The sequence below is a fragment of the Hominibacterium faecale genome, assembly GCF_020734085.1.
In the GTDB taxonomy this organism is placed as follows: domain Bacteria; phylum Bacillota; class Clostridia; order Peptostreptococcales; family Anaerovoracaceae; genus Hominibacterium; species Hominibacterium faecale.
The window spans coordinates 288,358-346,028 of sequence record NZ_JAJAGH010000008.1; the positions used below are offsets into that span (position 1 = coordinate 288,358).

54 protein-coding genes (2 of these 54 only partly in view) are annotated in these 57,671 nt (G+C 46.3%); 48 read left to right on the forward strand and 6 right to left on the reverse strand.

Going from position 1 to position 57,671, the window contains the following annotated elements; all coding sequences use genetic code 11:
* The 24 genes from LG211_RS12720 to LG211_RS12835 all read left to right on the forward strand — a co-directional run.
* Positions 1 to 244 carry the 3' portion of a hypothetical protein gene (locus LG211_RS12720; protein WP_117473305.1) on the forward strand. Its footprint begins 197 nt before the window's first position, so the window shows 244 of its 441 coding nt (coding positions 198-441); the start codon falls outside the window, past its left edge; it ends in the stop codon at positions 242 to 244.
* Positions 245 to 257: 13 nt separating this feature from the next.
* Positions 258 to 887 (forward strand): TetR/AcrR family transcriptional regulator, encoded by a 630-nt coding sequence (locus LG211_RS12725; protein ID WP_269477680.1) that lies wholly within the window; start codon positions 258 to 260, stop codon positions 885 to 887.
* Positions 887 to 1,372: a flavodoxin domain-containing protein gene (locus tag LG211_RS12730; RefSeq protein WP_117473303.1), complete on the forward strand. Its 486-nt coding sequence runs from the start codon at positions 887 to 889 to the stop codon at positions 1,370 to 1,372. The genes LG211_RS12725 and LG211_RS12730 overlap by 1 nt, the downstream gene beginning before the upstream one ends.
* 144 nt (positions 1,373 to 1,516) lie before the next feature.
* On the forward strand, positions 1,517 to 2,446 hold the full coding sequence (locus LG211_RS12735; protein ID WP_269477681.1) for an AraC family transcriptional regulator: 930 nt from the start codon (positions 1,517 to 1,519) through the stop codon (positions 2,444 to 2,446).
* A 10-nt stretch (positions 2,447 to 2,456) separates the two neighbouring features.
* On the forward strand, positions 2,457 to 2,888 hold the full coding sequence (locus LG211_RS12740) for a DUF3788 domain-containing protein (RefSeq protein ID WP_417448604.1): 432 nt from the start codon (positions 2,457 to 2,459) through the stop codon (positions 2,886 to 2,888).
* Between the two features lie 318 nt (positions 2,889 to 3,206).
* Positions 3,207 to 3,650 (forward strand): winged helix-turn-helix domain-containing protein, encoded by a 444-nt coding sequence (locus LG211_RS12745; RefSeq protein ID WP_269477682.1) that lies wholly within the window; start codon positions 3,207 to 3,209, stop codon positions 3,648 to 3,650.
* A gap of 113 nt (positions 3,651 to 3,763) precedes the next feature.
* Positions 3,764 to 3,967, forward strand: a complete 204-nt coding sequence (locus tag LG211_RS12750; RefSeq protein WP_120486794.1) for a MerR family transcriptional regulator — start codon at positions 3,764 to 3,766, stop codon at positions 3,965 to 3,967.
* Entirely contained in the window at positions 3,942 to 4,646 is a 705-nt protein-coding gene (locus LG211_RS12755; RefSeq protein ID WP_269477683.1) for a response regulator transcription factor, read from the forward strand. The genes LG211_RS12750 and LG211_RS12755 overlap by 26 nt, the downstream gene beginning before the upstream one ends.
* Positions 4,647 to 6,059 (forward strand): sensor histidine kinase, encoded by a 1,413-nt coding sequence (locus tag LG211_RS12760; protein ID WP_269477684.1) that lies wholly within the window; start codon positions 4,647 to 4,649, stop codon positions 6,057 to 6,059.
* Positions 6,060 to 6,161: 102 nt separating this feature from the next.
* Positions 6,162 to 6,566 carry an FMN-binding protein gene (locus LG211_RS12765; RefSeq protein ID WP_256165177.1) on the forward strand — a complete coding sequence of 135 codons (405 nt, stop codon included), beginning with the start codon at positions 6,162 to 6,164 and terminating at the stop codon, positions 6,564 to 6,566.
* 71 nt (positions 6,567 to 6,637) lie between these two features.
* Positions 6,638 to 9,049 (forward strand): ABC transporter permease, encoded by a 2,412-nt coding sequence (locus tag LG211_RS12770; RefSeq protein ID WP_417448607.1) that lies wholly within the window; start codon positions 6,638 to 6,640, stop codon positions 9,047 to 9,049.
* Between the two features lie 26 nt (positions 9,050 to 9,075).
* Positions 9,076 to 9,762 carry an ABC transporter ATP-binding protein gene (locus LG211_RS12775; RefSeq protein ID WP_269477686.1) on the forward strand — a complete coding sequence of 229 codons (687 nt, stop codon included), beginning with the start codon at positions 9,076 to 9,078 and terminating at the stop codon, positions 9,760 to 9,762.
* A 153-nt stretch (positions 9,763 to 9,915) separates the two neighbouring features.
* Positions 9,916 to 10,359, forward strand: a complete 444-nt coding sequence (locus tag LG211_RS12780) for a winged helix-turn-helix domain-containing protein (protein ID WP_120486789.1) — start codon at positions 9,916 to 9,918, stop codon at positions 10,357 to 10,359.
* 500 nt (positions 10,360 to 10,859) lie between these two features.
* Positions 10,860 to 11,279: a sigma-70 family RNA polymerase sigma factor gene (locus LG211_RS12785; protein WP_269477687.1), complete on the forward strand. Its 420-nt coding sequence runs from the start codon at positions 10,860 to 10,862 to the stop codon at positions 11,277 to 11,279.
* Between the two features lie 714 nt (positions 11,280 to 11,993).
* Positions 11,994 to 12,845, forward strand: coding sequence for a metallophosphoesterase family protein (locus tag LG211_RS12790; protein ID WP_269477688.1), 852 nt, complete (start codon positions 11,994 to 11,996; stop codon positions 12,843 to 12,845).
* Between the two features lie 296 nt (positions 12,846 to 13,141).
* Positions 13,142 to 14,755, forward strand: a complete 1,614-nt coding sequence (locus LG211_RS12795) for a recombinase family protein (RefSeq protein ID WP_269477689.1) — start codon at positions 13,142 to 13,144, stop codon at positions 14,753 to 14,755.
* Complete coding sequence (locus tag LG211_RS12800; RefSeq protein WP_269477690.1) at positions 14,742 to 14,966, forward strand: Fic family protein; 225 nt, start codon at positions 14,742 to 14,744, stop codon at positions 14,964 to 14,966. Before LG211_RS12795 ends, LG211_RS12800 begins: the two co-directional genes overlap by 14 nt.
* Positions 14,967 to 15,051: 85 nt before the next feature.
* A complete protein-coding gene (locus LG211_RS12805; RefSeq protein ID WP_269477691.1) occupies positions 15,052 to 16,446 on the forward strand; it encodes a sigma-54 interaction domain-containing protein in 1,395 nt (464 codons plus the stop codon).
* 264 nt (positions 16,447 to 16,710) lie between these two features.
* The gene (gene speB / locus LG211_RS12810) at positions 16,711 to 17,658 is read left to right on the forward strand and encodes an agmatinase (RefSeq protein ID WP_148395744.1); all 948 of its coding nucleotides are present in this window, start codon (positions 16,711 to 16,713) and stop codon (positions 17,656 to 17,658) included.
* Positions 17,659 to 17,675: 17 nt separating this feature from the next.
* Positions 17,676 to 18,422 (forward strand): creatininase, encoded by a 747-nt coding sequence (locus LG211_RS12815; protein WP_253019785.1) that lies wholly within the window; start codon positions 17,676 to 17,678, stop codon positions 18,420 to 18,422.
* A gap of 12 nt (positions 18,423 to 18,434) precedes the next feature.
* Entirely contained in the window at positions 18,435 to 19,874 is a 1,440-nt protein-coding gene (locus LG211_RS12820; protein ID WP_148395743.1) for an APC family permease, read from the forward strand.
* Positions 19,861 to 20,502 carry an SDR family NAD(P)-dependent oxidoreductase gene (locus LG211_RS12825; protein WP_269477692.1) on the forward strand — a complete coding sequence of 214 codons (642 nt, stop codon included), beginning with the start codon at positions 19,861 to 19,863 and terminating at the stop codon, positions 20,500 to 20,502. Before LG211_RS12820 ends, LG211_RS12825 begins: the two co-directional genes overlap by 14 nt.
* Positions 20,492 to 21,271, forward strand: a complete 780-nt coding sequence (locus tag LG211_RS12830; protein WP_253019783.1) for an SDR family NAD(P)-dependent oxidoreductase — start codon at positions 20,492 to 20,494, stop codon at positions 21,269 to 21,271. Before LG211_RS12825 ends, LG211_RS12830 begins: the two co-directional genes overlap by 11 nt.
* Positions 21,272 to 21,287: 16 nt before the next feature.
* Positions 21,288 to 22,046, forward strand: a complete 759-nt coding sequence (locus LG211_RS12835; protein ID WP_148395740.1) for an SDR family NAD(P)-dependent oxidoreductase — start codon at positions 21,288 to 21,290, stop codon at positions 22,044 to 22,046.
* 202 nt (positions 22,047 to 22,248) lie between these two features.
* Here LG211_RS12835 and LG211_RS12840 read toward each other — a convergent pair whose 3' ends face one another.
* Genes LG211_RS12840 through LG211_RS12855 form a run of 4 tightly spaced genes read right to left on the reverse strand, consistent with a single transcriptional unit; the run spans position 22,249 to position 25,235 of the window.
* Positions 22,249 to 23,010 (reverse strand): ABC transporter permease, encoded by a 762-nt coding sequence (locus tag LG211_RS12840; protein WP_253019782.1) that lies wholly within the window; start codon positions 23,008 to 23,010, stop codon positions 22,249 to 22,251.
* Positions 23,007 to 23,924: an ABC transporter ATP-binding protein gene (locus tag LG211_RS12845; RefSeq protein ID WP_148395738.1), complete on the reverse strand. Its 918-nt coding sequence runs from the start codon at positions 23,922 to 23,924 to the stop codon at positions 23,007 to 23,009. The genes LG211_RS12840 and LG211_RS12845 overlap by 4 nt, the downstream gene beginning before the upstream one ends.
* Positions 23,924 to 24,124 carry a PLDc N-terminal domain-containing protein gene (locus LG211_RS12850; RefSeq protein WP_269477693.1) on the reverse strand — a complete coding sequence of 67 codons (201 nt, stop codon included), beginning with the start codon at positions 24,122 to 24,124 and terminating at the stop codon, positions 23,924 to 23,926. Before LG211_RS12850 ends, LG211_RS12845 begins: the two co-directional genes overlap by 1 nt.
* A gap of 1 nt (position 24,125) precedes the next feature.
* Positions 24,126 to 25,235 carry a helix-turn-helix domain-containing protein gene (locus LG211_RS12855; protein ID WP_269477694.1) on the reverse strand — a complete coding sequence of 370 codons (1,110 nt, stop codon included), beginning with the start codon at positions 25,233 to 25,235 and terminating at the stop codon, positions 24,126 to 24,128.
* Between the two features lie 102 nt (positions 25,236 to 25,337).
* Here LG211_RS12855 and LG211_RS12860 point away from each other — a divergent pair, with 102 nt between their 5' ends.
* Positions 25,338 to 25,658, forward strand: a complete 321-nt coding sequence (locus tag LG211_RS12860; protein ID WP_253019780.1) for a DUF3990 domain-containing protein — start codon at positions 25,338 to 25,340, stop codon at positions 25,656 to 25,658.
* A 136-nt stretch (positions 25,659 to 25,794) separates the two neighbouring features.
* Positions 25,795 to 27,003 carry a metallophosphoesterase gene (locus LG211_RS12865; RefSeq protein WP_148395735.1) on the forward strand — a complete coding sequence of 403 codons (1,209 nt, stop codon included), beginning with the start codon at positions 25,795 to 25,797 and terminating at the stop codon, positions 27,001 to 27,003.
* A gap of 6 nt (positions 27,004 to 27,009) precedes the next feature.
* On the opposite strand, the gene LG211_RS12870 is transcribed toward LG211_RS12865, so the two are convergent.
* The gene (locus LG211_RS12870; RefSeq protein ID WP_148395734.1) at positions 27,010 to 27,258 is read right to left on the reverse strand and encodes a YlmC/YmxH family sporulation protein; all 249 of its coding nucleotides are present in this window, start codon (positions 27,256 to 27,258) and stop codon (positions 27,010 to 27,012) included.
* Positions 27,259 to 27,318: 60 nt separating this feature from the next.
* Between LG211_RS12870 and LG211_RS12875 the strand changes: the two genes are divergently transcribed.
* The 19 genes from LG211_RS12875 (at position 27,319) to LG211_RS12965 (ending at position 52,738) form a co-directional block, all read left to right on the forward strand.
* Positions 27,319 to 28,011, forward strand: coding sequence for a ClpP family protease (locus LG211_RS12875; RefSeq protein ID WP_148395733.1), 693 nt, complete (start codon positions 27,319 to 27,321; stop codon positions 28,009 to 28,011).
* A 73-nt stretch (positions 28,012 to 28,084) separates the two neighbouring features.
* Positions 28,085 to 29,188 carry a P-loop NTPase family protein gene (locus tag LG211_RS12880; protein ID WP_148395732.1) on the forward strand — a complete coding sequence of 368 codons (1,104 nt, stop codon included), beginning with the start codon at positions 28,085 to 28,087 and terminating at the stop codon, positions 29,186 to 29,188.
* A gap of 110 nt (positions 29,189 to 29,298) precedes the next feature.
* Entirely contained in the window at positions 29,299 to 30,990 is a 1,692-nt protein-coding gene (locus LG211_RS12885) for a Na/Pi cotransporter family protein (RefSeq protein WP_336246066.1), read from the forward strand.
* Between the two features lie 43 nt (positions 30,991 to 31,033).
* Complete coding sequence (locus LG211_RS12890; protein WP_148395731.1) at positions 31,034 to 31,723, forward strand: response regulator transcription factor; 690 nt, start codon at positions 31,034 to 31,036, stop codon at positions 31,721 to 31,723.
* A complete protein-coding gene (locus tag LG211_RS12895) occupies positions 31,720 to 32,661 on the forward strand; it encodes a sensor histidine kinase (protein WP_269477695.1) in 942 nt (313 codons plus the stop codon). Before LG211_RS12890 ends, LG211_RS12895 begins: the two co-directional genes overlap by 4 nt.
* A gap of 8 nt (positions 32,662 to 32,669) precedes the next feature.
* A complete protein-coding gene (locus LG211_RS12900; RefSeq protein ID WP_269477696.1) occupies positions 32,670 to 34,979 on the forward strand; it encodes a monovalent cation:proton antiporter family protein in 2,310 nt (769 codons plus the stop codon).
* 143 nt (positions 34,980 to 35,122) lie between these two features.
* Entirely contained in the window at positions 35,123 to 36,601 is a 1,479-nt protein-coding gene (locus LG211_RS12905) for a DUF1538 domain-containing protein (RefSeq protein WP_148395728.1), read from the forward strand.
* Positions 36,602 to 36,944: 343 nt separating this feature from the next.
* Complete coding sequence (locus LG211_RS12910; protein WP_148398926.1) at positions 36,945 to 37,772, forward strand: tyrosine-type recombinase/integrase; 828 nt, start codon at positions 36,945 to 36,947, stop codon at positions 37,770 to 37,772.
* Between the two features lie 226 nt (positions 37,773 to 37,998).
* Positions 37,999 to 39,075 carry a LuxR C-terminal-related transcriptional regulator gene (locus LG211_RS12915; RefSeq protein ID WP_269477697.1) on the forward strand — a complete coding sequence of 359 codons (1,077 nt, stop codon included), beginning with the start codon at positions 37,999 to 38,001 and terminating at the stop codon, positions 39,073 to 39,075.
* Positions 39,076 to 39,216: 141 nt separating this feature from the next.
* Positions 39,217 to 41,661, forward strand: coding sequence for a glycyl radical protein (locus LG211_RS12920; protein ID WP_269477698.1), 2,445 nt, complete (start codon positions 39,217 to 39,219; stop codon positions 41,659 to 41,661).
* Positions 41,633 to 42,574, forward strand: coding sequence for a glycyl-radical enzyme activating protein (locus LG211_RS12925; protein WP_227755289.1), 942 nt, complete (start codon positions 41,633 to 41,635; stop codon positions 42,572 to 42,574). The genes LG211_RS12920 and LG211_RS12925 overlap by 29 nt, the downstream gene beginning before the upstream one ends.
* A gap of 17 nt (positions 42,575 to 42,591) precedes the next feature.
* A complete protein-coding gene (locus tag LG211_RS12930; protein ID WP_148398931.1) occupies positions 42,592 to 42,786 on the forward strand; it encodes a hypothetical protein in 195 nt (64 codons plus the stop codon).
* A gap of 434 nt (positions 42,787 to 43,220) precedes the next feature.
* Positions 43,221 to 44,381: an iron-containing alcohol dehydrogenase gene (locus LG211_RS12935; protein ID WP_269477699.1), complete on the forward strand. Its 1,161-nt coding sequence runs from the start codon at positions 43,221 to 43,223 to the stop codon at positions 44,379 to 44,381.
* 32 nt (positions 44,382 to 44,413) lie between these two features.
* Complete coding sequence (locus tag LG211_RS12940) at positions 44,414 to 45,052, forward strand: DUF3156 family protein (protein WP_269477700.1); 639 nt, start codon at positions 44,414 to 44,416, stop codon at positions 45,050 to 45,052.
* A complete protein-coding gene (locus LG211_RS12945; RefSeq protein ID WP_148398937.1) occupies positions 45,049 to 45,840 on the forward strand; it encodes an SDR family NAD(P)-dependent oxidoreductase in 792 nt (263 codons plus the stop codon). Before LG211_RS12940 ends, LG211_RS12945 begins: the two co-directional genes overlap by 4 nt.
* Before the next feature lie 74 nt (positions 45,841 to 45,914).
* Entirely contained in the window at positions 45,915 to 47,297 is a 1,383-nt protein-coding gene (locus tag LG211_RS12950; RefSeq protein ID WP_227755287.1) for an APC family permease, read from the forward strand.
* Positions 47,298 to 47,399: 102 nt separating this feature from the next.
* Positions 47,400 to 50,276 (forward strand): molybdopterin-dependent oxidoreductase, encoded by a 2,877-nt coding sequence (locus tag LG211_RS12955; RefSeq protein WP_269477701.1) that lies wholly within the window; start codon positions 47,400 to 47,402, stop codon positions 50,274 to 50,276.
* Between the two features lie 4 nt (positions 50,277 to 50,280).
* A complete protein-coding gene (locus tag LG211_RS12960) occupies positions 50,281 to 52,572 on the forward strand; it encodes a pyridine nucleotide-disulfide oxidoreductase/dicluster-binding protein (RefSeq protein ID WP_253019771.1) in 2,292 nt (763 codons plus the stop codon).
* Positions 52,544 to 52,738 (forward strand): DVU_1557 family redox protein, encoded by a 195-nt coding sequence (locus tag LG211_RS12965; RefSeq protein WP_269477702.1) that lies wholly within the window; start codon positions 52,544 to 52,546, stop codon positions 52,736 to 52,738. The genes LG211_RS12960 and LG211_RS12965 overlap by 29 nt, the downstream gene beginning before the upstream one ends.
* Before the next feature lie 36 nt (positions 52,739 to 52,774).
* Here LG211_RS12965 and LG211_RS12970 read toward each other — a convergent pair whose 3' ends face one another.
* The gene (locus tag LG211_RS12970; RefSeq protein ID WP_269477703.1) at positions 52,775 to 54,064 is read right to left on the reverse strand and encodes a M28 family peptidase; all 1,290 of its coding nucleotides are present in this window, start codon (positions 54,062 to 54,064) and stop codon (positions 52,775 to 52,777) included.
* 343 nt (positions 54,065 to 54,407) lie between these two features.
* Here LG211_RS12970 and LG211_RS12975 point away from each other — a divergent pair, with 343 nt between their 5' ends.
* The 3 genes from LG211_RS12975 to LG211_RS12985 all read left to right on the forward strand — a co-directional run.
* On the forward strand, positions 54,408 to 55,157 hold the full coding sequence (locus tag LG211_RS12975) for a LuxR C-terminal-related transcriptional regulator (RefSeq protein WP_253019768.1): 750 nt from the start codon (positions 54,408 to 54,410) through the stop codon (positions 55,155 to 55,157).
* A gap of 145 nt (positions 55,158 to 55,302) precedes the next feature.
* Entirely contained in the window at positions 55,303 to 56,736 is a 1,434-nt protein-coding gene (locus tag LG211_RS12980) for an MFS transporter (protein WP_148398953.1), read from the forward strand.
* Positions 56,737 to 56,765: 29 nt separating this feature from the next.
* A protein-coding gene (locus LG211_RS12985; RefSeq protein ID WP_253019766.1) for a M28 family peptidase crosses the window boundary here: on the forward strand, positions 56,766 to 57,671 show its 5' portion. The gene runs 384 nt beyond the window's last position; the window shows 906 of its 1,290 coding nt (coding positions 1-906); its start codon is at positions 56,766 to 56,768; the stop codon falls past the right edge of the window.

Below are 57,671 nucleotides of genomic sequence, written 5' to 3' on the forward strand. Positions count from 1 at the left end.
TATCTATGCTACTGATGGCAGTGTAGGAATGGGGCTGTTTTCCGTTAGCAGCATTCAATCCATTGTCTTTTGGGTGGCAAGTGTGATTATATGGGTGCTTGGGATAATATCAATCTTCAAACCGGTATACAGGCAAAATATTTTTTTCATTATTGCTGTTGTGAGTATTGTTCAAATTGCATTTATTGAGGGTTCTCGTATATGGCTTTACAATTCTGTTCCTACTCGTTTTGATTATATGTAAGTGAGGTATTGGCATGGCGAAAAGAAATACGAAAGAAACCATTTTATTTGAATCACTAAAGCTGTTTGCTGATAAAGGCTATGACGGTGTAACAGTGCGTGACATTGCGGCAGAAGTCGGAATTAAGCAAAGCTCTTTATACAAGCATTACAAAAGCAAGCAAGAAATCTTTGATACGTTGGTAGACACAATGCAATCACGTTTTAGGGATGCGGCTACTTCTTTTCAGCTTCCTAACGGCGAATTGCAAGAAATGGCAAGGGAATACGCAACGGGTGGCAACGAGGTTTTGAAAAAAATTAGTAGTGAGATTTTTCATTTTTACTTGAAAGACCCCTATGCTTCACAGTTTCGTAAAATGCTTTCCATTGAGAAATACAAAAATGAGGAAATAGACCGCATATATCGGGAAGTTTATATTGATACTGCTATTTCGTATCAAGCTAAACTATTTGAAGAAATGATTAAACAAGGCTTCATGCGGCAAGCCAATCCCGAAGTCATGGCATTACAATTCTTTTCGCCAATTTTTCTTTTACTCAATAAATATGACGGTATAGCAGAAAAGGAAAAAGAGGCAATAGAAATGTTGGGAAAACATATAGAACAGTTTGACATGATTTACCGTAAGGAGGAGATTTAATGAAAACTGCAATCGTGTACGCCACAAAATACGGCTGTACAAAAGAATGCGCAGAAATCCTAAAGACTTATCTTCATGGTGAAGTAAACATACTTTCAGCAAAAGCAGATAAAATCAATCTGTCTCAATATGACGCTGTTTTTATTGGTGGTTCTGTGTATATGGGTAAAATCCAAAAAGAAATTACGCAATTTTGTAAACGCAATCTAAAACAGCTATTACACATGAAGATTGGATTGTTCGTTTGTTGCTATACCCCGAAAGATACAGAGGGATTTTTTGAAACACTTTACCCCATAGAGCTAATAAACCATGCTTCCTATGTAACCTCTGTCGGCGGCAAGATGGACTACGAAAAAATGAATGTTCTATATAGAAAATTGTTTCATTCTTTGAAAAAGATTGACGGCTTTAATGAGGGATTTACTGAACCAGAAATAAACGAGAGTGAAATAAAAAAATTAGCAGAAACAGTTAATAAGTAACACACATTACTTCTTTACGAATTGAGGTGGTTTAAGGTTTCTATTTTACAAAGCGCATTTTCCTAATCAAAAAGCGCATTGCGTGAAAAGCCTGGCAAAAAATAAAATGATATAATTTGGACATCAAATATAGGAGGTGCCGCAATGCACGCATATGAAGCAATCGAACAATCCTTGACTTATATCGAGGAACACCTGACAAAAGAAATTTCAACGGAAGAACTGGCAGATACTGTAGGTCTGTCCCCCTTTTATTTTCAGCGCTTGTTCAAGCGGCTGGTAAATAAACCGGTTCAGGAATATGTGAAGCTCCGCCGTCTGGCAAAGGTTATTGAAAATCTGAAAAGTACCGAACAGAGGATTCTTGACGTTGCTTTGGACTATGGCTTTTCAAGCCATGCGAATTTTACACGGGCTTTCAAGGAAACGTATGGGATTACGCCTGAAAACTACAGGAGGGATTTACCAATGCTCAATACATTCGACAAGCCGGAAGTTTCCATGAATTATGTTTTAGTAGACGAAGGGGTTCCACTGGTGGTAGGAAATATCGTCTTGGAGATCCAGAGAAAGACATTGGAAAAACCGGAAATTTATCTCGGCCTGGAAACGGAAGTTCGCATTTCTGAACAAATACCGATTGGTGAAAGCACAGGTGTAGATGTGCCAGGACAGCTTTGGAAGCGTTATCACATGGAGAAGGCTTCAATCGAAGCCAATCTAAATACTACTGTAGAAATGGGAATGTCCCATACGGAAGGTACTTCACAAAACCTTTTCACTTATTTTGCAGGTGGCCTTGTTCAAAATATTCCGGATCGGCTACAGGATGGTTTTGTTAAGAGAGAACTCTCGGCAGGAGAATACATCGTTTGCAGAGTCGAAGCAGAAAATTTTGAGGATTTGGTGACGGTCGCTTTAGATCAGGCCAGCAAATACCTTTTTGGTATATGGCTGCCCCACCACAATTTAACCACGGAGCCTTTCTCGGCAGAAAAGTATTATCGTGGCTCAGAGGGTATGGCTTGTATGGAAATTTGGGTTAAGCCCCTGCCACTGAAAAATAAAAGCTAAGGAGGAATTTATGATGGATTGGAATGCGCTATATTCAAATGAACAACCTCCATCGCTGGAGCAAGTCACGGAATACATTAACAATCCGTTATGGACAGATTTTAATAACCGTATCCAGTTCACCTATCGGACCAGGCCCTGCATGGAATACAGCCGTTGTTCCATGCAGGCAGGCTGGAATATTAAGTATAAAAAAGGTGGAAAGTCACTTTGTACGCTCTATCCAATGCAAGGCTATTTTATCGCTCTCGTGGTTGTAGGAAGTCATGAACTTATGGAGGCAGAGTTTCTTATGCCGCAATGTTCCGACTATGTGCAGACAGTATTCAAAAACACAAAAACTGGAAATAGACAGAAATGGTTGATGCTGGAGGTACGGGATAGAGGAATTATGGATGATGTATGTAGCCTCATCAATCTCAGAAAGCGTATACCGTCATAACAGGAAATGAAACCACAATATTCGACAAGCCCTAATGAAGATAACTAGAGTTTATATAGTGTTTTATTTCATCTCATTTTTCCGTGTTGACAATTTATTAATTTTTTCAAAAAATATATCAGGGTGACTCCGAAACAATATAGAAAATTATATAACGCTTAAAAGGAATTTTCGGCATAGAGCATAACAACACAACAGGAGTATTAGTTGATGGTAAAAGAATAAATACCCACGCTGACGGAAAGGAGGTGGCAACATGGGAAATTAGCTGTATTTGATATATCTGAACCGGGCGGTAGAATTGCGGAGAAGCTGTTCATGCTGTTAAGCACCCGCCAACGTCAGGAGTTAGTTGATTATCTTCTCGATTTCCAAAAGCAACAGAATAATCCGGCTGACAGCCCATACGCCATTCCTGAAACTTATAGGGCGCAGACAGCCATTGATGAACCGTTTACAGAGATTCAAATGGGCGATTTATACTTCTGTCAGGAGCAACGGCTTGTATGTATTAGCGAGCAGGTAATTAAATTAACCGCTAAAGAATTTGACATTCTTGCTTTGTTGATCACCCACCCGAAGCGTGTATTTACTTATGAGCTTATTATGGAATTGGTCTGGAATGAGGATTATTCGCTCTATTCCCGAAAAGCCGTCAATAACCATGTGAGTAATCTGCGGAGGAAACTGAGAACTACACCTGATTCCCCGGACTACATCAAAAGTGTTATTGGTGTTGGTTATAAATTTGAAGTGACATAACAAAGGTCACAAGGTAAGGTTCTGCTTGCCTTGTGGCCTTTATTAGAGACTGCAATCTCCTGTTGTATTATTCGAGCAAAAGAACTATAATAAGAATGCTGGAGGTATGCGATATGGATTACATGACTCTGAAAGAAGCAAGTGAAAAATGGGGCATTACTCCCCGAAGGATAAATTATCTATGTACCGCAGGACGTATTCCTGGAGCTATGAAGATGGCAACAATATGGCTTATTCCAAAAACAGCACAAAAACCTATGGATGGCCGAAGAAAAGAAAGCAGGTGCCAAAATGGAAAGCAAAATTTTACTGGTTGATGATGAAAAGGATATTGTTGATTTGTTAGAGGAAATACTACAAAAAGAGGGATTTCACTCTGTTCAGAAAGCCTATACCGGGCTGGATGCTTTGAACATTTGCCGGGAATATCAGCCGGATGTGATTGTTTTGGACATTATGCTGCCTGATGTTGACGGTCTGGAAGTCTGCAAGCAAATCCGGGAATTTTCCTATTGCTCCATCCTGTTTCTATCCTCAAAAAATGATGATATTGATAAGATTCTCGGCCTGTCTTACGGTGGCGACGATTACATTACAAAACCATTCAGCCCTCGTGAAGTGGTGTTCCGTATCAAAGCCCAACTACGCCGCCAACAATATCAAACAGCTCTTGCCGTGAATGACGCGGTCTGTTTGACCGCTGGACCGCTTTCTATTGATAAAGAAAGCTTCCGGGCTTATAAAGCCGGACAGGAAATCGGATTGACTGGCCGTGAATTTCTACTACTGTCTTACCTCATGGAAAATGCAGATAAAATTATCAGTAAAGAACGGCTTTATGAACAGGTATGGGGTGAGTACAGCAGCATTTGTGATAACACTATTATGGTGCATATCCGTCATTTGCGGGAAAAAATTGAGGATAACCCCTCTGCCCCACAGCAGCTTATCACCGTGAAAGGTTTGGGCTACAAGCTCAAAAAGAGGATTGATTAAATGAAACGATCAGGCTATCGCACGATATTTCATATTTACCTGATTTTCTTTCTGTCGTTGCTGGGAGCTGTTTTATTGGCAGGATGTCTTATTTTTATGACGATTTCCATTCAGACACCAGATGGCATAATCGCAAGAAGCGACTGGCCTAAAACATTTACAGAAGATTTCAAAGATCAGATTATTTTCATAGAAGCTGCGCCGCAGATTAAGCAGGCAGGAATAGCATTGTTACGGGACAATGGGGTTGGCATCCAGATTTTAGACCCCTCCGGCTGTGAAGTATTCAGTTATCAGGAGCCGGAGCAGGCCAATACGACATATTCCAGTGCGGAATTGCTGCAGCTCTTTCAAGCGGGAAAGTTAGAAAACAGCGAAACTACCGCCTTTGTTGGAATAGCCTCCAACGCCGGAACAGATTATATTTATATTCTGTATTTCCCTGTGGATGTTTCTAAAGTCACAATGTACGTCAATGGGGAACGGTTTGCAGGAGGTAAAACCATCATTTTACCTATCCTTTCGGCTATGCTTTTGCTTGTCCTTATTTCGGGCGTTCTCTATGGAGTTTTTACAACAAAGGCAATGAAGCGGCTGACGACATCTATTCAAGAAATTTCTGCCCGCAGCTTTCTTCCGGTTCAAGACCACGGTGTGTTCCATGATTTGTATGATAGTCTGAACACGTTGGATTCAGAAATCAGAGCCAGCGATCAACTGCGAGTACAGACCGACAAAATGCGTGCAGAATGGATTGCCAATATCACCCACGACTTGAAAACGCCGCTTTCCCCGCTAAAAGGGTATGCGGAGATTCTACAAGAAACCGGCGGGAAAAGTCAGGAACAGAGCAGGCGTTATGCTGGAATTATGCTAAAAAATATTTCTTATATGGAAACACTTATTGACGATCTGAAGCTGACCTATCAATTAGAAAATGGTATGCTCCCTATCAACCGGGAGGAAAAGAATATCGTGCGTTTTCTAAAAGAACTGGCGATTGATATTTTGAATACCCCTGAATATGAAAACCGTACCATTCATTTTGAAAGTCCAGAAGAAATCGTTTTGTACTCATTCGATCAGACGCTTTTAACAAGAGCCTTTCGGAATTTAATCATTAACGCCTTTGTGCATGGGGAAGAACATACCGAAGTTACTCTGCGTCTGTTGGTATCTGATTCCACATTGGAAATTTATGTTGCCGATAATGGAAAAGGAATGGAACCAGAAACAACTGAACATCTTTTTGACCGCTATTATCGTGGAACCAACACCGAACAAAAACCAGAGGGAAGCGGATTGGGACTGGCTATTGCCAAAGGTATTATTGAGATACACAGCGGCACAATTTCCGTTTCCAGTATTCCTACTGTCGGGACTACATTTCAAATTGAATTTTCTCTCCGTTAAGGTTAATTAAGGTTGCCTGAAAATTAGATTAAGGTTGGCAGGCTATCATTGTTTTAGTGATAGCTACCAACCTTTTTCTTGATTTATAAGGGGGGTGACAACGTGAAAGAAAAAACAAAAAAGGTTGTTCCATATTTTCTGACGATTGCGGCTACACTCTGTGTCGGCTTTATCCTTGTGGCGTTCTTATTACGCCCGCAAGTTTTGGATATAGGCACAGTTGATCTGAACACGATTGCAGATGGTGAGTATATCGGGGTATGCCAGAACAAAATTCTATTTGCTGTCGTTAAAGTTGAGATACAAAACCATAAAATTATCGGTATTGAGGTTGTGGAGCATAAAGCCTCCTATATGGAGCAGGCTGAACAGATCGCCGGGGCGGTATGTTCCGAACAGTCATTAGAAGTTGACGCCATTTCTGGCGCTACCCTTACCAGCAATACCGTGTTAAAAGCAATCGAGAACGCATTAGTGGATGGTGCAAGCCTATCCGATAGAAAGTAGGTGTTATTTTGAAAATCATATTGAAATACATTTTCACAAATGTCAAAGAGAGAAAAACACGAACGGCTGTTATGCTGCTGTCAATTTTACTTTCTACAACCTTGTTGTTCGTATCCTTTTCCATTGGTGCATCGTATGAAAGCGCACAGAGGAAAATGGCTCGCGGTATGGCTGGTAGCGCGACATTATCTGTAAGTGCGGCAGATGGAGGGATTGATTTCAGCGTCCTGCCGGAATTATCCTCAATCAGCGCCAGCGTTGGAATGTTGGAGAGTTCGGCTCTTTACCACGAAAACGGTTATTATGAAGCCATTGACTTGATAGCGGCTGACCTTACCCAGCTCAATCAAATCAATCCTCCTCGTTTAGCAAATGGCGGCGAAATTACGGATTTTACTGGCAATCAGGTGATCTTGCCAGACCGCTTTACTTCAAAATATGGAATTAAAGCAGGTGATACAATCACGCTGCAAATTGGTGGACAGCCGATCACTTTAGAGGTGGCGGGGATTGCTGCCTACGATACGGTTTTTCTCCGGCATACAAGAGGTGCAACCGCCCTTTTGCCTTTATCTACATTGTCCGAGCTGTTAGGAAAGACAGACGGATATACAGAAATTCTCATTGAACCGGCCGGGGGAACGACTACCGCTGAATTGAAAAATGAGCTGGCGGCGGCACTTCCTGACGGTGAATATAAAGTGTCCGAAGTAGTAAACGAGGCACAGATCACCGCAGATGCAAGACAAAAATCCATGCCGTTTTTCCTGATTAGCTTTTTCTCCCTGACAATGAGTGTCTTTATCATTTACAGCAGCTACAAGGTAATCACCTTAGACCGGCTGCCGGTGATTGGAACATTCCGCAGTATTGGAGCTACACAAAAGGCTGTGACCCATATTCTTCTGCTGGAAAGTGCACTGTATGGTGTTATGGGTGGCCTGATTGGTATTCCGGTGGGAACGGTGGTCTTGAAACTGATTTTACAGGGGATGGGTCAATCTCTTTCGCAGGGCATTGAGATTCCTATTGTAATTTCTCCATTCAGCATCATTTTTTCCTTTGCCGTTGCAGTAGTCGTGTCTTTACTTTCCGCATGGCTTCCGGTACGCCGGGCGAGCCGCCTGCCAATCAAGGATGTGGTGCTTGGCAGCGTGGAAGAAAAACATATCCCCAGGCGATTTATTGTTGGCGCTGGTGTTGTGCTTTTTGTAATTTCGGTTATTCTTCCAAAGCTGGCATCAGGAAATATGCTGTATCTGGCCGGTGGATTCTCTTTGCTGGGGCTGATTGCCGCTACAATTTTGATTGTTCCGCTGCTGACGAACTTGATCTCTGCGGGACTGGAATATTTCTACGGCGCGGTCTTGGGTAATGAGGGCAGATTAGCCGCCCGGAATATGCGGGATAACAAAAACACTTCGCAAAATATCACATTGCTGTTTATCAGCATTTCTGCTGTGATTGCTATTACTGTTGTAGGGAATTTTGTAACCACCTATGTAAGCGATGTTTTCAATGGGGCCGAGCTGCAAGGCTTTGCAGACGGGTACATGGAGCCGGACTTTGTAGAGCAGGTTAAGGATATGGATGGGATTGAAAAGGTACTTCCTGTCTTTGTATATGAAAATCGGATGCAGGCAGACGGTATGACCTTTAGCCGCCTGGAGGCAACTGATAATCTGGAATGGTACAGCTCCATGCTGGCACTCCACTATACGGAAAAAGGCATGGAAGAAAAAGCTGCTTCAGCCTTTGACGGGGAAAGAGCTATTTTGTTAAGTGAAAGCTGCATGGAGCGCACCGGTTTTGACATAGGTGATACTCTTTCCCTGAATTGCGGCACTGGACAAAACAATTATCTGGTAGTGGGCAGCTTCAAATCAAGGGCTACGGATGTGGAAGCGTTGATTTCTTCCACCTATGCAGTTTCCGATTTTGATGCCTCTGCCTATGACTTCCTCGCCTATACCGCCGCAGACCCGGACGCTATTATGGTACAAATTCGGGACCTGTTTGGCGAAACATCAAATTGGAGCCGGACGGTGGAGGAATTTAACACAGATGCTCTGTCTACTGTGGGAGCTTTTTTGCGGCCTATGCACAGCATGACCTATTTTATCCTTTTACTGGCTGCTGTGGGGATTATCAATAACCTGTTGATTAACTATATTCAAAAGCGGCGAAGCATTGCCATGTATAAGTCTGTGGGACTTTCTAACCGGCAGAACATGAAAATGACATTGATTGAGGGATTTTCTTCTGGCCTGATCGGAGCTGTTATAGCAATTTTTGTTTCCTATATGGAAATTCAGACGATTTTTCTTGTGGCTGGCCCTAAAATCTCGATGGTGCCGGAACTGGATGCAGTTACATTCCTGACCGCTGGCGGCATGGGAATGATTGTGACCCTTCTTGGCTCTGTTGTTCCGATCTTTAAAAGCCGCCGCATGAAGCTGGTGGAAGAAATCAAATTTGAATAATACAAGAAGATGGGAGGTTTTTTCAAATGAAATCATTTGTTGGCAATATAACCGTTGAGGGAAAACATATCATAAAAGATTTTCGCCTTGGTGACACCACCACAAAGGTACTCAAAGATATTTCCTTACAGGTCATGCAGGGGGAATTTGTGTCTATTATGGGGCCGTCCGGCTCAGGAAAGAGCACGCTGCTCTATATTCTTGGAGGTCTGGATGCTCCAACCAGCGGCCATGTCCTTTTGAATGGTACGGATATTTCGCGTTTTGGGGATGAAAAAATGAGCCGTATCAGGCGGCAGAAAATTGGCTTTGTCTTTCAGTTTTATAACCTCATTCCCAACCTGAATGTAGAAGAAAACATCATGCTGCCCCTGCTCCTGGACGGCAAGAAGATGGGCGACTACAAAAAGCAGCTCGATCGAATTTTAGAGATTGTCGGCTTATCTAATCGCCGTAAGCATAAGCCCCGCGAATTATCTGGCGGTCAGCAGCAGCGCGTGGCAATCGCCCGCGCTCTGATCGGGAACCCCGAAATTCTATTTGCAGACGAGCCGACTGGCAATCTGGACAGCAAGACCGGGGCCGAGATTATGAACCTGCTGCGTGAGATTAACCAAAATAGCGGCCAGACAATCATTATGGTAACACATTCGCCGGATGCAGCTAAGAGTAGCAGCCGCGTGATTACCGTACAAGACGGTATGATTTTTTAAGTATATACTGAATGTAGTCAACATCTATAACTCAAGAAGGGTAGCATTTTGTAGATAAATTTTAGAATACAGTAGTGAAAGGGGTGGTGATATGGGAAATTAGCCGTATTTGATATATCTGAATCTGGCGGCAGAATTGCGGAAAAGCTGCTTGTGTTGTTAAGCGCCCGTCAGCGTCAGGAGTTAGTAAATTATCTTCTTGATTCTCAAAAGCAACAGAAGAATCCTGCCGACAGCCCATTCGCCATTTCCGAAACTAATAGGGGACAGACAGTCATTGATGAACCGTTTACAGAGATTCGCATGGGTGATTTATACTTCTGCCAAGAGCAGCGACTTGTATATATTGGTGAGCAGGAAATCAAATTAACAGCTAAGGAATTTGACATTCTTGCTTTATTAATCACACACCCGAAGCGGGTATTTACTTATGAACTGATTATGGAATTGGTCTGGAATGAGGATTATTCCTACTATTCCCGTAAAGCCGTCAATAACCATGTGAGTAATCTGCGGAGGAAACTGAAAACTACATCTGATTCCCCGGACTACATCAAAAGTATTATTGGCGTTGGTTATAAATTTGAAGTATTGTGATAAAGGCCATGAGACAATTTTATTTGTCTTGTGGCCTTTATTATAATATGGGCTCTTTTGTAAAATCCGTTCGAGACCGTGATTACCTCAAAACACATTTTATATAAGCCTTACCAAAACTATGATGTTTCAGGAAAGAACATAGCATTTGCCCCTGTATAATCTCCCCAAAAGGAGGCTGACGAGGGATAAGCCTTCTGCGCTTCCTTTTCGGGGAGGGCTGATAAATGCTGCCAAAGGGGAATATTCAACAGAATGGTTATTTTACATATAGAGCTTTATGCGCCGTAATCCATGTGGTGTGGATTGCGGCGTTTTTAAGTTTGGCCGAATTTACAATAGTTTTATATCATACACCTTCCTGCGCGCCCATTCTTCTATGGGCGCGTATTTCATATATAAGCGGCTGTTACAACAAGGGTTATCCGCGCTGCCGCTCCCCACCCTCTGATTTCGATTATGCTTACCAACCTAAAAAATCGAAATTGGAGGAATTACCCATGAAAGAAATCAATCTGCGGGATTACTACCCGTTTTATACACAGGACGCTATGGTTGAAGTGCCGGACGAAGTGGCCGATCTGCTTCGGGAATACAAATTAAGCGAGGCAGCGCATTTTCTGCGTACATACCGTCATAAAGCATATTTTTCCTTGGACTATGACAAGAATGTTGAACATGATGCCCTTGTGATCGTACTGGCACCGGAAGATATTCTGATCCAGGAGGAAGAACATGCGAGGCTGTACCGTGCCATTGCCTTGCTGCCTGAAAAGCAGAGGAACCGGATATGCTCACATTATCTGCTTGGCATGAGCCTTTCGGAAATTGCCAAAAGCGAACACTCGGCGGTAAGCTCTGTGCATGAAGGAATCCAGCGCGGGCTCCGGCGTCTGAAAAAAATTTTGGAAGAAATTTGATCCAGCCCCCGAAAATAACCCTCAAAAATGAAATGAATAATAGAGGGACATATTTTTAGGCAGGACAAGCCTGGTGGGTGTGGCCGTGCAGCACATGCTCCGGCCCGCCCAACTGAAATATTGTCATAACTGCCACACCCCCTCGCTTGCTCCTTGACAACCGAATATACGCTGTTACAGGTACTTCATTCTGTGTTCCGAGCGGCAGATGGGGCGGCGCGGCGACAGGCAGCCTAAGGAGGTGATGAATCCAGATTGTCCGAGCGATAAACGCAACCCACAAAACCGGCTGTGGCAGGCCGGACGCGACGACGGCACAGATCATAATGGTACTTCTTCACGGCTCCCTAAAGACTTGGGGAGAGTTCCTGCGGCGTGCGCCAGCTCTGGCAAAGCGGCGGCGTATGCGGGGCTATGATGCGGTGACGCTATCCGCAGCCTGTAACAGCCCCGCCCTGGTAGATCAGGGCTTGCCGGGGGGCGTGGCAAATACGGCAGTTAATCGAAATCAGATACAATGGGCCGGGTCTGTGACTGTAAGAGCGCAGGCCCGACTTATTCATGTGGTTTTGATGAAAGAATACAGAAATCACGGAAAGGGGGGACGATACAGCATATCTCCGATAAAGGCAAAGTAATACGCTGAAAGTCGTCACCTGATATGGTATAATCAGAAAGACGGATTTTTGAAATTAACAAGAGGTGGTATGCGGCATGAAAATATTATATGTTACAGATTTGCATGGGGATAAAAATAAATACAGGAAATCGCTGGACATTGCTATTGAGAAAAATATCAGTGTCATTGTGAATGGCGGGGATATGCTTCCTAAACTCGGAGAAAGACATCTGGAGCAGCCGTCGTTTATCAATGGATTTTTAAGGGATTATTTTTCGGAACTTGAAAAGCACGGCATTACATATCTCGCCATGCTTGGGAATGACGATCTTTTGTCGGTAGATGGACTGTTTGATGCAGTCTGCGGGGAATTTGGAAATATCCATAATATAGCCGGTAAAAAGGTCCGTGTCGGTGAATATGAGTTTATTGGAATGAACCATATTTTAGACCATCCTTTCGGGTGCAAGGACAGGGTTGTCACAGAAACGCATTATATCCCGCAGAGGCAGCTAAGCCCTGTCGCCGGTATTTCCAATGAATACGGCTATGACAGGATATATAACTGGCTGGAGTATTCAAGGACAGAACTTCTGCTTATGTGTGATATTCTGAAAGATTTGCCGGAACCGGAAAATCCCAGGCAGACAGTCTATGTGATGCACATGACTCCTGCCGGATTGAGGCTGGGGCAGCTTTTGTATCAGGATTTGGATATAGGCTCTGTGGATATTTATGATTTCCTGAAAGAGAAACAGCCGCTGCTTTCCTTGCACGGGCATATCCACGAAAGCCCTGATACAGAAAAAGGGAAATGGATAAACCGGATACTTGATACAGCCTGTATTCAGACGGGCCAGACAGAACTTAATGACAACAATATGGTCTATGCGGAGCTTGACCTGCAGGACAGGGAGTATTCGCGGAAAATTTTAAATGTAAAATGACAGGAAAGCGCCAGCGATGGTGCTTTTTTGTTACCCGGAAAAGAGGTGGAACATGGAGAACCAAAAGCAGTCAGACACGATCCAGATCGGGAACACGACATTTTATGTAACCGCAATTTTTTCTGGAACGGTCCAGTTGCAGCATTTGATAAAAAGACTGATACAAAAGGAAATTGAGCAGGAGAACAGTGCCAGTTAGCCGAAAAAATAACGCAGCAAATGGCTGAAAAAAGTTTGGAAACATGGTATAATCATAGAGTACAGAGTAGTTTGTTTGCTGTTGGAAAGGAGCAGAAATGTTAAAACAGCAGACAAAACTTCCAGTTAGATTATATGCACGTTTATCCAAAGATGACGGGGATGCTGATAAGGAAAGCAACAGCATTACCAATCAGTTGCAGATGTTAAGGTATCACGCAAAGGAAAAAGGCTTTGAAGTGATTGGCGAATATGTGGACGACGGAATTTCCGGTACGACCTTTGATCGGCCAGACCTGAACCGTATGATTAAGGATGCTATGGAAGATACAAGGCCAACCGGTATCATGGTTAAGGATATGTCGCGTTTCGGGCGAAATAATGCCATGTTCATGTACTATGTGGAAGAAATCTTCCCCAACAATGACATTTTGTTTATTGCCCTGAATGACGACGTTGACACAAGATTCGATGAAAACGAAATGATGCCGTTCAAATCCATTATGAATGAGTATTATGCCCGTGACACATCAAAGAAAATCCGCAGCGTCAAGAAAACAATGGCTTTGAATGGCGGGTTTTGCGGTTCCTTTGCCCCATATGGTTATATGGTCGATCCAAAGAACAAACGTCAGTTACTGGTTGACCCGGAAACAGCGCCCACCGTCAAGCATATTTTTGAATTATCGAAGCAAGGAAACAGTGTACATCAGATTGCGAGGGCACTATGTGAGGATGGAATCTTAATCCCGCGAGCGTACAGGGCAATGAAGAACGGAACACTGGACACAAGCACCGGATTCAAGTTCCCGACAGACTGGGTAGGAAAAAATGTAAAAATGATTTTGGAGAACCAAGTGTACCTGGGTCACATGGTGTCCCATAAAACACAGACAAAATCATTTAAGAACAAAAAACTGGTATCGGTTCCTAAAGAGGAATGGATCATAGTCCGAAATACCCATGAAGCTATCGTAGACGAGGAAACCTTTGAACTGGTACAGAAATTTATCAGCGTGAAGAAACGGCCCAACAAGACAGGACGCCCTAATATGTTTGTAGGACTTGTGAAATGCCCAGATTGCGGCCGCAATATGGCGTTTTCCAATCCCAATGGAAGGGAGCCCCGGTTCCGCTGCAGGACCTATGCGAGAAACAGCAATCTTTGTACGACACATGCAATTTCGTATGACGCATTACAGCAGATTGTTATGGGGGATATTCAGAAACACATTAAGAGCATGGAAGCCCTGGGCGATCAGTTCATCGAAGAAATGCACGAATTGAGCGAAAAAGGCGGCGGCCAGAAAATCAAGCAATTCAGGCAGGACTTGGAAATAGCTGAAAAACGGATTGCGGAAATTGACAGTGTAATTATGAAGCTCTTTGAGCAGAATGCTTTGGGGAAGATTTCAGATGAACGTTTCGAGAAAATGTCGTCGGCTTATGAGAACGAGCAGAAAGAGCTCACCCAAAAGAGGAATGACTTGAAAGCGAGGATCATAGCCGAGGAAAAGAAAACCCAGAGCACCAATCAATTTTTGGAAACCATACGCAAGTATGAAACTGTAACAGAGCTGAACCGTTCTATGCTGGTAGAATTGATTGATAACATTTATGTGTATCAGGCAGAGGGAACCGGCAAAGATCGTAAGCAAAAAGTAGAAATTAACTATCGTTTTCTTGCGGGGTCTCAATGTGGTATTGCCTGATGGGAATGGAAGAACTGGACGGCTGCTGGTTAACCTTGAACTGATGAAGGCTGGGTATCCGCCTATTGACATCAAGTTTACCGACCGAATTGCTTACTACAATGCCTTTGATGCGTATCATGTGAAAGGTGATCTGTCTGCAATGGAAAAGCTGTTTGCAGGATATGTAAATGAACGTTTGGATACCTATTTAAAAATGCTGCCAGATTGAGAGACCAAGGAAAAAAACCTCAAAACACAAGGCAAAAACGCTTCAGCGATGTGCAGAAAAACTGCGATAGACTGGGAGGTAGGCCGTGAAAGGACTGGATATGGACAAAGAGGTGGAAATTTTAAAAACCGCCTTTGAATCGTCTTACGATGGGATTCATATTTTAGATAACCAGGGAAACACCTTATATATAAATAATGCATGTACCAGAATTGAGGGCATATCGCGGGAAGAGGCGATGACCAAAACCATTAAGGAGCTTGTAGCAAACGGAGTTTACTCGGAATCCGTGACACTAAAAGTTTTGGAAACAAAGGAACCGACCACCATCATACAGACTGCTAAAAACGGAAACCAGCTTTTGTCCACAGGTACTCCCACGTTCAAGGAAGACGGATCGATCGATAAAATCGTGGTCAATTCACGGGATATTACCGATCTCAATGAACTAAAACGAGAATTATCAGTAAAGGAAGAGCTGGCAAAACAGTATCAGATCGAGTTGGAGTTACTGAAACAGCAGCATGGCAAGCAGCCGGATTTCATCGCCAAAAGCCCGGCCATGCAGAAGATTATCCGCCTGGCCTTAAATGTGGCTAAAGTCGATTCGACGGTGCTCATTACAGGGGAATCGGGCGTAGGCAAGGGCCTTTTGGCCGAGTTCATTCACAATAACAGCAATTGCGCCCAGGGCCCTTTTATCAAAATCGATTGCAGCAGCATCCCAGAATCCCTGTTTGAATCAGAGCTGTTCGGCTACGAAAAGGGAGCCTTCACAGGAGCGGAAAAAACAGGAAAAGCCGGGCTGCTGGAACTGGCCAACGGAGGTACGGTGTTTTTGGATGAGATTGGCGAAATGCCGCTGTCCATGCAGCCCAAACTCATGCGGGCCATTCAGCACCGGGAAATTGTTCCCGTGGGAGGAAAGCTGGTAAAGAAACTGGAGCTGCGGATTATTGCCGCAACCAACGTGGAACTGACGCAGAAAGTACGGGATAAAGAATTCCGGGAAGATCTGTATTATCGCCTCAACGTGGTGCCGATCCGCATTCCGGCCCTTCGCGAAAGGCGAGAGGATATATTGCCGCTGACATTACGGCTTACGGAAAAGCTCAACAAACATTACGGATTTTGCAAGCAGCTTACCGAAGAGGTGAAAGATTTGCTGCTGGAATATGAATGGCCGGGAAATATCCGCGAGCTGGAAAACTTGATTGAACGAATTTTGGTCAGTACCCAGGAAGATGTAATCGACGTGAAGTCCCTTCCCGTACATCTTTTGCGGGGAAAGACAGGAGCATTTCCCTTCGACGATATGGGAACGGAGGATTACAAAACCGCTCTGGCAAAATACGACCAACATCTGTTAAAGCTGGCCATTGAAAGGGAAGGGTCGATTCCCAAGGCCGCTGACAGGTTGGGAATTGATGCGACCACCATCCGAAGAAAACTAGACAAATATGAAAATTTACTAAAATAGGGCAAAAATGCACGATTTGCGTGCATTTTTGCATTTTTCCGAAAACGGATAAATTCATTGAAATTAATGGAAAAACAACACAGGAACACAAAAACGATGCAAAACTGCACGTTTTTGTGTTCCTTTTTTATAAACAAAAAAGAAAAGGCGGCGGGAAAACAGCTGATTGCAACTGAATGCGAAATTTTCAATCTATTCAATCAATTGGCATAATACTTGCTGTTTTAATATGGCAACACAACAACTGACTTAAAGGAGGCTATTATGAAAAAGTATGTTCCATTAAATTCTTTGGAGACACCGCGGTTTGCGGAAATCAAAACCTTTATGCGTCTTCCCAATGTTAAGACAACGGAGGACATCGACTATGCAGTCATCGGCGTACCCTTCGACACAGGAACCACCTATCGGCCGGGAGCCAGATTCGGCCCCGCCGCCATCCGAGATATCTCCTCACTGATCAAGCCTTATAACGTGCCTCAGCGGATCAATGTGGTAGATGAACTTTCCGGCGTAGATTACGGAGATGTTTCGGTGATTCCAGGGTTCATTGAAGACACGTACCAGCAAATGGTCCGGGGCCTGATGCCGATTGTCAAAGCCGGCGTCATACCCATCTGCCTGGGAGGGGACCACTCTATTACCCTGGGTGAACTGCGGGCCATCGCAAGCGTCCATGGACCGGTGGCTTTGGTTCATTTCGATTCCCACTTTGACACCATCGATTCATATTTCGGAAAGAAATACAACCACGGAACCGTATTCAAACGGGCTTTGGAGGAAGGGCTGATCGATGTAACCCATTCCATTCAGATCGGTATGCGAGGGACCTTCTATTCGGAAGATGATCTCAACGGTTCCGCGGACCTGGGCTTTGAGGTGATTACCAGCTTTGAGATGCGTGAGCTGGGGCTTGCGGAAGTAATCCGCCGAATTATCGAAAGAGTGGGCGATCATAAGGCCTTCCTGACCTTTGATATTGATTTTGTGGATCCGGCTTATGCGCCGGGAACGGGTACCATTGAGGTGGGAGGGTTCACCAGCGCAGAATCCCTGGATATGGTCCGCAAACTGAAAGGACTGAATTTTGTCGGCTATGACCTGGTGGAAGTTCTGCCGGCCTACGATCCGACCCAGATCACAGCCTTCCTGGCCGCCAATCTGGTCTTTGAATTTATCAGCCTCATTGCTCTGAAAAAGTCGGGCAAGTAGAAAGGAGATGTAAGAAAATGAGCGTATTTATGCAGGAAATGACCTGGCAGGATTTCCAAAAGAAAAAAGAGGAGGCTATCGTAATCTTACCGGTGGGTTCCACAGAGCAGCACGGACCCATGCTGCCGCTGTCGGTAGACGCCATTATTTCCACCGGTTTGGCCGAGATGGTGGCGGAGAAAGTGGATGGAATCGTAGCGCCTCCCATTTGCTACGGATATAAATCAGCGCCTTTATCCGGGGGCGGCCCGCTGTTTCCGGGAACTTTGGATCTCAACGGAGAAACTCTGACATCCCTTGTTTCCGATGTTTGTGAGGAACTGATCCGCGACGGGATCAAAAAAATATTCATTTTGAACGGACACTTTGAAAACGAAGCCTTTATCCTAGAAGCCGTAGATCTGTTGTCCAGAACATACAAAGATGTAACCTTTATCGAAAGCAGCTGGTGGGATCAGATTTCCCAGCCAGTGATGGATCAGGTCTTTGATGAAGTTGAATTTCCAGGATGGGCGCTGGAACACGCAGCCATCGCAGAAACTTCTTTGACCCTGTATTTTCGGCCCGACCTGGTTCACATGGACCGGTTTACAGAGGATGCTCCCGCAAAAGAGCTGGGGTACAGCATTTACCCGGCAGAAAGGTGTCAAGTACCGGCCACCGGACTTTTGGCAACGGCCAGAACCGCTTCCGCCGACAAAGGAAAGCTGATGGCCCGCGACATTGCAGAGAACTACGCAAACATTCTCAGAGAACGTACGTAAGGAGGCACTCTCATGAAAAAAAGTAACCTTCCCTTTGTGGATTCCAAAGAAGATGGAGCACAGCGGAGGCTGGAACAGCTGGGGTATCCCCAGGAGCTGGACCGGAAGCTGTCGGTGTTCGGAAATGTGGTGATGGCTCTTTCCAATGTATCGCCGGTCATGGCCGCTTTCGTTTACGCATTGGCCGCCTTTGCCACAGTGGGCATTGCCACTGGTCCGGCTGCGATCCTGCAGGGAATCAATGTCATTTTAATCGGACTCATATTGGGTGAGCTGGGGTCCATGTATCCGGTATCAGGCGGCCTATATTCGATTGTCAGCTATGTGCTCCCCAAACCCCTGGTCTTTATCGCAGTGTTTACCTTTATGATTCAGGCGTTTATTTATCCGCCGTCCATCGCCATGGGCGTGGCCCAGTACCTGCAGATTCTCTTTCCCCAGCTTCCCCAAGGAGCGTTGGCCTGCAGCGCCATTTCCGCCATAACGCTGATCATCGCTTTACTCATCGGACTTAACAGCATAGTGACCAGCAATCGAGTGGCGAAAATCTTTCTGGCTCTGCAAATGGCTGTCATCTTTGTTTTCCTGTATGTTTGCTTCGCCAACCCGCAGCGATCTCTGGGAGACGTGCTGTTTAACGCGGAAATGCTCAATGAGAGCGGTACGGGAACGGTTCCTGTGACCTTCGCAGCGGTTTTGATGGGAATCGGAATTCTCTGCGCAGCCATCGACGGTTATCCGGCATCCCTGGGCTTTTCAGAGGAAACCAAGGGTTCCTGCAGGAATGTGGGAAAGGCGGTCTTTATTTCAGCGGCTACAACAGCAGTGATCATTGTCGTCGTACTGATTATGGGAATGGTCGCGGCACCCGATCTATTTGCTTTCCTGAGCAATGAATCCCCCCTTCTTTACACGGCGGAATCCTATATGGGAGCCATCGGCGCAACCATCATCAATGCAGGAATCATCATTTCGTCTTTTGGCTGCCTGGTGGTCATCATCAACTATATGGCAAGGGTGCTCTACACGGGAGCACGGGACCGCATCTGGCCGGGAAAAATGAACAGCGCGCTGATGAAGGTTTCCGGAAAAGGAAAGGTGCCGTGGGCAGCTACCATCCTCATCGCAGCAGTTGACTGCATTCTGGTCTTTGCTTCCGATATCGTAACCTTGATTACATTCGGCGGGATGGCAGCAGCGACGGTTTATCTTTTGATCGCAATCGGATCCATCAACAGCAGGCTGAGGGACAAAGAATCGACTCGTCCATTCAAGATGCCGCTGTTTCCCATACCATCCATCATCGTCATTCTGTTTCTGGTGGTGGCGATCACTTCGCAGACGGCAAAGGATCTGGCCATTGTGGGAGGTTTGCTGGCACTGGCGCTGATCTACTATTTTGCCTATATCAGACCGAGAGACCGAAAGGAGGAAAAAGATGAAAACCAATAAATCAATCCTGATTTCAGGATGCGGCGGTAAAGTCGGAGGAGCGGCGGCCCGGTTATTCCGGCAGCGGGGCTGGAACGTCATCGGCCTTGATCTTACTGGGGATTGCCCAAGTGCGGACCGCAGCTATCCATGCGATATGCGGGACTCAAAAGCGGTATTGGAAGTGATCCGGCTCATCGAAGGGGAGCAGCCTTTGGATGCGGTATTTCACAGCGCGGGAGTTACCCTGGAAACCGGATTTGAAGAGACCGATATGAAAGGGTGGCAGCGGGTTATGAAGACCATCTTCGGCGGAGCAGCCAATCTATGCAGAGCAGAGGCGCCCTATATGGTCAAACGGAAATCAGGAAAAATCATTTTACTGGCGCCCGACTATCGCTGGGAAGAACGGGAGTGTATCATGGAGGCTTCGGCCGCCGGCATGCTCCACGGATTTGCCAAATGCTTTGGCGCGGAAGTGGCGGAAGACAATGTGCTGGTCAACGCCTTGGCACCCAATGTTCCCATCGATTTGGCAGCCCTTACGGAAACGGTATTTTACCTTGCGGACCAGGATACATATACGGCAGCGCAAGTAATTTCCATCGGAGGCGCAAAGAAACAGGAGGTGACAAGCGATGAGGTATAAGGAATTGGAAGGAAACGTCGTTTTTATCACCGGCGGAACACAGGGCATCGGTGAAGCGATGGCGCGGGAGTTTGCCCGGGAAAAGGCAAAGGTAATCATCAATGGACGAAGGCTCAATGATAAGGTAAGGCGGGTTGCAGAACAGACGGGAGCCAAAACCGCCATGGGCGATTTACAGGAGCCGGCGGCTGCGGAGAAGGTCATCGAGGAAGCATGCCGACATTACGGAAAGCTGGATGTATTGGTCTGCAACGCGGCCGGTATGAGCATGTCGCCATTTTTAGAGAGCGAAGAAAGCAGTTGGTGGCAGCAGATTAAGATCAATTTGACCGGACATATGGCCTGTATCCGCAAAGCAATCCCTAAGATGCGGCAAAGGGGCGGCGGCACGATCGTTCTCATCAGTTCCTTTTTCGGAACCGTGGGCTGGAACAACGCCACAGGCTACGGCTCTTCCAAATCGGGCATACTGACCATGGGCCAATATCTGGCCAGGGCATATGAAAAGGATAACATCCGAGTCTGTACCATTGTACCAGGGGTGATCGATACGCCTCAGCTCAATGTGGATGCTGACGATCTGGGAATTTCTCTGGATGAAGTCAGAGCGATGTATGCAAAGGATATCGCTATGCAGCGAATCGCCCGTCCCGATGAAATCGCGAGCATGGCCGCTTTTATGGCAACTGAGGCTGGGGGCCGGGCTTTCAGCGGGCGGCATGTGACGGTCAGCGGCGGAGAATATCGCTGCACGCCGTATTATTTATAGAATCGAGGTAAGTAAAATGAGAAAATTGGAAAACAGAGTCGCCGTTATCACCGGCGGCAGCAGGGGAATCGGCAGAGGGATCGCTCTGGCCTTGGCCGCGGAAGGTGCGGACATTGCCTTTTCCTTCCGCAGCAATGAAAAGGCGGCGCAAAAAACCGTAAAGGAGATCGAGGCATACGGTGTAAAGGCGCTGGCTGTTCAGGCGGATGCAGGCAAGGAAGAGGATGTAAAGAGAATGGCTCAATCGGTGAAAGAGGCATTTGGTGGGATCAATATTTTAGTCAACAACGCAGGGACTATCGGTTTGGAAGTGCCGGTTACGGAGATGGAAACCAGCGAATGGGACCGGGTAATCAACACCGATCTGCGGGGCGTGTTCCTCAGCTGCAAGCATTTTATCCCCTTGATTGAAACAGGTCCGGAAAAGCCGGTGGGCAAGATGATCAACATTTCTTCCGAGCTTTCCAAGAAAGGCAGGGCCGGGTACGGTCATTACGCCGCCGCCAAGGGCGCGATCAATTCCTTTACCATGTGTCTGGCGCTGGAGCTGGCTCCCGAGATTCTAGTGAACATCATAGCCCCAGGCCCCATTGAAACGGATATGATTCTGGCGGACATGGAACCGGAATGGGTGGAAAAAGAAAAGGATATTCCGCTGCAAAGGCTGGGAAAAGTGGAAGAAATCAGCGCCGCCGCGGTGCTCCTGGTATCGGATGAAGGAAACTTCTTCTGCGGCCAGTTTGTAAGCCCCAACGGCGGAGCGGTGTTCTTTTAAGAAAGAAAAAATTTAGAAAATCATGTGAAATTTACGCAATTTTCAACGGTTGCGGCCCCTCAGATCGGCTTTGCAGCGTCCAGGCTTCCTTTTTTTCTAAATCAGGTCCCGTAAACCCACAACTTTGCGTAAAAGATGAAAACTTTCAATAAAAGTTTCCCGATTTAAGTCAATAGGCTGCCTGAAGGTGCAATCTTTCCATCTAAATCTGCTTGCGGTTAAAGATGGCGATTGCCGCCAAAAGAAACCCTGCAGCCAGCAGCCCGCAGATGATAAAGGCAGCGGTAAAATCCGATCCGGTCATCTGACCATTGAGCAGCGATACGTTGTCCGATGCCAGCCGGATCGGATTAAATCGTTTTAGATCATAGATCAGATTGAGGAGAAACAGCAAGACAGTAAAACCGCCGGTGAAGAGCAAGGCTCCATAGCCGGACCGAAACAAGACACCGCCCAAAAGGAGCGAGGCGATCAACAAAATTCCAAAGGCCCAAAGGGCGGCAATGGACAGCGGCAGGCGGCTGACAGGATCGCTCCAATAATAGACAGTGTAGCCAAAGGAAACCCCGAAGCATAGCAGATAGGCCGCTGAAAAAGTTACGGCAGCGGAGATGAACTTTGCCAGAATCACACTGCTTCTGGAGAGCCCTTTGGTCAGCATGTTTACCAGAGTTCCGCGGTTCAGCTCACCTGAAAGCATGGTGCTGAACAGGATTACCATGACGATCAGCCCAACCTGCGGCACGTTTTTAAAAAACTGCATCCAGGAGTCGATAGCCGCAGGCTCGGCCAGGGACATGGACATACCCTCAGGGAGGAAAGAACCCATCAGCTCCGGCATTAATTTAGCGGAAAGGGGATTCATGATTCCCAGGAGAAGAAAGACGATCCCCAGAATAATCAATTTGTAAGTCCGAAAGGATTCGCAAAGCTCTTTGCCAGTAAAGGCAATCAATCCATTCATTGTACCACCTCCATAAAAATGCTTTCTAAAGTCGGTTCCTGGATCTCCATTTTGACAGGAAATAAGCTCTTTCCATAAAGAGCGGATAAGACAGCCTGCTTTAGCTCCTTAATCCTGGTACAGCGGATGGTCACAGAAGTGCTCTGAACTTCCATCTGTTCCAAGTAGGGCAGCAAATATGGGGACGAGGTCAGTTCAGAGACCTGGGAAGCCGATGAAAAGCTGACGAAAAGTGCATTTTGAGCCTTTTTTGCTTTGAGCTCATTTAGCTCTCCGCAGAGTGCCAGCCGTCCATGATGGAGGATAGCGATGCGGTCGCATATTTGTTCCGCATCGGATAGAATATGGGTCGAAAAGAGGACGGTTGTCTGCCCTCTGACTTGACTGAGAATATCCAATAGTTCCCGTCTGCCGACTGGATCCAGAGCAGATGTAGGTTCATCACAGATCAACAGTTTTGGCTTTCCAAGCAGTGCCTGAGCAACTCCCAGCCGCTGTTTCATTCCCCTGGAGAAGCCGTGGATTTTTTTCTTAGTATCCTCCAAACCTACCAAATGCAAAAGTTCTTCTGTACGAAGGCGAATTTCCTCTTTCGGAAGCCCGGCTATCTTTCCGCATAGCTTCAGATACTCCGCTGGCCGCATGTATCCGTAAAACTCCGGCACATCGGGCAGGTATCCCACCAGCCGGTTGGTTGGCGTCTGGCCGTAGCAGGCCGTCTCGCCCAGGATTGTAATCTGCCCCTCATCGGCTTTTAATAAACCTAGAATCAATTTCATGGTAGTCGTTTTTCCGGCTCCGTTCTGACCTAAAAATCCGAAAATGGAATGCTCAGGCACAGAAAGAGAAATTCGGTCGAGGACCGTCTGCGCCCCGAACTTCTTTGTCAGCCCGTCGATGCACAGGGTATCCATTATTCATCACCTCTTCCAAAGGCAAAATAGACGACCGGCCCGATGATTTGCACCAGCACCACGATCAGGATCCAGAGAGGGCGGTTTCCGAACCGATAATGGGGATGCCTGAGAACATGTACCAGGGCCACAAGGGCCAAAACGATTTCTAAAACAGCCAGGGGAATGAGAAATGGCATATATTCCGTATAATCGTTCATATCAGTTACCTCCTAAGATTGCTTTCAGTTTTGTGACAATGGTTTGAAACTCCGGAGTATCTGTCAGGATGGACAGCGCCGGGTTTTGTTCAATGTTCTGGATCAAGCTCTTTTTTATTACCTCTTCGCTGCGGGGAGCCTGGTTACCCAGATCAAAATCAGCAAGCCAGGGATCGATGGAATCGAAAAAGGCATCCCCGTGCAGCGTAAAAGGTGCGAAATGCTCACAAACTTTTACATAAAGCTCCAGCATCTGAAGGGCTTTTTCCCGATTTTCCAAGCCGCAGAATGTATGGGCCGCAGTGAGGGCGGATTGGGCCATCACATTGGGATGAAGCCTTTCCAGTTCAAAGAGCTCGGCTACGCCAAGGAGGCGACTTAGGATTTCATCCAGCCGCTCGGGGCTCTGATCGGGCAGGGTAAGGAGCTGGGCCATATTACCTTCCAATGCGATCAAATGCTGATAGATGGCTGCCTGGAGTGCTTCCCGCCCTTGGTCTGTTTTTCCCATCATCAGGTAAGCCTGCGCCATGCACTCGGTTTCCTGGGGAATGGGGCGCAGCGTTTCCCCGAAGAGATGAAGGACTTCCTGAGGCTGGCCCATCATCATATGAGCGGCCGCTTCCACCATTGCCGCATCCTTGGATAAAAAGACATCACCGCTTTCTTCTTTGACCCTGCGGCACAAAGCCAGAGCCTCTTCCAGAACCTCTTTTTGTTTGCCGTGAGGCGCCAGCATGGAATGATTGATATAGAGCACCGCCATTTGCAGCAGCAGAGGGAAACAGCAGTAATACTTGCGGACAATCTGGCTGCATGCCGAATAGGTTTCGTCGAAAGGGCGGGAAGAGAACTGATCGGCCAGTCGGTGGTATTGATTTTTGATTTCCTCTTTGGTCATTTGGGGCGTATAGCCCATCAGATCATCTATGGAAATATTAAAATAGGCCGCCAGCTGGGGCAGGAATGTGATATCCGGATAGCTCTGTCCCGTTTCCCATTTGGAGACGGATGCTTTGGAGACGCCCATGTAGGCCGCCAGTTCATCCTGCGTGATCCCTTTTTCTTTACGTTTGGTTATAATCATTTTTCCAATATTGATTTCTTTCATTTTCATCACCTCTACCTTTATTATACCGGCTGGCAGCAAAGCTACAATCGATTTATAGTTGATTTAAGTTGAAAAAATCAACTTACAGGAAACTCTTGGGCAATGCATAGAATTGTATTTTTGGTGGGCATATGTTATAATTTAACTCTTGACCGGTTTTTCAATGGAGAAATTACTGACCTTGCGCTGGTCAATAGCCTTTCTGCGCTTCAACTTGGTAAACAGTATCTGGCTCTTACGGAGAAAGCTTGCAAAAACATAACCATTCTCGACGAACAGGAGCTGTCTGAAGCTGATCGAAATGAACTGAAACGGGAAAGCGAGACAAACCGTTTGAAAGGTATTGAGATGGCAGAAGAAATCTGCCGAACGTATCGTCGTGAAGGGCGATTTTTTGATGAAATACTAAAGGCCGGTGAATAAAATGGCAGAGCTTACCCTTGAAAAACGCCAGCTTTGTGATATACAAAGCCGCTTATTTGAGCCGGCACAAAAAAATTAATGCGACTGCCCGGAATTTATAGATAAGAATGTGACGAAAGGAATACGGAACTCTAATATGCTGTTTTTTATCTGCTTGATTCTCGTATATCTAGGCTTGAACCTGTTTATTTGGAAGCGGTCTGTCAACTGGCTTCACAATCTGCACGGCATATTTCACGCCAAATGGTTTACCATTCTGTTTACGGCGGTTCATATCCTGCTGGCAGTTTCGCCAGCCGCCTACGCGCTGTTCAGCAATGCGGCCATCAAGTTCGCGATTAAATATATCAGTAACATCTGGATCGGGATTTTCATTTATGCGATGTTCTTCATGGTCCTTTCCCTTCTGGTGACAGTGGCAGGGCGGCTGGCCAGGAGGATTAAAAAGGGCGATCCGCTCAGACGACGGTTTGTAGTAATCCGGGGAGCGGTTGTTGCCGTATTGATCATCGGATTTAGTACATATGGAATGGTTCATGTGGGAAACATAAAGACCAGCACCTATGATATTACCGTCAATAAAGCCTGCGCGGCAGGAAATGAGCTGAAAGTGGTTCTGATTGCGGATATGCATATGGGATACAGCATCGGCGAGGAGCAGATGACAAAGATGGTGCGGCGAATCAATGATCAGAATCCCGACCTTGTCTGCATTGCAGGAGATATCTTTGACAACGATTACAGCGCTTTGCAAAACCCGGACAAGCTGATCGAAATTTACCGCTCCATAAAAAGTAAATACGGTGTATATGCCTGTTACGGCAATCATGATGTGGTTGAAAATTTAGTTGGCGGGTTCACCGTGCCTTTTGGCGATGTTCAAAAAAATGAGACTGAAATGAATGATTTTCTGGAGAAGGCAAATATCAAATTATTACAGGATCAAACCCAGCTCGTGGACCAGGCCTTTTATGTCATCGGCCGGAGGGATTATTCAAAGCCTGGAACAGAAAACGGATCGCGCAAATCGATCAAAGACCTGATGGAAGGGGTGGATCGGACAAAGCCGGTGCTTTTGATTGATCATCAGCCAAAGGATTTGCAGGAAGTCGCAGACGCAGGAGTGGATGTGGACTTGTCCGGGCATACCCATGACGGACAGATTTTCCCCGGTAATCTGACAATCCGCCTGCTATGGGAAAATGCCTGCGGATATTTGAAAAAGGATAATATGCATTCCATCGTTACTTCGGGCGTGGGAATTTGGGGACCTGCCATGCGGGTGGGTACCGATAGTGAAATCGCGGTTATCAATATAAATTTCAAACAAAAGACGACTGACTGACAGCTTTCAGTCGTCTTCTTCTGATTTGAAGATAATCATGTCTTCACCGATCTTGACAATACTGTTCCAAGGCAGCTGGATCCATTGTTCAGAAGAGGCCTTGAACGGTCCCTTGCTTTGATAACTGGGAATTAGAACTGCTTTTATGACGCCTGTCTTTCGCTCAAAGAGCATTTCCGTATCCCATAACTGCCCGTGGCTGCTTCCTTTTGATAAATCTACGATTTCTTTACTTCCGATCTCGCTAAGCCGCATAATGACCTCCTAAAGCGTAAATACTACATGTTATAAATCTATTAGATAAAGGAGCGAATTATGAATAAAGATAATGAAAAGAGCCTGCCATCAGAAGAAGATAAAAGCAAAGACATCATAAAAGAATTGGGCCTTTTAGCAACTGGGACAGATTTTGAAAGCGATATTCAATATATCAATATCATTGGCAGCGTAGAAGGACACATGGTGCTGCCGGCAGAAAACAAGACCACCAAGTATGAGCATCTGATTCCGCAGCTGGTGGCAGTGGAAGAGAATCCAAAATTAAAAGGGCTGTTAATCATTCTAAATACCGTAGGAGGAGATGTTGAGGCGGGGCTGGCTCTGTCTGAAATGATTTCAACCCTCTCCAAGCCGACGGTGTCGTTGGTACTGGGCGGAGGCCATAGTATTGGCATTCCTTTGGCAACATCGACAGATTACTCGTTCATTGCACAAACAGCAACCATGACTCTGCATCCGATCCGCACCAACGGTTTGGTTATTACAGCAGAAACGACCTTTGATTATCTGCGCAAAACTCAGGACCGAGTGATTAATTTCATCGAAAACCATTCCAAGGCTGACCGGGATACCATTACCAAGCTGATGAACCGTACGGACAACATGCCCAATGACGTGGGAACCATCCTTTTCGGACACGAGGCTGTGGAGATCGGAATTATCGATGAAGTGGGCGGTCTGAGCCAGGCTCTTAAAAAATTGAGAAGTGAAATTGAAAAAAATGATTGACAATTATTTACATTTTCGGTATGATAAACAATAAGGAAAATATTTACAAATAGAAATAAGAGGAATATCGATCATGGAAAATATTAAACTGGCAATCGTAACCAAGGACCGGGATTACGGGAGAGCGCTGAGTCTAGCGCTGGTGGACGCATACAAAACCTTTACGATCACTTTATATCAAAGTGATCCCTTACATAATCAACTGGAAAGCTTTGACTTGGTTCTGATGGATTCGGAAGAAGGGATCGGCGGAAAATTTATCGGCCTGGCGGAAAAGCCTTCTCTGGCCGACCGAGATTATGAGAAAAAAGCCTTTTCCCTTTACAAATACACCAATGTCCGCCAACTTGCGGGGGAGCTGCTGTTTATTTACAGTTTTCTAACAGGACGCAAGGCAGTGCCCATTAAAAACCACAGTGTAAAGGTAATTGCCTTCGGAGCAGCGGAGGGCGGGGCCGGATGCACCAGTGCAGCCATGGCATTGGCCCAGGAACTGAAACGGTTTCACGGAAAGCGAGTCTTGTATCTGAGTCTTGAAGAATTGGAATCAACATTGGAATTTATGCAGCCTTTTCCAGAGGGAAAAAGCATCAGCGAATACCTCTATTATCTGTTCAATGATGATGCCGGGCAGCGAATGCCTTTTATTGAAAGTTTTCTAGTATTTGATGATTACGGGGTAGACGGTTTTTTGCCTGCGCCCGGACGCAATCTGCTTAAAGGGCTGAATGGAGAAGAAATGCAATCCTTCATCGGTGCAATCATGGATACGGGCCGGTATGATTTTTTAATCATTGATGTTGGATGTGATCTGGGAAAAAGTGCCCTCTGCACCTATGAGCTGGCGAACCACATTTGCCTGGTTTCCCTGCGGCCGCAAAGCTGTTATAAAGAAGAGCGGATGCTGGAATACTTGACTTTTTTAAAAGGTGAGCTAATCATAGACCGTATGGCTAAAATTCTGAATCGGGCGGCGCCTTCCTCCATAGAAGAGGCTGACGCTGAACCTGAAAACAAATCTCATGATGAGGAGCTTCTGACAACGGCGGCAGTCCTGCCGTTTGATCCTGCGAGCTTTACCCTTCGAGAAGGTATCCGCAAAATCAGCCTGGATAGCCCATACGGCAGCGGAATCAAAAAATTGACAGACGCAATTTTAAACAATGCTCTCGTTTAACATTCGATTACTTAACATAGATTTAACAATCGCTTAACATACTTCTGCTTTTTTACATAACCTTAACCTTTATAATAAACTTATCTAATTATGTTTATAAAAGGAGAAAAATGATGAATGCAGAAGTATTCCAGATGATCATTACCCTGCTTGGCGGCCTCGCCATGTTCATTTATGGTATGAACTTGATGAGCGATGGTCTGCAGAAAGCGGCAGGCGAGAAGATGCAGAAAATTTTAGCCCTTCTTACCAGAAATCCCGTGTTGGGCGTTCTTGCCGGTGCCCTTTGTACAGCGGTTCTGCAGAGCAGCAGTGCTACTACGGTTATGGTTCTTGGATTCGTCAGTGCGGGCCTAATGAAGCTGCCTCAGGCGATCAGCATTATTTTAGGAGCCAATATTGGTACAACCATTACTGCACAGTTGATTGCTTTTAAGATCGGCGACTATGCGTGGCTGTTCGTGGCTATTGGTTTTGTACTTTATTTCTTTTTAAAGCAAGAAAAAGTGATCAGCATAGGTCAGACTCTTTTTGCCTTCGGACTTCTCTTCGTAGGTATTAATATCATGGGGGAAACAATGAAGCCTTTGGCAGGCTCGCAGTTTTTCGTGGATCTGATGATGCAGGTGCAGGACATTCCGGTTCTAGGTGTTCTGCTGGGAACGATTATGACGGTTGTAGTACAGAGCAGTTCAGCCACCATCGCAGTACTTCAGAATCTGGCTTCAACAGCAGGGCCGGATGGAATCAGCAGCATTATCGGCTTGCAGGGAGCTTTGCCCATTCTCTTTGGTGACAACATCGGTACGACGATCACGGCCCTTCTAGCGTCAATCGGCGCTTCCGTAAACGCCAAGCGTACAGCGGCGGCCCATGTGATTTTTAATATGACAGGTACCTTTATTTTTATCTGGTTTATCCCTTGGTATGCAAAGTTCATACAGATTATTTCGCCCAGCGGTCCGGAGGTAGCAGTGATCGCACGGCAGATTGCCAATGCGCACATGTGTTTTAATATTTTCAATACCATTCTCTTCCTGCCTCTGATCGGCATACTGGTCAAAGTGGTGACCAAGCTGGTTCCGGGAAAAGACTCCGACCGGCTGCCTTCAGAGCCGATTTACTTGGATTATAATGTGCTGGAAAGACCTTTTGCGGCCATCCATTTGGCGAAAAAAGAGCTTTCCAGACTGGCGGGATTTGCGGCCGGTATGATTGTTTCCTCCAAAAAAGCGTTCCTGGGCAATGATCTGACGGCAGTAAAAGAAGTTTTAGATATGGAAGATGCGGTTAACGAGCTGCAGAAGAAAACGGTCAGCTATCTGGCCTCCATATCCTCTGCGGAAACGCTGACAGAAAAACAAGCCAGTCAGGTATCGGGGCTGATGCATGTAGCAGCCGATATTGAACATGTAGGCGATTATTGTGAAAACATCGCAGTCTTTGCCAGAGAAAAGACTAAGAACAAATACGAATTTTCCGACTCGGCCTGTGCGGAAATTTATGAATGCTTTGATCATGCGGGGCGAATGATGCGGGACAGTATTCAGGCCCTGGAAACGGGTGATCACGGTTTGGCCGACGATGTGAAAGAACAGGAAAAAGAGTTGAATCATATTGAGGTGCTTTTGCGTAAACAGCATATGAAACGGCTCAATGAAAAGACCTGCTCTCCGGAATTTACAGTAATTTATACAGATGTAATTCATAACATTGAACGAATCGGCGATTGCTGTGATAATATTGCCAATGCCGTTTTGGATAATGTAGATTTTAAGGCTATGGATGAAGCTGCAAATTGAAGCTGCGGCTAAAGTATGGTAAAATAGAACAAGGTGGTAAAACATGAAAAAAATCCTGATCATTGAAGATGAGCCCAATATTCGCGAGCTGGTGCTCTATAACCTAAAAGCAAACGGATACGAAGGCATTGAAGCAGAGGACGGTTATATGGGCGTGACCATGGTTCATAAGGAAAAACCGGATTTGATTCTTCTGGACATCATGCTGCCGGGAAAAAACGGCTATGATATCTGTAAAGAGCTTCGCGAGGAAGGGAATGAAACCCCAATTATCATGCTGACAGCCAAGACAGAAGAGATCGATAAAGTGCTGGGTCTGGAATTTGGAGCGGATGATTACATATCAAAACCCTTTGGTATTCGGGAGCTGATGGCTAGAATCAAAGCTGTGCTCAGACGTTATGATCATACCCACGAGGATTTGCCGCCTGGTGAACATATCCTGAGAATCGATGAGCTTGAGATCAATATTGAGCGGCATCAGGTTAAGGTCGGCGATCGGCTTGTGGATCTGACGCTGAAAGAATTCGAACTGCTTTGCTATCTGGCCGAAAACAGAGGGCATGTACTGACAAGAGACCAGCTTTTGGATAAAGTATGGGGAATTGAATATGCCGGGGAGACCAGGACAGTTGATGTGCATATCCGTTATCTGAGAAAAAAACTTGGGCAGGGCGGAGACGAAGAAAAACATATTGAAACCATCAGAGGCAAAGGATATAAAATAAAATGAAAAACAAATTTTTAGCAGCTGCTGTAGAAATTGTCGGTTTTAATCTGCTGGCGTTATTTCTGGTGTATAAGCTCTATATTCTGCCCAGGCTGGCAGTTGTTTCTGACGGCGGCCCGGTAGAAACCGGGCTGATGATCTTTGTCGGCATTTATTTGGCTGGAATGATTGTGATCGGGTTTCACATATATATAACCATGATAAAGCCAGCGGCAAAGGCCCAGAAAGAATTGAAAAAGGCGGCTGAAGAAAGCAAAAAAGCTGAAATTATTCGAAAAGAGTTCGTGGCCAATGTCAGCCACGAATTGAAAACTCCCCTTACATCTATTTTTGGATTTATCGATACTCTGCAGCAGGGTGCGGCGGAGGATCCGGAGATAAGAACAAAATTTATCGATATTATTGCCATTGAAACGGCCAGATTAAAACGTTTAATCGAGGACCTGCTGGTTCTGTCGGATATTGAAAATAAGAAAGAGTCGGCCGATGCAAAAGAATTCTGCGTGAAAACGGTTCTGGAAAGGACGGTGGAAGCGCTGGAGCCCATCGCCGAGGATAAAGAGGTTCGGCTGATCACAGAATATGACGAAGATGCGTGGATCTATGGGAGCCCGGATCGTTTTCGTCAAATGATGGTAAACTTGATCGAAAACGCAATCAAATATTCCGAACCGGGCGGACGGGTTTGGGTCATCGTGCGGCTCACGGAAGAAAAGGTCCAGGTGGCGGTCAAAGACGAAGGAATCGGAATCGCCAAAGAACATTTGGAGCGCTTGTTCGAACGTTTTTATCGGGTCGATAAATCCAGATCCACAAAGGCCGGAGGAACCGGCCTGGGATTGTCTATTGTCAAACATATCGCGGCGTTATTTGGTGCGGAATTGAACGTGGAAAGCGAAGTAGGGGAGGGGAGTACATTTTATGTGACGTTTGAAAGGTAGGACGATAAATGGAGCAACTGGATTATTTGATAAGCGACCTGGCCCTGATTTTGGTGGTTGCCGGAATCATGACTTTGATTTTTAAAAAACTCAAACAGCCGGTGGTTTTAGCTTATATTATCGCCGGATTTTTGATCAGCCCCAACTTTCGATATTTACCTACGGTGGTGGATGTGGAGGACATACATGTCTGGGCCAATATCGGCAGCGTGTTCCTAATGTTCGGTTTGGGGCTGGAATTCAGTTTTAAAAAGATCGCCACAGTCGGGGGCAGCGCATTTGTCACGGCCATGACCGTAATGATGGCAATGATTTTAATCGGCTATACGGCCGGACAGCTTTTAGGCTGGGCCAAAATGGACAGTGTATTTCTTGGAGGTATGCTCTCCATGTCCTCAACCATGATCATTTTAAAAGCTTATGAGGAATACAAACTAAAAAAGGAAAAATTTGCCCAACTGGTATTGGGAACTTTGGTTCTGGAGGATATCGGGGGCATTTTTATGATGATTATTCTTTCCACGGTGGCCGTAGGGCAGAGCACCTCCGGGCTGGGGCTGTTCAAAGATATCGGAATGCTTATCCTGTGCCTGATGATCTGGCTGGTGCTGGGAATTTATTTGATCCCGACCTTTCTTAAAAAAGTATCCGACCATATCAGCGACGAGCTGCTGTTAATCATCTCCATCGCTTTATGTCTAGGCATGGTGGTGATCGCCAATTTGATCGGCTTTTCTTCAGCGCTGGGCGCCTTTCTGGCCGGCTCCATCTTGGCGGGAACCCTTCAAGCAAAAAGGATCGAAAAGCTGGTCAAACCGATCAAAGATCTCTTTGGTGCGGTCTTTTTCGTGTCCGTGGGAATGATGATTGAACCACAGCTTTTGATTGAGTATCTGGGCCCTATTTTAATCATTACCGTCGTCACCATTCTGGGACAGATGACCTTTGCCACCCTGGGAATTCTCTTTTCCGGTCAATCGCTTCATACCGCTATTCGAGGGGGATTCAGCATGGTCCAGATCGGAGAATTTTCTTTTATCGTGGCTACGCTGGGCATGAATCTGGGCGTAACCAGTGACTTCCTCTATCCGATTGTGGTCTGCGTTTCCGTGATTACCACCTTCACGACACCGATTTTTATCAAACATTCGGAAAAAGTTTATGATTTCGCAAAACATCACTTGTCTCCCAAGCTCTACAAGTTTCTCAACCGCCATACGTCGGAACAGCAAAGCACTGCTGACAAAGACTGGGATTGGCAGCGCTATATTATTAAGTTTTTTATACGGTCCAGCATCTGTACAGCTGGTATCTTTGTGGTTTACATTGGAGGAACTCGTTTTCTTCAAGGATTTGTGCAGCAATATATCCAGGGTTTGGCGGCAAATATTCTTACAGCTGTGGTCACTTGCATATTCATGATCCCGCTCATCAGTATCATGTGCTCAAAAAAAAGCGTTCTATATACGAAGCTGTGGCTGAAGAATCAGGCCAATCGGATGCCGCTGCTGGCATTCACGGGTGTACGGATCATCATTTCTTGTGGATTTATTGTCATGACCTTGAGGGTGCTTTTGCGCCTGCCATATATTCTGCTGGCGGTTCTTTCTTTTGCCGTTATCGTCTTTATCATCAAATCAGATTACATTAAAGGTAAAACGTTAAAGATGGAAATGCGGTTTGTCGAGAATTTTTATGAGACAACCTTGGTAAGGCAGAAAAAAGAGCGGGGAATCAAGGGAGAATATCATTGGCTGGATGAATCCTTTTATGTGGTTGAATTTAAGGTCACCCAAACCATTAAACAAAATACAATCCTCGAATTCTGCCAGAGTCGTTTTTTCCATGTAACGATTATCAAAATTATCCGCGATGGAAAGCACTTCAACATGCCCAACGGAAAATTCCGCGTTATTGAAGGCGATATCATTCATGCCATCGGTACCAAAAATGAAATAGAATCCTGTATTCTCATGTTGGAAAAGGCCGATCATATCCAAGAACCTCAGGAGCCGATGGTTACGCTGCGGGAATATATATACGGACAGATATTCTACGAAATCGAACCGGAAAAGCAGATTATCTGCTGTCCGATTCAAGTGGAAAAAGACTCCATATTAATTAAAAAATCCATTAAAAATTCTGGGTTCCGGCCCAAGTATAAAGGATATATTCTGGGGATTGAACGGGGCATGCTGCCCATTGTCAACCCGGATATTGATATGGTCATCGAAGAAGGGGATCTGCTATGGGTAATCGGTACACAGAAGATGGCCAATAGTTTATTGAAAGCGGACTTTTTGGATGAAGAAGAATAGCAAATGTGAGAAAAATCCCAGCAAGACATTATAATCTTGCTGGGATTTTTAAATTAATTTGCTAAATACACAAATCTATGTTATAATATTCGAACAATTCGTTACTTCTTTCTTATATATATGATATGAAAGGCGGGATGTGTTTGAATGTATTGATCGAAAAATTAAAAGAAGTGCTGATATCTGTTCTACCTATAACCGTTATTGTCCTTGTTTTAAATTTTACTCTGACCCCAATGCCAGGCAGCATGGTCATTCGTTTTCTGATCGGCGCGGCCCTTCTGATCGCCGGCCTTGCTATCTTTCTCATAGGCGTTGATTTGGGGATTACTCCAATTGGGAATCTGATGGGTTCCGTTATTACCAAAAGTGGAAAAGTGATCATTGTCGTGGCAGCCGGCCTTGCTTTGGGATTTTTTATCTCTGTAGCTGAGCCGGACCTGCATATTCTTGCAAATCAAGTGGATCGTGTGACCGATGGCGTCATATCGAAATTCTCCATCGTCCTTGTGGTATCCGTCGGCATTGCGGTCATGCTCAGCTTGGGACTGGCGAGAATCGTAAAGGGCATTTCCCTTTACAAACTGCTCATGGTTTTGTATTTGGCTATATTTGGCCTTGCGATTTTTACATCCAAGGAATTTTTAGCCATATCCTTTGATGCTTCCGGCGCTACAACCGGTGCCATGACGGTGCCTTTTATCATAGCCCTTGCGATCAGTGTCTCTTCTTTGAAAAAAGGCGCTCAGACCTCGGAAAACGACGGTTTCGGTTTGGTAGCCATCGCATCCACCGGAGCGATTCTGGCGGTTATGATTATGAACATAATCTTTGGTATCGATGAAATTCATGGAAGTATCAGCCTTGTCCATGACGAAGATCTTTCCCTCATAGGGCCTTTTCTTGAAGAATGTTCGGTCATTGCGGTGGAAGCAGCCATGGCAGTGGCTCCAATCTTAGCCATCTTCCTCATCTGTAATTTCACCTGCATTAAATTAAAGATGAGAAAGCTGGGAAAGGTTTGCAGCGGCCTTTTGTGCAACTGGATCGGTCTCACCTTGTTTCTAACAGGCGTCAACGCAGGATTTCTCAGCGCAGGAAGTTATATTGGACATTACTTGGCTGAAAATTACAGCAGCTGGCTCCTGATAACGATCGGGTTCGCAGTGGGTTTGGTGACGATTTTGGCTGAACCAGCGGTCCATGTGCTTACTCACCAAATCGCAGATGTCACAGAAGGATATGTGAAGCAAAGCTATGTATTAGGGGCCCTTTCTATCGGAGTGGGCAGCGCAGTAGCCTTATCGGTGGTCCGGATTTTGATTCCCGAGCTGCTCCTGTGGCACTACTTGCTGCCAGGATACGCACTTGCGCTGGGATTGATGTACCTTGTACCCAAGCTCTTTGTGGGGATTGCCTTTGACTCCGGCGGCGTTGCGTCCGGACCGATGACAGCTACCTTTATTCTTACTTTTACCCAAGGAGCAGCTGAATCGATCGATGGGGCAGATGTGATGGTAGAGGGGTTCGGCGTCATTTCCATGGTAGCGCTGACTCCGATCATTGCCCTGCAAGTGCTGGGGCTGGTGTATAAAAGGAAAGCTGCAAAAAAACAGGCATAGATTTTACCGAAAGAAAAACCGGCGGACACCCTATAGGGCGGCTGCCGGTTTTTCTTTTTGGTTGAAAAAAAGCAATTGATGTTTTAATATTAGAGCATGTAAAGGAGGAGGAACAGAAGAAATCCCCTGATCTTAAGCTTTGTCGATAAAATCAACGGGATTTATCACAAGCATCTGAAGTTTTTCCAAGAAGCGATGATGCTGATGGAGCAGTAGTCGCTTAGATGGTGAAAGCCAGCTATTTCAGGTAAAGTAGCTGGTTTTTAGTTGGCATAGTCTTTGCAAATAAAAATAAGGGTAAAACTTGTTTCATATAGCAATCATAGATAACTGGAGGTAGAACATGGAAAAGACAGAAGCAAAAAAACAATTGAAAGACTATGAGAAAGAGCTGAGGGTCAGCGAGCTGAGTGAACGAACCATAAAAAAATATCTCTTTGATATTCATCAATGGCTCGAAGCACAATCAAGCATGATTGACAATGACACCATGATACAATACAAGGGCATCCTTTCGGAAAAATATGCGGCCAGCAGCATCAATTCTAAATTAATATCCATTAATCGCTATTTAAAATGGCTCGGACATAGGGAACTGCAAGTAAAGACCAAAAGGATACAAACAGAAAGCAGTCTGGAACATACGATCAGCAAGAGCGACTATCTGAAAATGCTGGAATATGCCAAGGGAAAAAACAAAATGAAAATGTTTTGTATCATGAGAACGATTGCCCTGACGGGAATCAGGATAGGAGAATTGCAATATATAACCGTAGAGGCAGTCAGGGCTGGAAGCACGGAAGTCTATAACAAGGGAAAGTACCGGCGCATCTATTTGCCGGCAAGGCTTTGCAGCGAATTAAGCCGTTATTGTGAAGAGAAGGATATTGAAGCAGGATTTGTTTTTACCGGCAGAGATAAAACAAAGAGCATAACACCTTCCACGGTGTGGAGAAATTTAAAATATATCGGCATGCAGGCCGGCGTCCCGGAAAAGAACGTTTATCCCCACAGTTTTCGCCATTTATTTGCCAAAACCTATATGAGTGAAATCGGAGATATCACGGAGCTGTCGGATCTGCTGGGTCATAGCAGATTGGAAACAACCTGGATTTATACAAAAACCACATCAGAAGAAAAACGCAGCCGTCTGAATAAGATCAGCTTGTAATGCAACATAATACGACATTATATTGGAAATTTCAATCAAATCCGCCGGAAAAGCAGATTCTTTTAACACAGTAAGCTGTGTTTTTTTGTTTTTTGCAGACCAGATAAGCGTTTGGCGCCGCCGGCAGAAAAAGAAGTCCAATATAATGTCGTATAATATAGCAATAGCCGTTATTTCCAAGCAAAATCAGTTCTTGTCGTCATAGTAACGAGGTGTAAATCAGAGGATGAATAGCGAATGTCTGCAAATCAATGAGCTGCTGCTCACATTATATGGGACAAAAAATAAAGAAGAAGCATTTCGCAATACGCTGGACGTTTTGAGAAAAACCATTCCCTTTGATAAAGGGGATATTTATTTTTATGATGCTTCCAGCGAACAACCGAGAATCAATGTTTTCATCGCCGCCGGCTGGGAACAGGAAGAGCTGGATCAATATCTCAACGATTATTATCAGATCGATGATGTGCTTCCGCTTATTTCCAGCAAAAAACCGATCATGTTTCGCAGCTCCGATATCTTTTCATCAGAAGATCGTATGGAAAGCGCCTACTATTTAAAGGCGCTCAAGCCTTTAGGAATGGAATATTCCATTGAGGGCAGCATCTGCTGCGTGGGAAACATCATTGGCGGCATCGGACTGCATAGAGGAATTCAGCAGGGAGAATTCACCCTGGAAGACGTGGAACTGATGAAGCTGCTTTCGCCCCACCTGCGCAATGTGGCAACCGACTATGTGACTTCCATTGATGATCTTCCCCAGATCAAGTGTCTCAATTCAGGATTTTTCATCAGCTATGTTTTATGGGATGTCAACGGTTCCGTGGAATGGGAAGATTTGGAGAATGTGGAGATCGACAGCTCGAAAAAGGCAGCTGTACTGAACAGACTGTTTGCCCTTTGCCGACAATTAAACGGGAAAAACAGCATCACCCAGTCCATCTCAATCGAAGAGGGTGCCGGCGGCCGATCGGGCTCCATATCCAGAGATTATTTAGTCACGATCAATAAAGTTTTTTATAATTCCAAACAGCATTACTGCGCAGTGCTGATTGATTTCAGCAAGCTGGTAGATAATGCGTTCAATTCGATACAAGATACCATCAATTTGACCAAACGGGAGACGGAAATCATTCGCATGGCGATGAATGGCGCAGGTACTGCCGAGATAGCAAAAGCCTTTTATGTGGATGTTTCAACGGTAAAAAAACATTTGACCAACAGCTACCAAAAGATGGGAATAAAAGGCAAGCACCAGATTGTCAACTTCCTGCTGAGAGGCGGCAAAGATATTAATTTGTAAAAAATCCCCTGAAAAGCTCCACCTTCTTGAGAAGTTTTAAATTGGCAAATTCAATCGAAGGTAGGAAGTAATATTTTGAATTTTTCGTATAATGAACTTAGAAATCTATACTGTTTTCGATTGTTTGCGAAAGGAGGCAAGGTGCGGATAAATGAAAGCGCCGCACCCAAAGCTATGAAGGAAAAAACCACGATCCACAATGGATGGAATAAAGGCTCCACCCAGAGAGTCAACCGGCTGCGCGACCAGTATTGGAAGTGGAAACCAGAAGTAGATACAGAACGGGCCGTCGTTTATACAAAGACCTATCAGGAAATGGAGGCTTATGACGTCTGCTTAAAGCGAGCGCAGAGTCTGTATAACTACATGGCAGAAAAAACCGTGAAGATTTACCCGGATGAATTGATCATCGGAGCTTACGGCAAGCAGCCCCGCGCCGTTATCATTTCCCCGGAAATCTGCATGTCATGGGTGGAGGACGAGCTGGAGACCATGGCGACCAGAGAGCAGGATCCATATTTGATCTCCCAAGAGGATAAAGACATACTGCGAGAGATCATCCCCTATTGGAAGGGCAGAACCATGGAGGACTACTATATTGCCAATCTGACGCCGGAAGCGCGAAAGCTTGCTTTTGGAACCAACGTTGTTTTCGGCGAGAACAAATCCCAATCCGGGGGCGGCGAATATTTGGCAGGATACAGGGATATTGTCTTTAAAAAGGGCTTTCGGGGCATTAAAGCAGAAGCCATGGAAAAGCATGCCGCGCTGGATCAGGAAGACATTTCCACCCATGAAAAACGGAAGTTCTACGAATCCATCATGTTGATTTGCGATGCGGCAAAATTGCAGTCGGAAAGATATGCCAAAGAAGCAAGAAACCAAGCGGAGAACACGGACGATCCCAAGCGCGCGCAGGAACTGGTGAAAATCGCCCGGGCATGCGACCGTGTACCTTGGGAGCCTCCCCAAAATTTGCTGGAGGCCTTCCATGCCATCTGGTTTACCCAGCTGATGATCTGGTCCGAAGAAAATGCGACCGCATATTGTATTGAGCGGATCGACCAGCTGTTATACCCCTATTACAAAGCGGAAAAAGAGGCGGGAACGATCGACGATGTACATATGCAGGAGTTATTTGACTGCTTTTGGCTCAAGCTGGCGGAAATGATTTATTCCATCTCCGATGCCACATCAAAATTCTTTGCCGGCTATCAGCCTTATCACGGAGTCGCTGTCGGCGGCTGCAAGGAAGACGGATCCGATGCGGTGAATGAATTGTCCTACATGGTTTTGCAGGCCACGGCCAATACCCAGATGCATGCTCCTACTATCAATGTGCGGGTCAACAAAAATACCTGCAATGAATTTATGATGGCAATTGCAAGTCTGGTCGAACTGGGGACGGGCCAGCCGGCAATCTTCTTTGATGAGACTGCCTTTGAGATACTTAGAAGAAACGGAATCGAAGAAGGCGACTTATGGAATTGGGCGGTGGGCGGCTGCGTTGAGCCGCAGATACCCGGAAAAATGTCCATGTGGGCCGAAGGCGCCAGATTCAATTATTCCATGGCAGTGGAATGGACCATGTTCAACGGGCTCAGCAAGATCTTGGGCAGGGAGATCGGTTTGAAAACCGGAGATCCGAGGACCTTCAAAACCTACCAGGAGTTTGAAGGTGCGTGTCTGGCCCAACTGGGGCATATGATAAAGGCTGCCTGCCAGAGCGCCCAGGTCTGCGAAAGAGCCCACCGGCTGCGCATGCCTATCCCGGTCCGCTCCGCCTTAATGGAAGGCTGTATGGAAGAGGGGCTGGACGCCATGAACGGCGGCGGAAAATACAATATCGGACCGGGGATTGAATCCACCGGACTGACTGATATGGCCGATGCAATGGCTGCTGTCAAAAAGTTGGTGTACGATGACAAAAAAATTACCATGGGCAGACTGGCCGATGCATTGGAAGCCGATTTTGAAGGCTATGAAGATGTGAGACAGATGCTGATGAACGATGCTCCCAAATACGGAAACGATGATGATTATGTGGACCAAATTGCTGCAAAAGTATGCGAGGCTTCCTGCGACATGTGCGAATCCTATTACAGCATTCGCGGGACCAAATTCATGAACGGCGTGGTGCCGGTCATATCCAATGTACCCTGCGGAGAAGCGACATGGGCATTGCCGACGGGCAGAAAAGCGAAAACACCGTTATCCGACGGCATCTCCCCCTATCCGGGTAATGACCAGAATGGACCCAGCGCCGTTATTAAGTCCATCACCAAGCTGGACCATGTGAAAAACGGCGTCGGAACCCTGCTCAACATGAAACTCAGCCCGGAGCTGTTAAAGACGGACAAAGACAAACAGAACTTTATCCATCTGCTGAGAGCAGAAGGGGCCCTCGGCGGATACCACGTACAATTCAATGTGGTGGCAAAAGAGACCTTGCTGGACGCGCAGAAGCATCCTGAGCAGCATCGGGATTTGCTGGTCCGCATCGCGGGCTACAGCGCCTTTTTCGTAGAGCTGACTTCTCAGGCACAGGAAGCGATCATTGCCAGAACCGAACATTCCAACTGGTAAAGCATCTATGGAAAAAGCAACTGTTTTCGATATTCAAAGATTCAGCGTCCATGACGGACCGGGAATCCGAACAATCGTATTTTTCAAAGGCTGCCCCCTGAACTGTCAGTGGTGCGCCAATCCAGAGTCCCAGCGATTTGTGCCGGAGCTGTTCTTTTTCCCGGATAAATGTATCGGCTGCGGCAAGTGCACGGCCGTATGCCGGCAAAGATGCATCATAAAAGATGGTGACAGATGGGTGTTCGAAAGAGAGATCTGTATCGGCTGCCTGGCATGTGCGGAGGTCTGTAGTTCAAAGGCGAGAGCCGGCTCCGGCAGAGAGATGACCTGTAAAGAAATCATCGCGGAAGTGGATAAAGATCTGGTTTTCTATCAAATGTCGGGAGGCGGAGTGACCTTTTCCGGCGGAGAAGCACTGTGTTTTCCGGAGACCATTGCCAGGCTCGCCAGGCACTATCGGGATAAAGGGATTTCCACAGCTGCGGAAACCTGCGGACATGTTCCCTGGGAGAATTTTGAAAAGGTCCTTCCATATATGGATCTCCTTCTCTTTGATCTGAAATTGATGAATCGGGAGCTCCACAGAACTTATACAGGCGATACCAACGAGCTGATTCTAAGTAATTTGAAAAAGGTCTGCGCTCTCGTGGACACCATTGTTCGAATCCCCATCATACCCGCAGTCAACGACAGCAGTCAAGCAATTGAGGAATTTGGAAGGTTTTTAGCAGATATGAAAGAAGATTTAATCTCCGTCAACCTTTTGCCGTACCACAACTTTGGTGAGGCAAAATATGCCGCGCTGGGAAGGCCCTATTTATTAGAGGACTTAAAAGCGCCTTCGGAGGAACAAATGGAAAGGATCAAAAAACAACTGGAAGGTTATGGACTTAAGGTTCAAATAGGCGGTTAAGTAAGGCGGAAACAACCATGAATAGAAAAATTAGAGTCGCCCCGTACGGCTGCGGTAAGATGTCGATTCCGACGATGAAATATGTCTATGATCACGGAGCCGAAGTCGTATGCGCATTCAGCAAGACCGATCGGGTAGTGGGAAAGGATATCGGAGCATTGAAAGTGAATGCATCGGTAAGGTTTATGCACCTGCACCAATATGTCAAATAAAAAATTGTAAAAGAAAACCTGCTTCACGGGATGTCCGCGCAGCAGGTTTTCTTTTTAACCGTAACTAAATCCTTGTGGTGGCTGAGTTGATTTATCGCTTTCCTATCCATAAGATACATCCTTTCAAGGCTATTCTAATGGCTGGGCAAAAAAATGTATTCATACAAAAGAGGAATCCTGGCGAAAAAATAATAAATCAAAAGAACCGGAAATTTCCGCCCGGCTGTCAAAGAAGCCCTGATGCTGAGCCTATTGAACCATGCTGTCAGCAAGAAGGTCTACCAAAGTAGCAGCTCGATCTCCTAAAAATCCATCTTAATGGGAATTGCATCGGCCGGTAAAATCCACCTTTTGAATGTATGCAAAATTCTGAATATTTTCTAAAATAGAAACTGAACTTAAAACAAACCAGAAGCAAAAGGAGGAAAAAGAAAATGAAAAGCTTTGATTTTGAACTGCCGACAAAAATCCGATTTGGCGCCGGAATCACACAAGAAGTCGGACAAGAAGCGGTGGCAATGGGCGGCAGTAATATCCTGATTATCACGGATAAAGGAATCATGAAAGCGGGAATTGTCGATACGGTCGTTGCGGCCCTGCGCATTGCAGGACATGAATCCATCGCCATCTTCGACGATGTGGAACCCAATCCAAGAGATACCACCGTGCATCGGGCATATGAGCAGGCCAAAGCGCTCTCCGCGGATTTGCTGATTGCAATCGGAGGAGGCAGCTCCATCGATACGGCAAAAGGGGTGGGCGTGCTGCTGGAACACGGTGGTCAGATAAAGGACTATGAATTTGTGGATTCGGAAATGCTGAAAAAGCCCATCACGCCGCTGATCGCCATTCCCACTACGGCGGGCACGGGGAGCGAAGCCACCTGCTGGGCTGTCATTACGGATACGGAAAGGCATTTTAAAATGAGCGTGGGCGGCCATTTCGCGTTCCCCAAGCTTGCTCTGGTGGACCCGGATCTGATAGTAACTTTGCCGCCGGGCATCGTGGCTTCAACGGGTATGGATGCGCTGACCCATGCCATCGAAGGCTATACCTGTACGGTTAGCGAACCCATCTCGGATGCTTATGGGCTATATGCCATTGAACTGATCGCCAACAATCTGAGAGAGGCCACCTTTACCGATAAAAAAGAAGCAAAAGCCAATTTGCTTTTGGGCAGCCTGATGGCCGGTATCTGCTTTGGCAGCTCGAATGTGGCCGCTGTTCACTGTATGGCCGAGGCTCTGGGCGGGCTTTATGATACGCCCCATGGAATTGCCAATGCAATGCTGCTGCCGGTGGTGATGGAATTCAATTATGCCGCCGATTATGAAAAGTTTGCCAGGGTCGCCGCTGCCATGGGAGAAAAAGATGACCATTTGACCAAAGGCGGGCTGGCGTATAAAGCGGTGCTGGCTGTGAAGAAGCTGGGTGAAGACCTGGGTATTCCCAAAATGAAGGAAATCGGAGCCAAGGAAGAAGACTTTGAGCGTCTTGCTGTGGCATGTACAGAAAATATGGCTGCCGGGGATAACGTAAGGAAGATCCGATACAGCGATTTTCTTCAGCTCTATAAAAAAGCTTACGCCCTCTAGGAAAGGATGCAGCTATGTAAAGGAGAAACGTTGTGGGATTTGATAAAGGCGAAAAGAAGGCAATCATGCTCTTTGAAGATCATATAGAAGCGTTTTCCGAGCTTCTGGGTCCTTATAGGAAAAGGAAGGGAGAACGCGGAATCAGTTATTATTTTGAAAACTATTCCCAATACAGCTGGACAAAAATATCTTGCATGTCCAACAAAAAACTTCTGTCAAATACATACTTCATCGATTTCACATTTGTCATGGATGATCTTGATCTGGGAGCGGACTTTAAAGCGAAGCTCGTCTTTACGGGCGCCATTAAGATGACAGGTGTAAAGCTCAAGGCTGGCGGCGGCGATCAAAGAGTGGTTGAGGCACTCAGCGCAAATCGTCCCTTTATGGAAGAGCTGCTGAAATGCAGCAAGGAAGTGGATTTTTACAGTATGACCTTTGAATACAACGCCCATATAAGGCAGATGAAAGTTGTGATTACGCCTTATAACGGAGGCTACCTGTGGATAAAATTTCCGCCGGTCTTTTATCCCATGCGATTTTCCGGGGAAGAGATCTACCATCTCTGCCAGCTGCTGAATTTGTTAGGAAAAACATTTAGAGATGAAGAGATGAACCATGAGAAAACTGCTGATTCCAAAATGCAAAAAAAGATGGAGGCGCGATCATGAGTCCGATGAGTGAATGGATGAATAAGAACATCCTTATTACCGGCGCGACCGGAGGCGTTGGCCTTGCCGCAGCTAAACGATTCTTCCGGGCAGGAGCCAGTTTGTTTCTTACTGGGCGCAATCAAATAGCTCTCGATGAGATAAAAGGAGAACTGTTTAGAGAAAGCCAACGGGTTTGCTGCTTTGCGGGCGATCTAGCCGCTGCGGCTGGATGCCAGGCGATTGTGAACGCCTTTGCCCGGCAGATGGGCAGACTGGATGTGCTGATCAACTGCGCGGGCGTATATGTGGAAGGGGCGGCGGAAGAAACTACGGAAGAGATCTGGGATACGATCATTGATACCAACTTGAAGGGTTCCTTTTTCATGTGCCGCTATGGGATCCCGCTGCTGCGGGAATCCCGGGGAGCTATCGTTAATATCAGCTCGGACGCGGGGCTTATCGGCAATAAGGGAGCTGCGGTATATTGCGCTTCCAAAGGAGGGGTATCCCTCTTCACCAAGGCGTTGGCCCTGGAGCTGGCAGAAGCCGGGATAAGGGTAAATGCCGTATGTCCCGGCGTCATCGAAACCGCTATGATCCAAAAAAACTTCAAAAGGTCAGGCTTTGATAATCGGCAGGAATATGACCGTCAGACGCTAAAGCCTTATCCTCAAGGGAAAAAAGCCAGGTATATCCGGCCGGAGGAAGCGGCGGAGCTGATCTTTTTTCTGGCGTCGGAAGAAAAAGCGGCAGCAATAACAGGAGCGTGTATATCCATCGATATGGGAGTTACTGCAGGATATTGATCCAATCATAACAATTGAGGGATTGGGATGACAGCAAGCATAACTTATCATGATAAATAGAGAGGAGAATATAAATGACACAACATGCAAAGCAAGAAGTAACGCTGAAAGAGCATATGGGCTTTTGGGAGTCCTGGGGCTTTGTAATTGGAATCGTTGTCGCAAGCACGCCGATCGTATCGTTTTTGAATGCTTTCGGAACATTGGGGCCGGCCTTTACGCTGATGGCGGCTGCCCTGGGAATCGTGTGCATGATCATCGCCACGTCCTATTCGGAAGTGGCCACCAGCATACCCAGCGCAGGAATGATCGTCGATTACACCCTTCCTACCATGGGTCGGTCGATGGCTATATTCGGCGTATTAACCGGCTATTTTATTTTAATATGCACGGCCGGCGCCATGGAAACCTTCATCGCAGGGCAATGTTTGGAATTATTAGTACCCATCCCTTATAAGATCACCGCGCTGGTGTTAGTGGTCGTATTCCTGCTGATGAACTTATTTGGCATTGAGGTTCTGGGAAGATCCCAATTGCTGCTGGCCGTATCCATGATGGGGCTGCTGTTTGTGATGGGGCTGATGGGCCATTTTGAAATTGGCACCGTTTCTGAAAAGCTATCGGAAGCAGCGCCCTTTTTCCCGGAAGAGGGATTCAGCGCTATGATGCCATACTTTACAACGGCATTCTGGCTTTATATTGGAAATGAATATCTGTGCCCGATGGCGGAGGAAATCAAGGATCCGGGGAAAACGATCTACAAAGCGCAGTTCTTTGGAATCGTGGCCATCTTCGTCGTAGACTGCGTTTTCGGCCTTGCCGTCCTCAAGTATATCCCTATGGACGATCTGGCTGCCTCGGATTTACCGCAGATGTTAGCCGCGGAGACCATGTTCGGAACATGGGGAAGCGTGGCACTGATCATTGCCACCGTTTTAGCAGGCGGAAGCGCTGCCGAAGCCCACATGGCAGGACCTCCAAGAATGTTGTACGGTCTTGCAAGAGACGGGATGATGCCGAAAATTTTCGCATATCTCCACCCCAAATTCAGAACGCCGTGGGTTGCCATTTTCTTCGTATGCATCCTTCTGTGCATTCCATTGGTCGTACCCATCAGTATTGAAACCGTCAATTACTTTATTTCCATCGCTTGTGTGGGCTGGCTGGTTTCTTATGTCATGGTCCAGGTGGAATGTTTGATTCTGCGGAAAAAATATCCAAAGCTCCACAGACCGTTCAAGTCGCCCTTCATGCCGCTGCCGCAGATCATTGGCCTGGCGGCCTGTGTCTTTGTCATCTACTCATCAGGCTGGGATGCGGGTTCAAAATCATGCCTGTTCATGCTGGGCTTCTTCTTGTACGCGGTTCTTTGGGTAAAATTCAAGCTCAAGAAAAAATGCTTTGAACCGATTCCCCTTCAGGAAATGAAACATTTAAGAATCAAGTGGGACGAATAATACTTTTGTTGGAACGCTTGCTGTATCGGGGGATTATGATCACAGACAAATAAGATAAAGGAGAGTATGGCGCGTTGATCAAGACGCGCCATAAAAGAAGATATGAAACTTTCAAAAAAAACACTTACAATAAATGGCGCGGACAGGACCTTTGTCTGCGATCCGGATCAGGACACGCTGGCATCTGTACTCAGGAGACTGGGGCTGACCGGAACAAAAGTCGGATGCGGAACCGGCGTATGCGGAGCATGCTCCGTTGTTCTTGATGATAAAGTGGTGAGATCCTGCACCAGAAAAATAAAAGGGATCAAGGATTTCAGCAAAGTGGTCACCATTGAGGGGATCGGGAATCCAATGAACCCGCATCCGCTGCAATACGCATTCGTACATACGGCAGCAATCCAGTGCGGTTTCTGCTCGCCGGGTTTCATCATGTCGGCTTATCAGCTGCTCAAAGAAAACCAGGCGCCTTCCAGGGAAGAAGTGCGGGATTGGTTCCAAAAGCATCGTAATATTTGCAGGTGCACCGGGTACAAGCAGATTGTCGATGGGGTCATGGAAGCGGCCGCTATCCTGCGGGGAGAAAAGACCCTGGAAGATATCCGCTTTAAGTGGGAAAAGGAAACGGATCTTTACGGCAAGCCGCTGATAAGGCCCAATGCTTTGGCAAAGGCATGCGGTGTCTGTGATTTCGGTGATGATGTGGCTTTGAAGATGCCGGAGGAAACGCTGCAGGCGGTTTTGGTCATGCCAAGAGTGACGAGCCATGCCAACATCATCCGCATCGATACATCCGAAGCAGAAAAGGCGCCGGGAGTGGTGCAGATTATAACGGCCAAAGATGTCCAGAAAGCGGGATGCAAGAATGCACTCATGGCTTATACGTTTTCGCCCAGAACCTTGCCCTACGATCAGGTTCACAAGCTCATACAAGATGAAAAAATCATAAGCTGGGGCAATGTGATTGCCATCGCGGTGGCGGACACGAAAGCCCGAGCCCAAGAAGCGGCGGAACTGGTGAAGATGGAATACGAGCAATTACCGGAGTATATGAACTATCTGGAAGCCGTGCTGCCGGATGCCATGGAAATCCATCCTGGTATGCCCAATATTTACTGCCAGCATCCTCTTCGCAAGGGCGCCGCAGACGATGTTCCGAAGCTGATCGAGGAAGCGGCCTTTTCGGTAGAAGGCAGCTTTTATTCGTCGAGGGAGCCCCACCTTTCCATTGAAGGGGATACGGTTCAGTCCTACTATGATGAGGATGGACTGCTGACCGTTCAGTGCAAGAGCATGACCAACTATTTTGACCGGGATGATATTGCAGAAGCTTTGGGAGAAGAGATCGAAAACATAAGGGTTGTTGAAAATCCCACGGGCGGATCCTTCGGCTGGGCCATGAACGCAGGTTCCTATGCCCTCTGTGCAATGGCTGCTAAGCTGACCAGGATGCCGGTGGCCCTCCACATTGATTACGCCCAGTTTATAGCTCTCTCAGGAAAGCGTTCCCCGGCCTATATGAACGGCCGCCTGGCGTGTGATGCGGAAGGGAAGATCCTCGCCGGAGAATTTGACGCGGGCATGGATCACGGCGCGTATCATGAAATGGGTGACGATAAGATTATCCGTATGCTGCGGTTCATCTTTTACCCCTACTATGTGCCCAATGCCTTGGGACTGTCGAGAGTCGCCATAACCAATCACGCCTTTGGGACCGCGTACAGAGGATACGGCGCGCCCCAGGCCTTCACATGCGGGGAGGCCCTCATCGATATGCTGGCAGAAAAGGCAGGCATGGATCCATTTGAATTCCGTTATAAGAATATCGCAAGGCCCGGACAGGACAACATCAACCAGGTGCCCTTCCTAGAATACCCCATGGAAGCAATGATGGATAAGATGAAGCCCATGTATGAGGAGGCCAAGAAAAAAGCAGAGGAATTTAATGCAGCCACGGATGGTTCTGTGCGCAAAGGCGTGGGCCTTGCCTGGGGAGGATACACTGTAGGTCTGGGAGCAGTCGATGAAGCCAGCGTGGCTATCGAGCTGAGGCCCGACGGCAAGTTCACCAAATACGATACCTGGCAGGATCAGGGGCAGGGCGGGGATGCCGGTTCCCTGATCCATACCCTTCAGGCATTGAGACAGTACTTCCCCCAGGTCACGCCTGAGGATATACGCTTAGTACAGGCCGATACCAAGCTTTGTCCCAACACCGGCGAATCGGCGGGTTCCAGATCCCATTTCGCCAACGGAAAGGCTACCATATTGGCGGCAAAGAATCTTACGGACGCAATGCGAAAGGAAGACGGCACTTATCGAACCTATGATGAAATGGCAGCGGAGGGGATCCCGACCAAATACAACGGCGACTGGACAGCAGCCAGCGAATGGGATGACCTGGTGGAGATCGAGCCCAATGAAGGAATGGGCAATCCTGCCTATGCGTATATTTACACCTTATTCCTGGCAGAGGCAGCGGTAGATATGCGTACAGGAAAGACGACGGTGGAAGGGTTCCGATGCGTCGATGAAGTGGGTAAGGTTGGCAATGTACAGTCCCTTGACGGACAGGCCTACGGCGGAATTTCACATTCCATCGGATTCGCCCTTTCCGAAGACTATGAGGATGTCAGAAAGCATACCAATATGCTGGCGGCCGGCGTTCCCACCATTAAGGATATCCCCGACGATATGACGCTGATCCATATGAACGGTGAAAACGCCAGAGGTCCCTGGGGCTCCTCCGGCTGCTCGGAAGGCTTTCAGTCAGGAAATCATGTGGCTGTTTTGAATGCCATCAATCATGCCTGCGGCGTGAGGATCCATGAGCTTCCCGCCACGCCTGAAAAGGTTAAGGCCGGGATAGAGGCCCTTGCTAAAGGGGAGCCAAATCCAAACGTTCCTGAAACATATTTTTTGGGCTCCGACTTTTATGATGAACTGGAAGCAATCAAGGAAAAGCCCATGAGCTTGTAGGTCGATGGATACCTATTATAAACAATTTGAAAACTGTCTGCAGAGGGAAGAGGCCGGCTGTGTCAACGCATGTCCATTTCATTTGGATGTGCTGGATTTCCAGGATAAAATCGTGCGGCATAAATACGACAGGGCTTATAAAACTTACAGAAATGCCGTACTGTTTCCGGAAATCGTCGCCAGGCTCTGTCCTGAGTACTGCAGCCTGGCCTGCCCGAGAAAGGACCTGGACGGCGCGGTCAAGCTGCGGCTGCTGGAGGAGGCTTGCGTGGGCAGAGCGAAAAAGAAAAAGCCGCCCAAATACAACTTGCCTCCCAAATCCGGCAGGATCGGCATAATCGGCGCAGGAATCAGTGGTCTTGCGTGCGCGGTCAAGCTGCTGGAAAAGGCATATACGGTCATCATCTTTGAAAAAGAGCAGCAGATCGGAGGACAGCTGAAGATGCTGCTTCCTGAAGAATTATATCTGCAGGAGATCAAGCGCCAGCTGGATAAGGAGTACGATCAAGTAAAAACCGGAATGGAAATTCATGACCTGGATGAGCTCAAGTCCTATTCCTTTGATTGCATCTATGCGGCGACCGGAGAAGGCGGCAGACATTTTGATACGTTAAAAGAAACGGCCCATTGTTCTTTGAAGGACGGTATGGTGGTATTGGGCGGCGGTGCTCTCAACGGCAAGGAGGTTGTTGCTTCCATTGCCGATGGTATTGATGCCGCCGCTGCCATCGATGTTTTTATCAAGGCGGGAAAGCTGGATTATTACAAGAAGAGAGAGCCAACCAAGGTGAGGCCCGATCTCAAAGGGGTTGAGCCGCAAGAACCGATTGTGCCTGCCAGCGGCGGAATGCTGACCGAAGAGGAAACGGAATTGGAAGCAAGCAGGTGCATCCGGTGCCAGTGCGATGTTTGCCGTAAGCAGTGCGATTTGGTAAATTTCTATGATAAATGGCCTCTGGCTATGCGTGAAGAGATCGCGACCACAGCCATGCCCGGAGAATCCATGATCCACAAGGCTCCCGCGCTGCGTCTGGTCAATACCTGCACCCAATGCGGAGTCATGGGAGACGAATGTCCGGCGCAGATTGAGCTGGGAAAAATGATCTTAAAAGCCAGGAAATCGCTGCACAGGCAGAAGAAGATGCCGCCGGCTTATCATGGGTTCTGGCTGGATGATATGGAGCACGCCGGCAGCAGCGTGTCGAAGATTTGCAGACATGCTCCGGGAACGGACGTTTCTGAATACGCTTTTTTTCCGGGCTGCAACTTAGGTGCAGCCGATCCCAGATATGTTGAGCAGACTTACGGCTGGCTTTTGAAGCAGTTTAAAAACATGGGACTGCTCATAAGATGCTGCGGGATCCACGCTTCCTGGGCGGGCGATGAAGAGCTGCAGAGAAAACAGCAGCAAAGCTTGAAGAGGGATTGGGAACAACTGGGGCGACCCAAATTGATTGCGGCCTGTCCCTCCTGTATCCGTTATTTCAAGGAATCTCTTCCTGAAATAACGGTGATATCCCTCTATGAACTGATGGAATGCAGCGGAAAATGGCCGATACGGGATTTAAGTCCGGAAATCGGCAGCACGGTTTTTTCCATCTTCGATCCCTGTTCTGCGAGACACAATCCGCATATGAAAGAATCGATCAGATCCCTTTTAGAAAAGACGGGGATCAAGGCAGAGGAGCTTTCGCCTGATGGCGCTTACGGCTGCTGCGGCTTCGGCGGGGATGGGGCTGTAGCCAATCCGGAGTTTACTAAATTTGTTGGGGCCCAAAGAAGCCGATTAAATGAAAAACCGTATCTTACCTATTGCATCAATTGCCGGGACGTATTTCTTGATGAGAGAAAGCCGGTAATCCATGTGCTGGATCTCCTGTTTTCGATCAATGGGTTTGATGCAGTCAGTCCTGATTATACGACAAGGCGCAGCAACCGGGCCTTTCTGAAAGAAACCTTGCTGGACCGGCTGTGGAAGGAAAAGGGGGCCTGCCATGGGAAAAAATATGATTTTGAGATTGAGATCGATGGGGAAATCAGCAAGAAGCTCCAATCCCTCAGGCTGGTGGAAGAAGATGTTCGGCAGGTTATTAAGGAAAGCAGAAAAACGGGGAGACGGATTTATGATGAAAGAAGCCGTACCTATGTTTGTTATGCCAAGCTGAACTATATTACCTGCTGGATCAGGTATGAACTGGCGGGCGAAGTTTATGTTATTAAAGATGTATATACCCACAGGATGGAAATTGAACTGGAGGCGGTTTGGAATGGAAGAAAAGTCAAGCCTGATCTGTGATGCTTGTCAGGCGAGACTGGAAGAGGCTCAGGTACAATTTCGCTATCTGGGCAAGTCCTTCTGGTACAAGGCGCCCAGGTGCCCGGTATGCGGACAGGTGTATTTATCGGCGGAATTGGTGACAGGCAGAATGGCAGATGTGGAAAGACAATTGGAAGATAAGTAATATGATTTTTGAACGAGGCCTTGTTTGAACATTCGCTCAAACAAGACCGAACAGCCCCCATCCGTACATTTTACTAGTTTCCTTCAATGCTTCGGCCAGCTCCGGCGGGAAACCGTGTTCGATTTTATCTTCACCGACTGCCCAATCAATAACAGCCTTCGAGAATATGAACGGGCTGTTGAATCCGGCTGCGGAGACGAGATCCATCGTGTCGTATTTTGTATGGCAGCCGCAGCCGACTCCTGCGAAGAGCGTGATATGGGCAATTTCCTTAGCTGCAAAATTAAGAGCATCTACTACTGCGGGTTCCATGACGATCGGCCAGTCAAGATCAAGTGAACGGGTGATTTCATTGAGCTTGGCTTCGATTTTGGGTGTGCATCCGCCTACTGCCGAATAGTTGCTCAGAACGCTGCCGATGCCGTCAAAATTAAGGACAAAGCTAATGTTATCAAAGATATGGGGATGGTCCAGCAAATAGAATTTGCTTCCGTGAATTCCGCATTCGTGACCGGACCAGGCGATGAACCTGATGGTCCTGTCCGGCTGTATTCCCTTATTTTCCAATTCCTGATAGTATCTTGCAAGCTCCATCACTACGGCTACGCCTGTAGCATCATCAACAGCACCTGTGCTTCCGACTGTGGAATCAAGGTGGGCGCATACGACAACGCTCTGCTCCGGATATTTGCTTCCTTCAATGATACCAAGTGTGTTTCTGCTCTTTTTCAGGCTGACGTTGAACTGTATGTCGAGGAATACTTCGCTGACGTTATTTAATACGATTTCTTTGGCAGTGCTTGAGTGTATCACCGCGGTAGGAATCGTGTAATCCTCATCCATGGTTTCAAAATTGGCATAGACATACGGAACATCCCAATGTCCTTCGCCGGACGTATAGATGACTGCAGCGACATCAAATTCTTTCAGCCGTTTATACATCTTGATGTCAGGATAGACCATATACGCATCTCTGCAGATCAGGACGGCTTTGCCTTTGACATCACCGGACCTGAGATTCGCAACGCTTCCATCCTCCACATATACGAGGGGCAGGGTCACACCTCCCGGTTTGGTCGATCTTGAAAACAGGGCAGGTGTATGATTTAAGCTGACCCAATCGCCCTTTTCCCTGACCTTGAGCTGGGATTTCAAGATTTCGCAAACCGGTACGTCGAATTCATGTGTTTCCGTTTTGATGCCGTACTTTTTATAATAATCCAGTATGTAGTCACTGCCTTTGATAACGGACTCGGTACCTGCAACTCGTATGCCGCATTCCTCTACAAAATATTTTGTGTGCTCATAAGCTCTCTCATTCATCATCTTAAGGTTACCTTTCCTTTCTGCTGATCTATTTTGCATGTTGGTAAAGAGCATCCTCCGCCGCATCATCGAGGCCAGCAGTGGATTTTGTTCTGATGAGATCCTGCAGTTTAAGTATCATCTCGTCGAAGCATCTGTCAAGAACTACTCCTAATTGTTTATTCAAAAGATACTCCTTGCTTTCGTATATTAAAAATATTATCATAGAAAAAATGGATTTTAAATTGTCTTTATTCTGTATATTCATCATATAAAAGTATTACTTTGGAAGAATATTATTGTACTGCCGTACTACTTTTACGGTACAGTAGTTTGTTTTACAAAGGAGAAAGGAACGGTAATCATGCCTAATTTCAAGAACAACGAGGTGCAGACGTTGAGCAATATACTGCTTGACATGTATGGTGCTGCAGAGCTTGAAGAATTGATGGATCTGTTCTTGTCGGATATAAGGGCATTGATACCATATGACCAGAGCTGCTTTCAGGTGCTTGAACTGGGGCAACAAAAACCGGATGAAGTGAATGTGAAAATGTCTGTATATGAAAATGTTCAGGAAAAATACAGGCGCCTCTTTGAGGATTTTGGATCGGACCAGGGCCATTTGAAGAATTTGCTGGCATGCAAAGATTCGATTGTTTACCTGGAATCGGACTTGATTGACAAGGATATCAGGAAAGACATCGAGTTTTATAAAAAATATTATAAACCGCAGAATCTGGAATATGCAGCGGGTATCGTTTTGATAAAAGAAGGACAGAGCCTGGGAGTGATCAGCTTTTTCAGGAGCGAGCAGTGGGGTGATTTCAATGAAAAGGAAGTATTTATACTTGATGTTTTGAAATCACACATTGCCAATGCAGTAATTGATCACATGAACATGAGGAAAAGTGAAGCCTCTCTGGGTGATCAAATACTGACAAGCAGGGAGCGCGAGATCACTGAGCTGATTGTCAAGGGCTGTACGAACGAAGAAATAGCAAAGATGCTTTTTATATCTGTATCCACGACCAAAAAGCATATATACAATATTTTTTACAAATACGGCGTGCATAACAGAGTTGCCTTGATCAAAAAATTGCATGCTAAGTAGAACTCCGGTTTACCAAATATTCAAAAAGTTCTAATTTTATTCTCGTTTTTAAGACTGCAGGACAATATAATAATTCCTCGTAAAGATATATACTTCAACTAACAATTGCGAAGTATATATTTTTTTAATTAAAGGAGGAGAACTTATGGATAACAATACAGCGATGAATGTTAATGAAAAGCTCCCGCTGAAAGTCAAACTGGCTTATGGGCTATCGGGATATTCCAGCTTTATCACCTGGACTATTTTCAGCGCCTACGGGCTTTATTTCTTCACAGATATTGTAGGAATATCAGCGGCGTTTGCCGGAGCGATGATCTCATTGGGAACTGTTTGGGATGCTATTTCCGATCCTCTTGTCGGCTCAATATCAGACGGGATCAAGAGCGAAAAGGGCAGGAGAAGACCACTTATCATAGGTGTGGCTATACCATTTGCCCTTATCAGTATTTTATTGTTTACTAATTTCGGTTTCAGTGAACAGGTATCTAAGGTATATTTCGTCGTTGTCATCATTTTGTACTACACTGCACAGACTGTGCTGGACATTTCCTGTTCGGCGCTGGGATCGGAAATGACAATCGATTATGATGAACGTTCTACCCTTGCCACATTGAAAAACTTCTTTGCAATGGTGGTCGTAATGGCATACAGTCCATTCCTGTTGTTAACGGAATTCTTCGGTCAGTTCTTCGAGAATTCCGACTATGGCTGGAGCTGCACCCTGGCAGTATATATGGCAGTGGCACTTGTGTGCATCTTTATCATATGGAAAACGACGAAAGGCTATGAGCGTCATCATGATTCTACCGTGGACAATAAGCTGGACAAGGCAACCATCAAACAGATTATAAAGAATAAGTCTGTAATAATTGTAATGATCCTTTTCGCCGTAGGCGTTATCGGCATGACATGCAGCAATTCTCTTATGGTTTACTACTTTACATATTACGTGCAGCTCAATTCGGCGCAGATCGCGACGGCATTCCTGGTACTTGGGATCGCTTCTTGCATTGCTTCACTGATTGTCGATGTGATCATCAAAAAAACATCCAAGAGAATCGCATGGGTAATCACCCTGCTGGAATCGGCAATCGTTGTGATCCTGTTTGTAGGCTTTATCATCGGCCCGGGGGATTTGGGAAAGGTATGTGTATTTGTAGCGCTGGTATCATTGGGGACTGCTGCGGTTTATCAGGTGCCATGGGCTATGATCCCGGATACGGTGGATGTAAATGAGCTGAGCACGGGCAAAAGAACAGACGGCGTAATCTTTGGTCTGATTGCGTTCATTCAGAAATGTGCAGGCGCGCTTTCCATATCCATATGTGGTGTAATGCTGACGGTGATCGGTTATTCAGCAGAGGCCGTACAGACAGCTGAAACATTGAGTTCATTGAAATGGCTTTATGTGTGCGGATGCGGCGGAATATTCGGGATCATAGCTATTGTAGGGCTGATCTATCCGTTGTCAAAGAAGAGACACGATGACGTTATCAAGGCAATCAATGATAGAAAAGAAGGCAAGGATGTTGATCTGGCTGAATTTAAGGATCTGCTCATTACCAAAAAAGGATAATGATAGATGTTTACCGGGAGGTGGAAAAAATGATCGAACAGATGGCATATGACCATACAAAATATTTTGCAGAGGAATGCGGTGTAAGGCTCGCAGGAACAGAAGCTGTTATCAAGGCAAGTGATTATATACTGGATTATTATAAGCAGCATGGCATAAAAACAGAGATTCATGAATTCGATGTGCCGATCTGCAAGGTTATTGAGTCGAATCTTAAAGCGAACATCGGAGGAAAATGGTCGGAGCTGGGACATACTCCTGCTTTGTTTTCCAAATCGACTGCAAAGGGCGGGGAGACCTTCCCGCTCGTTTTCCTCGAGGACGGCAGCACTGCGGCATTCGAAGAAAATGATGTCAAAGGCAAGGCTGTGCTGATTTATAGGGATGTATATTTTGTCTATCCCGATATCAGTATGTACAAAAAACTTAAGGAATACGGAGCGGCAGCTGTAATATATACAACAGGAGAGTTCCACATGGATGTACCTTATGTGTATGCTAATTTTGAAACAATGGATGAGGATTATACGATACCCACTGCTGTCATTTATTATCAGACGGCTCGCGAGCTTCTCAAACAAGATGTGAAGGAAATATTCATAAACCTGCAGTTCGATGTAGCAATGAGTACCAGCAGGAATACGATCGGTGTCATCGAAGGTGCACTCAGGCCTGAGGAAAACGTTATTATCTGCGGGCATCTTGATTCATCAATGGGAAGTGTGGGAGCTACGGATGATGCTGCCGCAGTGGCTGCGGTGATGGAGCTTGCAAGATACTACCAGCAGCTTGCTGATGCAGGGAAACCGCCGGCAAGGACGATGAGATTCATTGCCTGGTCCGGTCACGAATGCGGACTCCATGGAAGTAAATATTATCTGCTTGAGCATCGCGACATATTTGAAAATACGAAATTTGTACTCAACTATGATGTT

Excerpts from the sequence above, each read along its gene's own strand:
- LG211_RS12840 (WP_253019782.1), bottom strand. The coding sequence starts at position 23,010 with ATGAATGGATTGATTGCCTTTACTGGCAAAGAGCTTTGCGAATCCTTT.
- LG211_RS12960 (WP_253019771.1), top strand. The coding sequence starts at position 50,281 with ATGGATACCTATTATAAACAATTTGAAAACTGTCTGCAGAGGGAAGAG.
- LG211_RS12835 (WP_148395740.1), top strand. The coding sequence starts at position 21,288 with ATGAGAAAATTGGAAAACAGAGTCGCCGTTATCACCGGCGGCAGCAGG.
- LG211_RS12815 (WP_253019785.1), top strand. The coding sequence starts at position 17,676 with ATGAGCGTATTTATGCAGGAAATGACCTGGCAGGATTTCCAAAAGAAA.
- LG211_RS12865 (WP_148395735.1), top strand. The coding sequence starts at position 25,795 with ATGCTGTTTTTTATCTGCTTGATTCTCGTATATCTAGGCTTGAACCTG.
- LG211_RS12775 (WP_269477686.1), top strand. The coding sequence starts at position 9,076 with ATGAAATCATTTGTTGGCAATATAACCGTTGAGGGAAAACATATCATA.
- LG211_RS12770 (WP_417448607.1), top strand. The coding sequence starts at position 6,638 with ATGCTGCTGTCAATTTTACTTTCTACAACCTTGTTGTTCGTATCCTTT.
- LG211_RS12895 (WP_269477695.1), top strand. The coding sequence starts at position 31,720 with ATGAAAAACAAATTTTTAGCAGCTGCTGTAGAAATTGTCGGTTTTAAT.
- LG211_RS12875 (WP_148395733.1), top strand. The coding sequence starts at position 27,319 with ATGAATAAAGATAATGAAAAGAGCCTGCCATCAGAAGAAGATAAAAGC.
- LG211_RS12755 (WP_269477683.1), top strand. The coding sequence starts at position 3,942 with ATGGAAAGCAAAATTTTACTGGTTGATGATGAAAAGGATATTGTTGAT.
- LG211_RS12730 (WP_117473303.1), top strand. The coding sequence starts at position 887 with ATGAAAACTGCAATCGTGTACGCCACAAAATACGGCTGTACAAAAGAA.
- LG211_RS12885 (WP_336246066.1), top strand. The coding sequence starts at position 29,299 with ATGATGAATGCAGAAGTATTCCAGATGATCATTACCCTGCTTGGCGGC.
- LG211_RS12945 (WP_148398937.1), top strand. The coding sequence starts at position 45,049 with ATGAGTCCGATGAGTGAATGGATGAATAAGAACATCCTTATTACCGGC.
- LG211_RS12955 (WP_269477701.1), top strand. The coding sequence starts at position 47,400 with ATGAAACTTTCAAAAAAAACACTTACAATAAATGGCGCGGACAGGACC.
- LG211_RS12820 (WP_148395743.1), top strand. The coding sequence starts at position 18,435 with ATGAAAAAAAGTAACCTTCCCTTTGTGGATTCCAAAGAAGATGGAGCA.
- LG211_RS12745 (WP_269477682.1), top strand. The coding sequence starts at position 3,207 with ATGCTGTTAAGCACCCGCCAACGTCAGGAGTTAGTTGATTATCTTCTC.
- speB (WP_148395744.1), top strand. The coding sequence starts at position 16,711 with ATGAAAAAGTATGTTCCATTAAATTCTTTGGAGACACCGCGGTTTGCG.
- LG211_RS12795 (WP_269477689.1), top strand. The coding sequence starts at position 13,142 with ATGTTAAAACAGCAGACAAAACTTCCAGTTAGATTATATGCACGTTTA.
- LG211_RS12980 (WP_148398953.1), top strand. The coding sequence starts at position 55,303 with ATGGATAACAATACAGCGATGAATGTTAATGAAAAGCTCCCGCTGAAA.
- LG211_RS12740 (WP_417448604.1), top strand. The coding sequence starts at position 2,457 with ATGATGGATTGGAATGCGCTATATTCAAATGAACAACCTCCATCGCTG.
- LG211_RS12855 (WP_269477694.1), bottom strand. The coding sequence starts at position 25,235 with ATGAAAGAAATCAATATTGGAAAAATGATTATAACCAAACGTAAAGAA.
- LG211_RS12965 (WP_269477702.1), top strand. The coding sequence starts at position 52,544 with ATGGAAGAAAAGTCAAGCCTGATCTGTGATGCTTGTCAGGCGAGACTG.
- LG211_RS12930 (WP_148398931.1), top strand. The coding sequence starts at position 42,592 with ATGAATAGAAAAATTAGAGTCGCCCCGTACGGCTGCGGTAAGATGTCG.
- LG211_RS12910 (WP_148398926.1), top strand. The coding sequence starts at position 36,945 with ATGGAAAAGACAGAAGCAAAAAAACAATTGAAAGACTATGAGAAAGAG.
- LG211_RS12790 (WP_269477688.1), top strand. The coding sequence starts at position 11,994 with ATGAAAATATTATATGTTACAGATTTGCATGGGGATAAAAATAAATAC.
- LG211_RS12900 (WP_269477696.1), top strand. The coding sequence starts at position 32,670 with ATGGAGCAACTGGATTATTTGATAAGCGACCTGGCCCTGATTTTGGTG.
- LG211_RS12850 (WP_269477693.1), bottom strand. The coding sequence starts at position 24,124 with ATGAACGATTATACGGAATATATGCCATTTCTCATTCCCCTGGCTGTT.
- LG211_RS12870 (WP_148395734.1), bottom strand. The coding sequence starts at position 27,258 with ATGCGGCTTAGCGAGATCGGAAGTAAAGAAATCGTAGATTTATCAAAA.
- LG211_RS12915 (WP_269477697.1), top strand. The coding sequence starts at position 37,999 with ATGAATAGCGAATGTCTGCAAATCAATGAGCTGCTGCTCACATTATAT.
- LG211_RS12935 (WP_269477699.1), top strand. The coding sequence starts at position 43,221 with ATGAAAAGCTTTGATTTTGAACTGCCGACAAAAATCCGATTTGGCGCC.
- LG211_RS12950 (WP_227755287.1), top strand. The coding sequence starts at position 45,915 with ATGACACAACATGCAAAGCAAGAAGTAACGCTGAAAGAGCATATGGGC.
- LG211_RS12825 (WP_269477692.1), top strand. The coding sequence starts at position 19,861 with ATGAAAACCAATAAATCAATCCTGATTTCAGGATGCGGCGGTAAAGTC.
- LG211_RS12750 (WP_120486794.1), top strand. The coding sequence starts at position 3,764 with ATGGATTACATGACTCTGAAAGAAGCAAGTGAAAAATGGGGCATTACT.
- LG211_RS12860 (WP_253019780.1), top strand. The coding sequence starts at position 25,338 with ATGCATAGAATTGTATTTTTGGTGGGCATATGTTATAATTTAACTCTT.
- LG211_RS12830 (WP_253019783.1), top strand. The coding sequence starts at position 20,492 with ATGAGGTATAAGGAATTGGAAGGAAACGTCGTTTTTATCACCGGCGGA.
- LG211_RS12735 (WP_269477681.1), top strand. The coding sequence starts at position 1,517 with ATGCACGCATATGAAGCAATCGAACAATCCTTGACTTATATCGAGGAA.
- LG211_RS12880 (WP_148395732.1), top strand. The coding sequence starts at position 28,085 with ATGGAAAATATTAAACTGGCAATCGTAACCAAGGACCGGGATTACGGG.
- LG211_RS12725 (WP_269477680.1), top strand. The coding sequence starts at position 258 with ATGGCGAAAAGAAATACGAAAGAAACCATTTTATTTGAATCACTAAAG.
- LG211_RS12970 (WP_269477703.1), bottom strand. The coding sequence starts at position 54,064 with ATGATGAATGAGAGAGCTTATGAGCACACAAAATATTTTGTAGAGGAA.
- LG211_RS12845 (WP_148395738.1), bottom strand. The coding sequence starts at position 23,924 with ATGGATACCCTGTGCATCGACGGGCTGACAAAGAAGTTCGGGGCGCAG.
- LG211_RS12975 (WP_253019768.1), top strand. The coding sequence starts at position 54,408 with ATGCCTAATTTCAAGAACAACGAGGTGCAGACGTTGAGCAATATACTG.
- LG211_RS12785 (WP_269477687.1), top strand. The coding sequence starts at position 10,860 with ATGAAAGAAATCAATCTGCGGGATTACTACCCGTTTTATACACAGGAC.
- LG211_RS12760 (WP_269477684.1), top strand. The coding sequence starts at position 4,647 with ATGAAACGATCAGGCTATCGCACGATATTTCATATTTACCTGATTTTC.
- LG211_RS12890 (WP_148395731.1), top strand. The coding sequence starts at position 31,034 with ATGAAAAAAATCCTGATCATTGAAGATGAGCCCAATATTCGCGAGCTG.